At 57.7% G+C, this 57,671-nt stretch carries 39 protein-coding genes and 2 tRNA genes (1 of these 41 only partly in view); 24 read left to right on the top strand and 17 right to left on the bottom strand.

Annotated features, from left to right (window positions below):
* The 6 genes from tyrS to ACZ48V_RS11545 form a co-directional block, all read left to right on the top strand.
* Window positions 1-357: the 3' end of a tyrosine--tRNA ligase gene (gene tyrS / locus ACZ48V_RS11570; protein WP_464539307.1), read on the top strand. 867 nt of this gene lie to the left of the window's left edge; the window shows 357 of its 1,224 coding nt (coding positions 868-1,224); its start codon lies off the left edge, out of view; the stop codon is at window positions 355-357.
* A gap of 115 nt (window positions 358-472) precedes the next feature.
* Window positions 473-1,504 (top strand): DUF2157 domain-containing protein, encoded by a 1,032-nt coding sequence (locus tag ACZ48V_RS11565; RefSeq protein WP_464539305.1) that lies wholly within the window; start codon window positions 473-475, stop codon window positions 1,502-1,504.
* A 556-nt stretch (window positions 1,505-2,060) separates the two neighbouring features.
* Window positions 2,061-2,444, top strand: coding sequence for a roadblock/LC7 domain-containing protein (locus ACZ48V_RS11560; RefSeq protein WP_464539303.1), 384 nt, complete (start codon window positions 2,061-2,063; stop codon window positions 2,442-2,444).
* Window positions 2,445-2,607: 163 nt separating this feature from the next.
* Window positions 2,608-3,114 carry a GTP-binding protein gene (locus ACZ48V_RS11555; RefSeq protein WP_464539301.1) on the top strand — a complete coding sequence of 169 codons (507 nt, stop codon included), beginning with the start codon at window positions 2,608-2,610 and terminating at the stop codon, window positions 3,112-3,114.
* Window positions 3,115-3,168: 54 nt separating this feature from the next.
* Window positions 3,169-3,708 carry a protoglobin domain-containing protein gene (locus ACZ48V_RS11550; RefSeq protein ID WP_464539299.1) on the top strand — a complete coding sequence of 180 codons (540 nt, stop codon included), beginning with the start codon at window positions 3,169-3,171 and terminating at the stop codon, window positions 3,706-3,708.
* Between the two features lie 838 nt (window positions 3,709-4,546).
* A complete protein-coding gene (locus ACZ48V_RS11545; RefSeq protein ID WP_464539297.1) occupies window positions 4,547-7,645 on the top strand; it encodes a PAS domain-containing sensor histidine kinase in 3,099 nt (1,032 codons plus the stop codon).
* A gap of 48 nt (window positions 7,646-7,693) precedes the next feature.
* On the opposite strand, the gene ACZ48V_RS11540 is transcribed toward ACZ48V_RS11545, so the two are convergent.
* Complete coding sequence (locus ACZ48V_RS11540) at window positions 7,694-8,296, bottom strand: hypothetical protein (RefSeq protein WP_464539295.1); 603 nt, start codon at window positions 8,294-8,296, stop codon at window positions 7,694-7,696.
* A gap of 57 nt (window positions 8,297-8,353) precedes the next feature.
* Window positions 8,354-10,531: a polyphosphate kinase 1 gene (ppk1, locus tag ACZ48V_RS11535; RefSeq protein WP_464539293.1), complete on the bottom strand. Its 2,178-nt coding sequence runs from the start codon at window positions 10,529-10,531 to the stop codon at window positions 8,354-8,356.
* A gap of 101 nt (window positions 10,532-10,632) precedes the next feature.
* Here ppk1 and ACZ48V_RS11530 point away from each other — a divergent pair, with 101 nt between their 5' ends.
* Window positions 10,633-13,581, top strand: a complete 2,949-nt coding sequence (locus ACZ48V_RS11530) for a hypothetical protein (RefSeq protein ID WP_464539291.1) — start codon at window positions 10,633-10,635, stop codon at window positions 13,579-13,581.
* Window positions 13,582-13,646: 65 nt separating this feature from the next.
* Here ACZ48V_RS11530 and ACZ48V_RS11525 read toward each other — a convergent pair whose 3' ends face one another.
* The 3 genes from ACZ48V_RS11525 to ACZ48V_RS11515 form a co-directional block, all read right to left on the bottom strand.
* Window positions 13,647-14,030, bottom strand: coding sequence for a response regulator (locus ACZ48V_RS11525; protein WP_464539289.1), 384 nt, complete (start codon window positions 14,028-14,030; stop codon window positions 13,647-13,649).
* A gap of 252 nt (window positions 14,031-14,282) precedes the next feature.
* A complete protein-coding gene (locus ACZ48V_RS11520; protein WP_464539287.1) occupies window positions 14,283-16,391 on the bottom strand; it encodes a ComEA family DNA-binding protein in 2,109 nt (702 codons plus the stop codon).
* Between the two features lie 295 nt (window positions 16,392-16,686).
* Window positions 16,687-17,535, bottom strand: coding sequence for a hypothetical protein (locus ACZ48V_RS11515; protein WP_464539285.1), 849 nt, complete (start codon window positions 17,533-17,535; stop codon window positions 16,687-16,689).
* 158 nt (window positions 17,536-17,693) lie between these two features.
* Between ACZ48V_RS11515 and porD the strand changes: the two genes are divergently transcribed.
* Both porD and ACZ48V_RS11505 read left to right on the top strand, forming a co-directional pair.
* Window positions 17,694-18,593, top strand: coding sequence for a type IX secretion system protein PorD (gene porD, locus ACZ48V_RS11510; protein WP_464539283.1), 900 nt, complete (start codon window positions 17,694-17,696; stop codon window positions 18,591-18,593).
* 242 nt (window positions 18,594-18,835) lie between these two features.
* Window positions 18,836-19,042, top strand: a complete 207-nt coding sequence (locus tag ACZ48V_RS11505) for a type II toxin-antitoxin system Phd/YefM family antitoxin (protein WP_353563894.1) — start codon at window positions 18,836-18,838, stop codon at window positions 19,040-19,042.
* 235 nt (window positions 19,043-19,277) lie between these two features.
* Here the strand turns inward: ACZ48V_RS11505 and ACZ48V_RS11500 are convergent.
* Window positions 19,278-19,361: transfer RNA gene (locus ACZ48V_RS11500), tRNA-Leu, on the bottom strand.
* Window positions 19,362-20,121: 760 nt separating this feature from the next.
* On the opposite strand from ACZ48V_RS11500, the gene ACZ48V_RS11495 reads away from it, so the two are divergent.
* Window positions 20,122-22,368 (top strand): S46 family peptidase, encoded by a 2,247-nt coding sequence (locus ACZ48V_RS11495; RefSeq protein WP_464539281.1) that lies wholly within the window; start codon window positions 20,122-20,124, stop codon window positions 22,366-22,368.
* 56 nt (window positions 22,369-22,424) lie between these two features.
* Here the strand turns inward: ACZ48V_RS11495 and ACZ48V_RS11490 are convergent, their stop codons facing one another.
* Window positions 22,425-23,348 (bottom strand): alkaline phosphatase family protein, encoded by a 924-nt coding sequence (locus tag ACZ48V_RS11490; protein WP_464539279.1) that lies wholly within the window; start codon window positions 23,346-23,348, stop codon window positions 22,425-22,427.
* A gap of 235 nt (window positions 23,349-23,583) precedes the next feature.
* On the opposite strand from ACZ48V_RS11490, the gene ACZ48V_RS11485 reads away from it, so the two are divergent.
* From ACZ48V_RS11485 to ACZ48V_RS11450, 8 genes are all read left to right on the top strand, one after another.
* Window positions 23,584-24,801, top strand: coding sequence for a patatin-like phospholipase family protein (locus ACZ48V_RS11485; RefSeq protein WP_464539277.1), 1,218 nt, complete (start codon window positions 23,584-23,586; stop codon window positions 24,799-24,801).
* 515 nt (window positions 24,802-25,316) lie between these two features.
* Window positions 25,317-26,861 (top strand): YifB family Mg chelatase-like AAA ATPase, encoded by a 1,545-nt coding sequence (locus ACZ48V_RS11480; protein ID WP_464539275.1) that lies wholly within the window; start codon window positions 25,317-25,319, stop codon window positions 26,859-26,861.
* A gap of 467 nt (window positions 26,862-27,328) precedes the next feature.
* Window positions 27,329-28,024 (top strand): hypothetical protein, encoded by a 696-nt coding sequence (locus tag ACZ48V_RS11475; RefSeq protein WP_464539273.1) that lies wholly within the window; start codon window positions 27,329-27,331, stop codon window positions 28,022-28,024.
* Between the two features lie 191 nt (window positions 28,025-28,215).
* Window positions 28,216-29,820, top strand: a complete 1,605-nt coding sequence (locus ACZ48V_RS11470; protein ID WP_464539271.1) for a formylglycine-generating enzyme family protein — start codon at window positions 28,216-28,218, stop codon at window positions 29,818-29,820.
* A gap of 112 nt (window positions 29,821-29,932) precedes the next feature.
* A complete protein-coding gene (locus tag ACZ48V_RS11465) occupies window positions 29,933-31,078 on the top strand; it encodes a formylglycine-generating enzyme family protein (protein ID WP_464539269.1) in 1,146 nt (381 codons plus the stop codon).
* Between the two features lie 123 nt (window positions 31,079-31,201).
* Window positions 31,202-31,864 (top strand): hypothetical protein, encoded by a 663-nt coding sequence (locus ACZ48V_RS11460; RefSeq protein ID WP_464539267.1) that lies wholly within the window; start codon window positions 31,202-31,204, stop codon window positions 31,862-31,864.
* Between the two features lie 122 nt (window positions 31,865-31,986).
* Window positions 31,987-33,063, top strand: a complete 1,077-nt coding sequence (locus ACZ48V_RS11455) for a hypothetical protein (protein ID WP_464539265.1) — start codon at window positions 31,987-31,989, stop codon at window positions 33,061-33,063.
* A gap of 347 nt (window positions 33,064-33,410) precedes the next feature.
* Entirely contained in the window at window positions 33,411-34,190 is a 780-nt protein-coding gene (locus ACZ48V_RS11450) for a hypothetical protein (RefSeq protein ID WP_464539263.1), read from the top strand.
* A gap of 985 nt (window positions 34,191-35,175) precedes the next feature.
* Here the strand turns inward: ACZ48V_RS11450 and ACZ48V_RS11445 are convergent.
* The 6 genes from ACZ48V_RS11445 to ACZ48V_RS11420 form a co-directional block, all read right to left on the bottom strand.
* Window positions 35,176-35,577 carry an ExbD/TolR family protein gene (locus ACZ48V_RS11445; RefSeq protein WP_464539261.1) on the bottom strand — a complete coding sequence of 134 codons (402 nt, stop codon included), beginning with the start codon at window positions 35,575-35,577 and terminating at the stop codon, window positions 35,176-35,178.
* A 53-nt stretch (window positions 35,578-35,630) separates the two neighbouring features.
* The gene (locus ACZ48V_RS11440; RefSeq protein ID WP_464539259.1) at window positions 35,631-36,326 is read right to left on the bottom strand and encodes a MotA/TolQ/ExbB proton channel family protein; all 696 of its coding nucleotides are present in this window, start codon (window positions 36,324-36,326) and stop codon (window positions 35,631-35,633) included.
* 219 nt (window positions 36,327-36,545) lie between these two features.
* A complete protein-coding gene (locus tag ACZ48V_RS11435; protein ID WP_464539257.1) occupies window positions 36,546-38,117 on the bottom strand; it encodes an SPOR domain-containing protein in 1,572 nt (523 codons plus the stop codon).
* A 16-nt stretch (window positions 38,118-38,133) separates the two neighbouring features.
* The gene (locus tag ACZ48V_RS11430; RefSeq protein ID WP_464539255.1) at window positions 38,134-38,358 is read right to left on the bottom strand and encodes an HU family DNA-binding protein; all 225 of its coding nucleotides are present in this window, start codon (window positions 38,356-38,358) and stop codon (window positions 38,134-38,136) included.
* 119 nt (window positions 38,359-38,477) lie between these two features.
* Window positions 38,478-40,205, bottom strand: coding sequence for a TonB-dependent receptor (locus ACZ48V_RS11425; protein ID WP_464539253.1), 1,728 nt, complete (start codon window positions 40,203-40,205; stop codon window positions 38,478-38,480).
* Window positions 40,206-40,281: 76 nt separating this feature from the next.
* Complete coding sequence (locus ACZ48V_RS11420) at window positions 40,282-43,245, bottom strand: tetratricopeptide repeat protein (protein ID WP_464539251.1); 2,964 nt, start codon at window positions 43,243-43,245, stop codon at window positions 40,282-40,284.
* Between the two features lie 199 nt (window positions 43,246-43,444).
* Between ACZ48V_RS11420 and ACZ48V_RS11415 the strand changes: the two genes are divergently transcribed.
* The 3 genes from ACZ48V_RS11415 to folB all read left to right on the top strand — a co-directional run bounded on the left by ACZ48V_RS11415 (window position 43,445) and on the right by folB (window position 45,554).
* The gene (locus tag ACZ48V_RS11415) at window positions 43,445-43,807 is read left to right on the top strand and encodes a hypothetical protein (RefSeq protein ID WP_464539249.1); all 363 of its coding nucleotides are present in this window, start codon (window positions 43,445-43,447) and stop codon (window positions 43,805-43,807) included.
* A gap of 253 nt (window positions 43,808-44,060) precedes the next feature.
* A complete protein-coding gene (locus tag ACZ48V_RS11410; protein ID WP_464539247.1) occupies window positions 44,061-44,993 on the top strand; it encodes a PfkB family carbohydrate kinase in 933 nt (310 codons plus the stop codon).
* A 198-nt stretch (window positions 44,994-45,191) separates the two neighbouring features.
* Complete coding sequence (gene folB, locus ACZ48V_RS11405; RefSeq protein ID WP_464539246.1) at window positions 45,192-45,554, top strand: dihydroneopterin aldolase; 363 nt, start codon at window positions 45,192-45,194, stop codon at window positions 45,552-45,554.
* Between the two features lie 280 nt (window positions 45,555-45,834).
* Here folB and ACZ48V_RS11400 read toward each other — a convergent pair whose 3' ends face one another.
* Entirely contained in the window at window positions 45,835-46,206 is a 372-nt protein-coding gene (locus ACZ48V_RS11400) for a high-potential iron-sulfur protein (protein ID WP_464539244.1), read from the bottom strand.
* 912 nt (window positions 46,207-47,118) lie between these two features.
* Between ACZ48V_RS11400 and ACZ48V_RS11395 the strand changes: the two genes are divergently transcribed.
* Window positions 47,119-50,445, top strand: a complete 3,327-nt coding sequence (locus ACZ48V_RS11395; RefSeq protein WP_464539242.1) for a TonB-dependent receptor — start codon at window positions 47,119-47,121, stop codon at window positions 50,443-50,445.
* A gap of 115 nt (window positions 50,446-50,560) precedes the next feature.
* Window positions 50,561-53,371 carry a DUF5689 domain-containing protein gene (locus tag ACZ48V_RS11390; protein ID WP_464539240.1) on the top strand — a complete coding sequence of 937 codons (2,811 nt, stop codon included), beginning with the start codon at window positions 50,561-50,563 and terminating at the stop codon, window positions 53,369-53,371.
* 763 nt (window positions 53,372-54,134) lie between these two features.
* Here ACZ48V_RS11390 and ACZ48V_RS11385 read toward each other — a convergent pair.
* The gene (locus ACZ48V_RS11385; RefSeq protein ID WP_464539238.1) at window positions 54,135-55,496 is read right to left on the bottom strand and encodes a hypothetical protein; all 1,362 of its coding nucleotides are present in this window, start codon (window positions 55,494-55,496) and stop codon (window positions 54,135-54,137) included.
* A gap of 282 nt (window positions 55,497-55,778) precedes the next feature.
* Here ACZ48V_RS11385 and ACZ48V_RS11380 point away from each other — a divergent pair.
* Window positions 55,779-55,864: transfer RNA gene (locus ACZ48V_RS11380), tRNA-Leu, on the top strand.
* A gap of 192 nt (window positions 55,865-56,056) precedes the next feature.
* On the opposite strand, the gene ACZ48V_RS11375 is transcribed toward ACZ48V_RS11380, so the two are convergent.
* Window positions 56,057-56,875 carry a phosphatidate cytidylyltransferase gene (locus ACZ48V_RS11375; protein WP_464539236.1) on the bottom strand — a complete coding sequence of 273 codons (819 nt, stop codon included), beginning with the start codon at window positions 56,873-56,875 and terminating at the stop codon, window positions 56,057-56,059.
* Between the two features lie 135 nt (window positions 56,876-57,010).
* Window positions 57,011-57,370: a putative signal transducing protein gene (locus ACZ48V_RS11370; protein WP_353563717.1), complete on the bottom strand. Its 360-nt coding sequence runs from the start codon at window positions 57,368-57,370 to the stop codon at window positions 57,011-57,013.
* Window positions 57,371-57,671: the final 301 nt, after the last annotated feature.

The raw sequence follows: 57,671 nt of genomic DNA, 5'->3' as shown, positions 1-57,671 counted from the left end.
GATGCGAAGCACGAGCTGGCGTACACCATCGTGCGTATGTACCACGATGAGGACGCGGCTGAAGCCGCACGCGACTACTTTGAGAAAACCGTTGTGCAGGGCGACACGCCCGACGATATCGAGACCTTTGTGCCAGAGACGACCAACGGTGAAATCGGGCTGCTTAACCTCATGACCAATGCGGGACTTACTGAGTCGAACAGCGAAGCCCGCCGCCTCATCAAGCAAGGGGCTGTTACCATCGACGATGCAACGGTGCAGGACTGGCGCCACGCGGTCGACGTACAGGGCGACCTGCCGTTTGTGCTGCAGGTTGGAAAGCGCCGCTACGCCCGCATTGAACGCCCCGATGCGTAGCAGGTACGCTGCGTATCCCCCGGTTACTTTACCTGTCTGAATCTACCTGATAGCCCAGTTGGCCCGTTGAGGTGCCACTGGGCTGTCTTTATTTTGAGGGTTTTCCACTTCTGCTATGAACCGTTCCAACGACTGGCTCGACGCTGCCGCCCGCGAAGGCATTATCACAGACGAGCAAGCCACCGCGCTGCGTGCGTTTGCAAACGCACAGCAGATAGATGGCGAGAACGATCCACCGGAGCCTGCGGAACGAGAATCGCAGTCAAAAGGCGCCCACCTGCTGTACTATATAGGCGGGCTCATTGCCATCGGGGCCATGACGGTGTTCATGACGCTGGGCTGGGAGCAGTTTGGAGGAGGTGCGCTGTCGGGCATCGCGTTCATCTATGCCGTAGGGGGACTTTGGGCGACAGAGCGCCTCTACCGGGGCCACCTACACACACCTGCCGGACTCCTCTCGGCATTTGTCGTCGTACTAACGCCGATCGCCGTATACGGTATTCAACTGGAGCTCGGGATGTGGCCGGAAGACGAGACGTACCGGACGTGGCTTACCGGGTTCGACGGGCGTGGACTCATGCTGCAGTCGGCAACGCTGATTGTAGGAGGAGTGCTACTTGCGCGCTACCGGCTTCCGTTTCTGACTATGCCGCTTGTCGTCGTGGCATGGTACATCATGATGAATCTGACCCCTTACCTCGCATCGGGCGATGTACCGTCTGATGCACTCTATCGGAGCGTAGCCATCGGCGCAGGGGCCCTGCTGCTCATGGTTGCTCTGTGGATAGACCGACAGCGATACAAACGCGACTTTGCATTCTGGCTGTACACGGTAGGGGCACTGTCGGTGTGGGGGAGCCTCACTATCACAGCCATCGCGACGGATTGGGCTTTGCTCTGGTATGCTGTGATGAGCGTGGTGTTTATGGTTGCGGGCGTATCTGTGCAGCGGCGCGTGTTTACCATTCTCGGTGCGTTAGGTCTTGCCGGCTATCTCTTCTATCTTGCGCGCGATATCTTCCGCGACAGCATCTGGTTTCCGTTTGCACTCACGTTCATAGGTCTCGGCATCGTTGCTCTCGGCGTGTGGTGGCAGCGCAACGAGAAGGCAATCTACGAACACATCCAGAAGTGGCTCCCCATGTAATGTATAATGTAGGCCATGGCTAAACGGCTACGCTCTGGCAGTTACTGGGGGATGCGTAGCGTACACGTTGATAGCTGGCTTTCGCGAAACAGTGGGATTCATCCTTCTGGGAGACGTCTTATTTACAGCCACGTCACTTTTCTACCCGTGTCCACCCGTGTATAGGGCATGACCCGCACGCACCGGAGCGCCATGCGGCACGCATCCATCCATGCCGACGGCCTTTCTGTAAAAGGTGTTTTAGGAGAGTGCAAAGGTGTGTGCCAGCGTACCAGGCGCTTCTCGGAGGCGCAGGGTCGGTGAAAGACGCAGAACGGTACAGGCCGAACCTGGCAGGAAAGCTGGCGCACGGCCACATATGCTGGAATTAAGCGATGCACTTATTCCTGTCTCCTCTTTACAGGAGCAGACGCGGCTTGCTTCTTGTGTACATCGCAACTGATGCAACAAACTTGTCTTATAGGGCAGGACACTGTCGCGGTCTTGTGATCAGGCTAAACTGTATGTGTCTTTTGCGCTGTTGTTGAAGGCTCTTTACTCCAAAACAATTACTGACATGGATACTTCTGGGGAACTACAATCTATTTTGCGTGAGCTGGATAATTCGTTGACAGGTCAGATTGAGGGTAGCCTCATCGCTTCTGCTGACGGATTTCTGGTGGCCCACACGTTAAGCGACGCCGAAGATGCCGAGCGTATTGCTGCTATGGTTGCAACAACTATGGGCGTAAGCCGCCGCATGGCTGCTACGTTAGATGCAGGCGACCTGAATGAAACATCCATCTCCGCATCGAAGCGCCTGGTGCAGCTCTACCTCGTCGGCGACCGCGGGGCGCTTGCCGTCGTTGCAGAGGCCGGGTCTAACATTGCGCTCATTAACATTAAAGCACGTGAGCAGGTTGGAGCCGCTCAAAAAGCACTTAAAGCGGTAGTTGCATAGCAACAGTTGTACGGCAACGGAGCTCTTGTAGGCAGCCTGCCTACGTAGCCGTGCTTCGCAGCCGTGCTGTGTGGCTATGCTGCGTAGCATGCGGCCTCTTCGATCGTAGCCAAATGGGCTCCGTCATCACTCCTCTAATATCTGCTAATATCCGCTCGCATATATGTATGCACTTAAGATTCTCGTTACCGGAGCCGTAGGATCAGGAAAAACGACATTCGTTGCCTCGCTCTCCGATATAGAGCCGGTTAACACCGACGTTGAAAGCAAGGAAACAGAAGGTAAGTCCCATACAACGGTTGGGCTTGACTATGGAAGCACAACCGTAGGCGGACAGGCTGTACGTCTTTTTGGTACGCCGGGGCAAGAGCGGTTCAGTTACATGTGGGACGTGCTTGGCGAGGGGGTAGACGGGGTCGTGCTGCTGATTGATGCCTCAAACGAATCAGCAGTTTCAGAGACTGAGGCACTTCTCAAAACCCTGCTTCCGGATGGGGAGAGCGCTCCAATCGTAGTCGGCGTTACTCACACAGACGTGTCGCCTAACCACGTAGACCAGGTACGCACGGCACCCTTCACACGACGTGTCGCCTGGATGGGAGATGTGGACGCCCGCGATTCAGAAGACGGACGGGTGCTCGTCGACAAGCTTATTGAGCAGGTGGCGTAGCGCACGTAACCATCGTTATCATACACCAATAGACTTAATGTTATGCAAGCAAATATGGAACGCTCCAGTTGGTCGGTCAAAAACGAAGAAGTCGCTGAAGAGCTCTCTGCGCTAATGGGGGTGTCTGACGAGGACGTGAGTCAGCTGACGGCGCTGGAGGATGCTGCGCGTGAGCAGGCGCGTCCGATGACCGATGACTTTTACGACCGGCTCTTCGACCACGAAAACACGAAAGAGTACTTTGAAGGGCAATCTATGGACCGCCTGCACAGCATGATTGGCGACTGGTTTGTCGAGCTCTTTGGCGGCGATTATGGAGCCGATTACGTCCAGGATCGCCTGAAGATCGGGCACATCCACGTTAAGATTGGACTGCCGGTGCGGTATCCAATCGCGATGATGGATGTCGTTGGAAAGCACGGTGAGATCGTCACTGCTCAGAGTGATACCCCAGAGGCAGCCAAGGAAGCTTTCAAAAAGATAATGGCTCTCGACGTAGCTGTCTTCTATCAGGCGTATGAAGATAACCAGCTTAAGCACCTCTCGGAACTGGTCGGTGGAGAGCGCCTTGCGCGCCGCCTGCTCATGGGGTAGAAATGTCGGATAACATTGGGCAGAAGCGCAACAGCAGTATGCCAATGGTCTGTGCTATAGGCACAGCCTGAACGTTCTCAATTACTGATCCTGGAATAACCGGGGCGGCATGACTTTTCATGCCGTCCCGGTTGCACATTATACCAGAATCACGTACATAATAGGCATGCATAAAGCAGGTGCATAGCAATGACCTGCCGCCGAGTAATCGAGTCATTCACTGGGGACATCCTTCGGGGTGAATATTTCGACGGCCCGCACGAAGTACCGGTAGCGCGGTTTCTTGGTAGGTGCATCTACGGTGGATGTAGGCGTTAAGAACCTGCTTTTATTTCTTGGCAGTGGATAGACGCTAAGTGATCAAGCAATTGGCCACCGGAGTCTCCTATCAGTCGAAACCCCTCTCCCTACGGGTTTCTCCCTCTTATCCAAGGGGGAGATGTCGAAGACAGAGGGGGTTTCAGCGAACCGTGATGAAGTAACCTAACATGGCAATCACTTACCATTGAGCCGCTACCTATTTCTTGTTTTGGGCTGTGAGCGGTTCCGATGGGCTGGGGCCAAAGGTCATACCCCTGGTGCAAAAGATCCGCCGGTATACTGATGTTAGTCAGGCTGCACCCCCGTGTCGGCCCGCAGCCCCGGCCACGAACCTCTACCGTAGTGTCCTTTTCGCACTATCGGCGCTTGTTCTCGCCTTCAAACCAAAACCCAAACAGGCTCTAAGACAGGATTGCGAGGGCTCGAAAGAGCCTCTACAATCTGAATGCGCCTGTTATGAAGCACCGTCAGCGTTTCCCTGAGTCGATTCCTGCTCGTCTGGGCCAACAAAAACGTCATGCTCTCCGGTTCATCTGAGAACACCGAACGTATTGATCTTCTATGGAAAGAAGGCGCACTGGGACACACGCCTGATGCTTCGATGGAGCGTATTGCGCGTACTGCGGCCCGTCTCTTCGGCACATCCAGGGCACGTATCCGACTGCGCAATGGGAGCGACCTGTGTACGGTTGCCGACGTCCCTGAAGCACGGACCCCAGTCCGCATCCCTATAGCACAGGCTCCGCTGGCACGACGCATTATAGAGCAAGATCAGACGGTGGTCGCATCGTCGTGTGCCAATGCAGGTTTTGAGCAGTCCTGGCAGTCGATAGCTATTGAATGGGGAGATGCAGGACCGGTGGGCCTTATTGAAGTTGCTGGCGCCGAACCCCTTGAGGGGGAGAAGGACGGCGATTGGGGGGCCTCTGCGAAGGAATTGCTATGCGATATGTCGGCTTTCGTTGCAACCGAATTAGACCGTCGCTATGAGGCGATCCAGCACACACAGGTCGAAAATCACTTACGTAAAGTGGCGGCTAACATGCGGGATGGGCTTTACCGAAGCACCCCAGAGGCCGGTATTGTATATGCAAACGAGGCATTTGTCAATGTGCTGGGGTATGACTCGCTCAGCCAAATAAAAGCCCTGACGCCCGATGCGCTCTATGCAGACCCTGATGAGCGAGAGCAACTGCTTAAGGTGGAGCAGGAGCGCGGAGGACTCAACCGGTTCGTCGTGGATCTGAAACGCCGCGATGGGACGATCTTTACGGCGCGCATCAGCAGTACGGTAGAGTGGGATACCGAAGGTGAAATTCAGTACTTTGACGGTGTTGTCGCGGATATAACTGAGCAGCAGCGCATTGAGCAGGCCTTGAAACGGCAGCAGCAGCTCTTTCGCACACTCGTTGAGAATGCACAACCTGTCGTCTTTGCTATTGATGCCGACGGAACGTTTTTGCTTTCCGAAGGAAGCGATCTGTCCGTGCTTGGCTTGCAACCTGGAGAGGTCGTTGGACAGTCGGTATTCGACCTCTATGCCGATCGGCCCGATGTTCTGTCTGGCGTAAACCAAGCGCTTAGTGGCAGCAATGTGCGCAATCTTATCCATATAGAAGATGCCGTCTTTGAGATATGGTACTCGCCGATTCGTAACGAGCAGGATGATGTTGTTGGGCTCGTTGGCATGGCAGCGAATGCTACAGACAAATATGAGGCTGAACAGGCGCTGCAGCGTGGTGCCGAACGGTGGGAACGTCTTGTTGAATCCCACCCTGACCCTATTCTGGTCAGTGTTAAAGGGGGCATCAAATATGTGAATCCAGCAGGTGTAGAGCTGCTTGAGGCACCGAACGCGAGTGCGATTGTCGACATGCCTCTCGTTCACTTTATCGCTGACAAAACCGTGCATACAGATGTTGAAGCGCGTATTCAGCGCGTCTATGAATCTGGCTATACCACCGAACCACACGAGCATGTCATTTGCGGACTTAATGGGAAAAGGCGAATTATTGAGGCGCGGTCGGTGCCAATCACGTATAACGGAATGCGGGCTGCACAAACGATCGTGCGAGATATTACGAAGCAGCGAGAGGCAGAGCGAGAGCTTCGAAAAGAGCGCGACCTGCTCGAACGCGTGTTTAACACGAGCGCTGCTGCCATTACGATATTGGAGACTGACGGACAAATCAGGGAAGCAAACAAACGGGCTGAAGAGGTGCTGGGGCTTTCGAAAAGTCATCTGCATGGACGCGCATACAACGATCCGGACTGGCAGATAGAAGCACCCGACGGGGGACCGTTCCCAGAAGAGCAATTGCCGTTTGAGCAGGTACGGCGTACACATCAGCCCGTCTACGACGTGCGACACGCAATCGTGTGGCCCGACGGCAGGCGCAGAGTGCTCTCTATAAATGGGGCGCCGCTGCTGGATGAGCAAGACCTGTTTACTGGAGCGGTGTTCACGGTATCCGATATTACTAAGGAGCGCGAGCAGGCGCAGACGCTTCGCGAAATGCAGCAGATGCTGGACGCCATCGTACAAACAGCCGGGGTGGGCATCTGTGTAATTGACAGTTCAGGACGCTATGTACGCGTAAATCCGAAGTATACAGAGATCTTCGGCTGGAGCGACGAGGAACTGGTTGGTACGCGCTTTACGAGAATGGTTAATGAGGACGAGGTAGATGCCGCTCTGGCAGCGCATAACCGCGTTATTGCGGGTATCGACACGCCAACAAGCGAGCAATGGAATATACAACGAAAGGACGGAACGACCCGCGATGTGTTAGCCACAGCAGGGCGCGTTGAACTGAAGAGCGAGACATATAACGTGACAACAATTACTGACATCACAGACCGGGTGCAAGCGGAGCAGGCACTGAAGCGGGCGAAGCACGAAGCCGAGGCGGCTGCACGACTCAAAAGCGCGATGCTCGCAAATATGAGCCACGAGGTTCGCACGCCGCTCACATCAATCATCGGCTTCTCTGAGGTGCTCGAAGAAGAAACGAAGGGGGAGACAGCTCGCTTCGCAAGCCACGTGAGTCAGAGCGCACAGCGGCTCCTTACGACGCTTGACTCAGTGCTTCGCCTCTCTAAGCTGGAGGCCGATCGGCGCGAAATGGACATGGAGTCCGTCGACTTCGGGGCATTGGTCCACGACATTGCACATGAGCGAGTGCCATACGCAACGTCTAAAGACGTTCAGGTGTCCGTTCGGTGTCGCCCCGACGTAGTCCGTGTGGTGGGAGATGAGGGAGCGCTACAGCGTATCGCATATAATCTTATCTGCAACGCAATCAAGTTTACTGACTCAGGAGGGACCGTGCAAGTTGATGTGGTGAAAGGGGCACAGGCTGTCATGTTAGAAGTAACCGATACAGGAGTCGGGATGGAGGCAGACTTCCAGAAGCGAATGTTCAAGGCCTTCACACAGGAGTCTGAAGGTATCGCTCGCGTGTACGAGGGCAGTGGACTGGGCCTCGCTATTGTGAAGAAGCTGGTTGACCTGCTGGGTGGGTCGATTGAAGTTGAGTCGACGCGTGGCTATGGCACCCGCATTGCAGTTTTTCTGCCGCCCTTGGAGCACGGGCTGCCAGACGAATCAGAATAGGTAAGACGCCGGCAGCGCAACAATCAGCAATATATCAGAGACGCATAGCTACGCGTCTGTGGGCGAAGGGGCTGCTTCAAATGGGTGGTCGGCCACCTCGTGGAGCCAGGAGGCATATCCCATGGAAGTGTCTTCCGAAAAAGGAAGACCGGCGGGCAGGTCGCTCATCCACAGATACTTGGCATGTCCTAAAGCGTCGGCCAGCGGCTGGGTGGGAGACGTGCTTTCGGCCTCGATGCACACGCTCCAGGCCGTCTCGTTGCAAGCCTCCACACGTGTCAGTTCAATCTTGATCACGATGTCATTTGGAAGCGACTTTGTGACCTGGTGACGCACTTTCTGCATGGGGACCCACAGGTTGGCGTCTCGTTCAGGGGGGGCATCGTCGGTTTTAAAGCTCCATTTGTGCCAGCACTCCTGACATCCTGTATATCCGGTGGGCGTCACTGCCGAATTAGGGGCATGTACACGCCGCTTTGTCTGAATCTTGCCGCTTCGCCACTTCACGTTACAGGCCGGGGCTGCGGTCAGCAGGTATACGTCGCTCCGTTCTTTCTGACTGGCATCGCCAAGGGTGTCAAACCAGTCGTGAAGGCCGTCGGGGGGCGCATCTTCGTTGGCAAACCAGCGCAGCTCAAGGGTGCGATCCATATCGAGTAGAGGTTCCGGTGAGGAGAAAGCAACCAGGCTGTGCCTGAGTAGCAGGGGCTATGCCTGAGGTCCTGTCTGTTTCGCTTTATGCATAAGGCGCCACTGTAAGGCGGATGTGGCACGGGGGGTATCGTCATCGGGCACGCGCTGGACGTAGCGGCCATCATCGTGTAGCTCCCATGCAGCATACTGGTCACTCAGGGCATAGTCAAGGATGCGCGTGACACGCTCGCTTAACGCAGCGTCATGAATCTCGGTGATAGCTTCCACCCGGCGGTTCAGGTTGCGGGTCATCCAGTCGGCGCTTCCTATGAAAACGCGGGGCGCGTCGTTGTTGGCAAAGTAATAGATGCGCGTGTGTTCGAGAAAGCGGTCGAGGATACTGACCACACGGATGTTCTCGCTGATGCCGTCGAGCCCCGGACGTAGCCGGCAGTGCCCGCGAACGATAAGGTCGACCTGCACGCCGGCTTGCGAAGCTTCATATAGCTTGGTGATCATATCGGCGTCGTTGAGCGCGTTCATCTTGGCAATGATGTGCCCGGTACCATGCGCCTTCTGATGGGCAATTTCTTGGTCGATCAGAGCAACAAAGCGGCTGCGCATGGCGTGCGGCGCAACCAGCAGGTCGTTGTATGACTGATCGGGAGCATAGCCTGTAAGGTAGTGAAACAAGTTCATCACATCCTCGCCGATATCAGGAGCACAGGTGAACAGTCCCAGGTCCGTATACAGACGGGCTGTCTTGGCGTTGTAGTTGCCGGTACCAATGTGGCAATATAGACGCAGCGCATCCCCCTCTTCCCGCACGACCAGCGTAACCTTTGCATGGGTTTTGAGGCCCACCAGTCCATATGCAACATGCACGCCCGACTCCTCAAGCGTGCGTCCCCATTCGATGTTGTTTGCTTCATCGAAACGGGCTTTTACCTCAACGAGCACAGCGACCTGCTTGCCCTGTTCAGCAGCGCGTACAAGTGCGGCCACGATAGGCGAGTCGTCGGAGGTGCGGTAGAGCGTTTGCTTGATCGCCAGCACATCAGGGTCGTCGGCAGCAGCCTCCACGAAACGCTGTACGCTCGTATCAAACGACTCATACGGATGGTGCACTAGCACGTCGGCCTCTCTGATGGTACTGAAGATATCGCCGCCCGAGGTGGGGCCGGCGTCGTCGAGCAGCGAGGTATGAGTGGGTTGGCGCAGGCGCTGAGGCGTAACGGACGTCCACGGCGTGTAGTGATGCTCGGGCAGATCGATGCTACTCAGCGCCATCAGGTCGGCATGTCCGAGAAGCGAGGGGGCCGTGTAGAGATCATCGTCCTGCAGCGATAGCTCCTTCATCAGGAAGCGCCGCATGTCGTCGGGCATGTCGCGCTGTACCTCCAGGCGCACAACCGGGGCAAAGCGCCGCTCACGGAGTTCCTCCGAGATGAGCTTCAGGAGGTCGTTGGCTTCCTCTTCATCACGCCGGATGTCGGCGTTGCGCGTTACGCGGAAGGCGTTTACACCGCGCACCTCCATGCCCTTGAACAACGCCTGAGCGTTGTGGGCGATGATCTGCTCCAGCGGCACATACTGGTGCGTATCGGGCAGCTGCACCCAGCGGGGCTGGTTGTCGGGTACCTTAAGGCGAGCAAAGCGCTGCGCGTTGTGGCCGGGGTCGTGTAGGCTAATAGCCAGCGACAGGCTTAAATTGGAGAGGAACGGGAACGGGTGTCCGGGATCAACAGCAAGAGGGGTGAGGACCGGAAAGATGTGTGTATCAAAGTAAGAGTCGATATAGCGCTGTTCGCTCGCGCTAAGGGTTTTGTAGGCGCGCACGTGCACATCGGCTTTTGTGCGCAGCTGGGGGCGCAGCGTCTCCTCCCAGCATGTGCTCATGCGCTCGTAGAGCCGCTGGGCCGCGTCGTAGATAAGCGCGAGTTGCTCCTCTGGCGTACGCCCGTCGGGCGACAGCGAAGAGACGCCCGCGGCCTGCTGGCGCTTTAGCCCGCCTACGCGCTTGCGAAAGAACTCGTCGAGGTTGCTGCCCGTGATTGCGCAGAAGAACACCCGCTCCAGCAGGGGAATGCGATCGTCAAGTGCCTGGTGCAGCACGCGCTGGTTGAAGTCAAGGGTACTCAGCTCTCGGTTAAAGAAAAGCCGTGGGTCGTCGATAGATGCGTCAGAAGAAACGGACCGTACGGCAACAGAAGGGGGAAATGAACGTCCTTCGGAATTGGACTGTGTGGGCATGTGCTCGGGGTTCACATTAAGGAGACAGGTTTGTACCTTGTCAAGCAAATGAAGCGGGTCGTTCGCACACAAGGTTCCTCTCTGTAGTTAGTTTTTTCGTTATGCTGCCTAAACTGCTGGCGCGGCGCACTTTTCCATGCGTACTCTTGTCCGCTGCGCTGCTGCTTTGTATTCCTCTTGATAGCTTCAGCCAGCAAACGGGGCGCGTATCGGGGGGGTACAGCGTAGAAAACCGCCCCGATTCGGTAGCTTACCGGGTGCTTCCGATTGAAGGGTACGATCTTATCTATCAGGCAGGCCACCGGGCGTCGGCCGAGCGGGTGGCCCGCATCCTGCACGAAAGCGAGCACACTACGCATGAGATCATGGGGGATGCACGCCCACAGCGCCGAATGCCGGTGGTGCTCAATGCCTACAACGACCGCTCGAATGGGTTTGTCCGTCCGTTTCCGTTCAAGCAGGAGATCGAGATCCCCAGCATTCGCAACCAGGCGCTCACGGCTCGCTACGCATCGTGGTTCGACGTGGTCGTGCCGCATGAGCTGACGCATGCGCTGCACGCGGAATACGCAGCAGGATTCGGCGTGGGGGCGATCCTCGGTACGTTTGCCCCAGACATTGAGCGCGCCTTGAACCTGGGTGTGCCGCGTGGATGGGTCGAGGGCGTTGCTGTGTATCGTGAGAGTTACGGATACGATGGGGCCGGACGCCTCGGGCTGCCGGCGGCGCTCATGCCGTATCGCGCCGCGCTCGGAAGCGATACACCCTGGCGGCTCTCGCGCTCGCTCTATGCGCCGCGCTACACGCAGCCCTTCGATCGGCACTACATTGGAGGCGGCCAGCTCTTTCGCTACCTGGTTGAACAGGCCGATGAAGACGATCCGTATGCGTTCTTCCACCGCACGCTGGCATGGTACCATCGCTTTCCGCTGTTAGGGTACGGTCCGGCGCTGTGGTATGGGATGCAGACCCCCCCGCTGCGTATGTCGGGCCAACTCGTGGAAGCGGAGCAGGCGCGCGAAGAGGAGCGCCTCGCATCGCTCGGCCCACTCACTGATGCCAACCCGGTGGTTACCCCGCGCGAAGGACGCAATCATCGCCGTCCGCTCTGGACACATCCTGACACGCTGGTGGTGCATCGCTCCGGGTATAGCGATGTGCCCGGATTGTACACGGTGCATGTACCCACCGGGCAGTCCAACCGGGTTGCCGCGTACCAGATTACAGACGACTACCACATGCACCTTGCCCCCGACAGCCAGTCCGTATGGATGAGCCGGTACGAACAGGCAGCCACGGTACCTCGGCAGGCCATTGCCGATGTTGAGACGGTAGATCTTGGGACGGGGTACATTGTGCGAGCGACCAAACAGGCACGTCTTCTGGCGCCATCGCCTCGCCCCGACGGCTCTTTCTGGGCGGCTGAGATCGACGGCCCCGAGCACCGGCTTGCGCTGCGCGGACTTCCCCACAGGCACGAGGCGCTTACAGCACCACTGCCGCCATACACGCGCATCCAGCAGCTCGCCACGCATCCCACAGCAGACCGAACCGTAGCACTGCTTAACCGAGGCGGTGTGCAGATGCTATACACGGTGCATCACGACCGCGATGCGGCCCGGCTGCGTGTAACGCCCCTATTTGCATTTGAAGACGCGGTCATCTACGACGTGAGCTGGGGGCCCGATGCAGCTACACTGTTTGTAAGTGCCGATCCCACAGGCGTCCCCAATGTGTTCGCGATCGACCTGGTTTCTGAGACGGTGCGACAGGCTACCAACGAACCGTACGGGGCGCTGGAGCCGGCCCTTTCGCCCGGTGGCGAGCGTGTTGCCTACGTGCGGCATGCCCATGAGCGCCACGACCTGGTAACGGTGCCCTTCGCGTCCGACGAATGGGACGTATGGGAGGGCGGCCACTGGCACACGCACCCCGACGCCAGGCATGAGCAGACCGAGAGCAGCGGGGCTGAGGCAGACGGAGCACAGGACCCGTACGCGCAGATCGAAGATCGTTCGTACCGGAGCCGCTCATATCTACGCCCGCGCATTGCATATCCTACGATCCGAATTGAGAGCGAGGAGTTAGAGGCAAACCGGGTGCCCGGTACCACGCTCGGGCTGGGCGTGGGGCTTGGCATAGGAGGCGCCGATCCGCTTCAGCAGTGGGCCTATCAGGCGGAAGCGTATTACCAGGCCGGACGCCTCTGGGGGGAAGCTCGTGTACAGACAAGTCGGCTGTGGGGACAGCCAGGCATCGGGCTGTATCGGCGCCCGTTTACAGTGCGTGGCCAGGTGCAGACAGATTCAGGCGGGGCGGTGTCGCGCCGCATTGGCGCTGAGGAGCGCGGCATCGAAATGACGCTGCAACAGCCCATTGTGCTGCGCTCGAACGTCTACCGGTCGCAGCTGCAGCTGCGGTGGCGTAGCGAGTTGCGACAGACCCGTCTCTTTGCTGACTTCATCGAAGAGCAGCCTCTGCGAAGCCGCGTTACGCTGCGCCCGAGCCTGGTATACGCGTATCGTCTGCAGCAGAACACGCGCGACCTGGTTCCCCGCACGGGGTGGGTCATTGCGGTGAGCCCTTTCCTTGATGTCTGGACCGACGGCGTGAGTGCCGGACAGGCACTGCAGGTAGGCAACAGCCTCTATGTCCCAGGTTTTGACCGCATGAATACCGGCATTCGGCTGGGAATGAGCACGCTGGCGCAGAACCGCGCCGCGATCTTCGACCTGGATCTGTTTGTGCCGCGCGGATACAGCAACGCGCTGCTTCCTGAAGGCATTTATACGCGGTTTGATTTGGACCTTACGCAGCCTGTCTGGTATCCGGATTGGGGGAGCACCCTGCTTCCTGTCTATCTGGAAGCAGGATATCTGTACAGCAGTGCGCAGGCGCTGTTTGACTGGGATGGCGCCGTCGACACGCTGTCAAGTGTCACGGTTGGCGTGGGGATGCGCACGCGTCTTTTCTACAATATAGCAGTTGACCTGCGCGTAGGGGCAACGTATCGTATCCCCCAGAGCGACTGGGCGGGCGTGTTTCGGTAGCGGTTGTTTTGGTAGATAAGTTGTACTGTGTGGCTGGAGCGTGCTCAATGCACGCGACCTGGGACTTACGTTGACGCCTTGAGACACCGGTCAATAGCTTCGGTCAGGTCTTTCTGTACGAAAGGCTTGCTAACATAAGAGGCGAACCCCTCGTCTTCGAATCGCTGCTGATCGCCGGGCATCGCATATGCGGTAAGAGCCATAGCCGGCGCTGATACCTCGTAAGGCGTGGCACGTAGCGTGTGGAGGAGATCGGTCCCGGTACGCTCCTCACCAAGATTAATGTCAAGGATGAGCAGGTCAAACACGTGGTTGAGGCACGCTTGCAGCGCTTCATCCACAGAAGAAACGATGGTCGTGTGGTACCTCGTGTGCAGAATATGCTCAAGTAACAGCTGCGTCTCAGCATTGTCTTCAACGATCAGTACCGATGTGGGAGTATCGGTCATAGCGGCATCATCTGATGGCGGAATGTGGGCGGCGGGATGGATAGGCAGAACCGAGGCCTTTAGATATGATACTGCATAGTAGTATAGGTGTCTGCCCCCAGCAAGTAAAGGGCATGAACAAAAAAGTTGCTGCATTGCGGTACAGTGACGCACCCATGCATCAGAAAAGCACTAAGTTCCCCTGGAGGCGTAGAAGAGACGTGGGGAGACAGAAAAATAGAATGTGTGAATCGACTGCGATGTGTGGATCCATTATAAAGCCCAGCGCAGTTGGACGCGCCAGTCTCGCACGCGGTGACTGTTGATGGTGTCGCGCCCCTGTCCGATAACGTCGCGCGTGGTGAAAGCAGATACGCTGTAGCGGGTCTCTAAGCGGAGGGCATGAGATAGCTCGAGACGCACCAGGGCATGGGCACGCTGCCCTTGATCGAAAAGGGCGGGGATGCTAAACCCGTACTGTAGATCGGGCTCGTACGCGAAGAGGCGGCTTTCGAACCCCTCGGTATCGAAGAGGGTCCACCGCGTATTCGTACTGACGCGGCGATGTGGAGCATAGTCGGTTTCAACCCAGAGCAGCGTACCCGTTTCTGACTGATTGGGGAGCTCCACACGGGTGGCCGCAGTGCGTACAGAAAATCGGAGATCGGGCGTAGCCGAATACTGCATGTGCAAGCGAAGGTTGTGCTGCGTGCGGCGCCCATGCACCGGCACGGTAGGTCCGTACGGATGGGTAACGGATTCACGGATATCTCCGGTACGCCATTGCCCCTGCACACGAAGGTCGAAGTGGCGGCTGGGAATGTAATGAACGGATGCTGCGGTGCGCGTAGCAACCACGGGGCGTGTCGTCCGAAACTGGGGAATGCGCACATAGGTTTGCTGCACCGTTCCGTAGAGGGTCCAGTGGGGATGCACAGGGAGTGCAAGCCGGGCTGTAATACCTCGTTCGCCGGCAATAGAGCGTCCGTCAAGTCCACCCAGGTCGAGCGGGTCGTAGAAGCGATTTGCAGCATGCCCCCGAAGTCCGATCGAGCCATCCCGCCCCACGGGTGCATGCATGCCGAGAACGGTAGCAGCGCCTCGGGGACCAGTACGTGCTGTTTCGCCAAAGAGAACTACGTTGCGCGTCGTGCTGTACTGGGCGGCCAGTCCCCAGTGGGTCGTCCAGCGCCCGGCAAACGCGTAGCGCGTGTCGGGGCGCGCAGGGGGCACTATCGGATGCCCGAAGCGCGCATACAGGCCCAGCATGCCAACATGAAGGCGACGATGCCGCCACTGCAGGTGCCCCCCCACATGTGTTGCGGGCAAGAGGCGACGGTACTGCCGCTCTGTGTCGGTGCGTCGTAAGGAACCCGTGCGTAGCGATCGGGCCACCACCGCTTTGCTATGGTGCAGCGTATCCAGCGTCGCATCCCGGCGCCGGTGCGAGGCAAATGCGGTCGCCTCCAGCGAGCGGGCAACACGTACCGAAGCACCAGCTCCTCGAAAGTAGGTGTGCGGACTGGTGCCCCGATACGGACGTATTCCGCTGCCTTGCCGCGTTAGCGTGCCCGGAGGGGCGTATACGGAGGAGAAGCGCGGGCCCGTCCACAGTGCCAGGCCATGCCCAAAGGCCACCTGGTAGCTGCCGGCCACCACCTGCCGGAGCCGCCCCCGGTTGCGAAGGTGCAAGTAGCCGATGAGATGGTCAGCGCCATACTGCTGGCGCTCCGGATCCCACAGCAGCGGCTCGCCGGCACGCTTATCGGCCGTAAAGCCTACGTCAAGATGTGGATTCCAGGCCCGTACCCGCGCTACCGATCGGTAGGGGGAGCCCAGATACGGAACCTGGGTCTTCCCCGTATATCCACGGGCCCGTTCAATGCGGCGTCCCGTGCGCAGCAACATGCGGCCCTGCCAGTCCGCCCGCCACCACGCAGGCACGTCAGTCGTAAGAGGTTCGTGGGCAGGCACGTGTACAAACGGGCGAACCAGGAGAAGCGTCTCGGGCGATACAGTTGGCACCTGCACAAGCGAGTCGACATGACCGAAGGGGCCGTGCGCACCCCGATACGACACGATCTGCAGGGCTTGGCGCAACGTAAGCCCGGGAAGACGCTGCAGCTCGTCGGCGGCGGACTGGTTTATGTTAAGCGGGGCCTCTGCCCAGTGCTGCCAAAGCTCAAGCAACTCGGCATCGGGCTCGTCGCCGAGATACCGGAGCACGACAGTCCATGAATCGGTTGTGTCGGAAGGAAGCGCAAACTGCTCCATGTGCGTCAAGGAGCCAGCTGTGCTTCGAGGAGCAAAGAGATAGCTGAATCCAACTATAAAGAATCCGGCTACAGATAGAAGAACGCGCATCACGTTATGCCTACTCATAATTGCACCCCTATGTTAAATCTCCCTCATTATAATTCCCGCGATGTAGCAGAAGCGGAAACGACCCGGTAGGCACCCTTTCAGAACCTGTTTGGGTTTTGGTTTGCAGGTGGGAGCGAGTGCCGTTGCGGCGTAAATTGGACCCCGATCGAAGTTCGTAGCCGAGGCTACGGGCCGACATCGGGGACAATTTGCACCAGGGGCATAACCTTCGGCCCCAGCCCAGCGGAGCCGCTCGGAGCCCAAAGTAAGAAATCAAAACAGGTTCTCAGCGTAGTGCCACCAGCACCGAGCTCTACCAGACGACACGCAGATCGGCCGCAGGCGACCACCCCAGCTCCCAGTGTTGCTCAGCCGCGAGCCCGGCGCGGAGCGGCCCGTATCCCACCTCAACCCCGGCAGCAAATTCAGCAGGAGCCGTCTGCAGTCCGCCCCGCAGCGTTAGGGTTGGAAGAAGCGCCGCTTCAAGACCGGCACGAAAGCGCAGCGGGAAGTCAAGATCTTTGAAGAAGTCCGCACTCAAGTCGATCGCGTCCGACACGTCGTAGGCAGCACCTGCACTCAGCGTGCGTGGCAGCGGGGTGTCATCGGTCCACTGCGGCTGATTCACGTTGGTTGCGTGCACGCCCACATAGACGAGAGGAAGCACCTGCATGATGGCACCCAGGTGGACCCCGGCCGCCTGGGCATTGCCGAAAGGCCCAACATCCACATGATAGTACCGCACGGTCGCTCCCAGATGGAGAGACTGCATTGCCCCGAGGGGCACAAGCCGCGCAGCCCCCAACGACAGGTAGGTTTCACGATAGTCCTCAAACCCAAACGTACTGCTGCCCCCGCTCAGGTGGGCAAACGACGTGGGCCAGTGCAGACTAACCGCACCATGGCGTAGCTCAGGCATCCCGTACATCTGCCCCACGTAGACAGCCGCTTGCCGCGCCTCAATAGCGGCCCACGATGCCGGGTTCACGTGCATTCCTGAAAGTCCCGTTCGGGCCGTTGTGGCGTGTGCCAGCCCCGTACTCTGCGTGGAACCCCGCAGGTCAAACAGAGATTGGCAGTGTCCCTCAACAGGCATCAAAAAAACCGAGACAAAAAGCCAGACAGTAATGCGCAGCGTGCACCACAAAAACGTATTCCTCATGAGGAAAGCAGGGTCTGTATGAGGTGGTGTTTCTACTTAATATGACACGTGTTTTTATGAAAACATTACGTAGACGTGCTGCCAAAAGAGCGCTGACCTGGATTGGGACGTGCGCATGCGACTGGGGCAGGCGGATACGGGGCGTGCTGCCCCCAAGCATGTCCCTCACGATACTCACGGTCGTTCTTGCGATCGGAAGCAGTGCACTGATACAGCCTGCGGGTGCCCAGGAGCTCGACTGCCGCGTCCAGGTAGACTATTCCCAGATCGCAGGCACGGATCGCTCAGCGCTCGACGAGCTCGAATCGCGCATGGCCGACTACCTAAATCGTCGGTCGTGGACGTCTCATCGGGTGCAGAGCAGCGAGCGTATTGGCTGCCGCTTGCAGGTTATCATCCAGGACGAACCGTCTACCGGCACATACCGGGCCCGGGTTGTTGTCTCGTCTCGCCGTCCTGTATACGGAACGGCCCAGTCGACGCCCGTGCTGCGCCTGAACGACCCTGAATGGACGTTCAGCTACAGCCGGGGGGAGAGCCTTGTGCATAACCTAAACCGGTACGATCCGCTCGCTTCCGTGCTTGATTTCTACGCCTTTCTCATTCTGGGGATGGACTTCGACACGTTCGCAGAGCATGGCGGAACGTCCTACCTGGAACAGAGCCGAAGCATATCCGACCGGGCGCGCTCCGACCCCAGCAGCACCGGGTGGGATTCGTTTGGATCGGACCGGAATCGATCTGACTTTATTGAGGCGTTGCTTAGCGATCGGCATCGCGACTTTCGTGGGATCATCTTCCGGTACCATTACGAAGTGCTCGACCGTTACACCGAAGATCCTGAGGCTGCGCAGGCTACGGCACTTGATCTCCTGCAAGAGGTCGCAGAGATGGACGATCGCCTTGGACGCACCTATGTCTTCGACCATTTTTTCTCATCGAAGTACCAGGAGCTCGGTGCGGTATTTAGAGGGGGAAGCCAGCGTCAGCAGGCACGTGCTCTACTCACACAGATAGATCCGTCGCACTCATCGACCTACAACGATCTGCTTAATTAAACAAGTGAACATGTAGTGAACAGATGTCTGAGAATAACGTACCAGTTGACAAGTTGCTTTATTGCTTTAAAAAACTGTATAGGTGGTAACTATCGTAGTATGATTTCGTCACACAGATACACGCAAAAGTAGTGTTGGTCTCTTCTCTCGTTGTGCTGATGAACTGCTACGTTCATGGCGGTGCATCGAACTCGCGTGTAGCTTGAGAGCCCAATAGATTCTTTCATAGACGGTTACTACCCATGTATAACACTGAAGGCGTTGACGCCATTGCAACAATCACCGAGCTGCGCTCAGAGACGTCTGAGCTGATTGAGCATGTCCGTAAAACCCAGAACGGGGTGCTCATCCAGAAAAATAACGATCCTTATGCGGTTCTGATTGACTGGGAGACCTACCGTAAGATCAAGAAGAAGCTCGGCATAGACGAACTGCGAGAGCTGAAGTAGCGCAGCGTCCATGCAGTGCAGAGCAGTGCTCTGTAAGACAAAAGAAACTGTCTTTATCTCATGATGAGATAAAAGGAGTATAAACTGTGTAGCTTTGTGCTGCAAGCATATGAGTTAAATAAAAAAGCAAAGAGACCAAGAAGCGTTAACGCTTCACTTGGCCTCTTTGCTTTTTTGTTTGTGTGGCCGATATACGACCGATATCAGATATCCATCCGATACGCAGTGTACAGAGTGCGAAAGGGGGGACTCGAACCCCCACGCCCTAACGGGCACGAGGTCCTAAACCTCGCGCGTCTACCAATTCCGCCACTTTCGCAAGCAGATGCTCTATATTGTTTTTAGAATTGGGGGGTTCCTCATTTGGTGAACTTCACATATGTCTAAAAGTGGCGGCCCGTTGTGCGAAGAGGAGGCAAACAGGCAAAATTCAACCTCATTGTTGATCTCACTTACTGTCCTTTCACGCGTTAATCATGGGGTAGCAACGTACTCCTCTCACATGCTGTCATCTTGATCCTAACCCTGACACAAGCGAAGTGAGATCCTGGATCAGGTCCGGGATAGGTAAACGTAGTGAATGAAGATCTCCCCCAAGGTTGGCAGGGTCCCTGTCCCGCCGCATCTGCTGAACGCCGGGGAGATGTTTCGACGTGATTCGAGTCCTGGGATCTCTTTGCTTGCTCAACATGACATCCGTTAGAGAGCGAGGTCCTTTCACACCACACCATTCAGGGTTGACACATCAATAGGTACATCCCTGAAAACAAGGTGCCTGAAAACAGGGCGTTTTGCCACGAGATCCTGGCCACAAGAAATGGACGCGAGCGGGCACAGAAGCGCGGATCAACAAGAGACATAAAACGATGTGCCGCATGGTGGGTATACTTGTTCTGTAAGAGCCAACTTTAACTTCTCAATCTGGGCTGTCAGTGGCTCTGCTGGACTGCCGTAAGCCCTCGATTTCTAACCGTGTGCACAGCGTACTTGTTGGATGGGAGTGCACGTCCCTTTCGGCTCTTCTTCAGACGGCGAGTTCGCACCTGCTTCTTCCTATTCCCGACGCTTACGTGTACCCTATGAACGGTCTACCTACTTCCCGTTTTTCGCAAGGAGTAACTGCGCTTATTGCTGTAAGCTTCCTTATCGCTGTAGCGTCTGGATGCTCGGCACCCCGCGACACGGTGCCTGTTGTTGAGCGGCCCGCGTCAACTGAAGAGGGGCCTGATGTGCAGGCGCGCATGCCGTCTCAGTCGCTTACCGAGATGCCTGCTGGCTACGACACCGTGCGGGTGCGTCCCTTTGATCTTGGCAAGATGTGGGCGATCAACGCCGTTCCGCAGTCCTACCTCGACGATGCATACGGGGTCGACGCCTCCGACGATTGGCTCTCGCACATGCAACTGGCATCGCTGCGGTTCAGCGATACCTGCTCGGGCGGGTTCGTGTCGAACACCGGTCTGCTGGTGACCAACCACCACTGCGCACGGGAGCACATTACGGCCGTCTCTGAAGAGGGAGAGGCGCTCGGGGAAAGCGGATTTGTAGCGGGCTCGCTGAGTGAGGAGCGCGAAACCCCCGATCTGTTCGTTGATCAACTTGTCGAGTTTGAAGAGGTGACCGACCGCATCTATCGCGGCGCCCGTACGCTGCGCTCATTTGTGCGGCGTGAGCGGGTAAGCTCGCTCGAACGTGAATTGAACGAGCAGGCTCAAGAGCGCGATGAGAACCTGCGCGTATCGGTCGAGGCGCTCTATGAAGGTGCTCGCTACAAAGCGTATACATATCGCCGTTACACCGACGTACGCTTGGTTATGGCACCTGAGCAGCAGGTCGGTTTCTTCGGTGGGGATACAGACAACTTCACCTATTCCCGGTATAACCTCGACGTTGCGTTCTACCGGGTGTACGACGAAGATGAGCCGGTCACCCCTGAGCGCTACTTCGAATGGAGCCACACCACAGGCAGCGAAGCCGGTATGGCAGTCTTTGCGGTTGGAACTCCTGGAAGCACGAGCCGCCTTACCACGGTAAGTCAGATGAAATACCAGCGCGATTTCAACATCCCCGACCAGCTGCGTTTCCTGGAGCCGCGCATCGAAGCGATGGAAGCCTTCTTCGAAGAGAACAGTCCAGGCGACTGGCCTCAACTGGGCAACACACTGGTTTCGCTGAAAAACTCGCAGAAGAGCCTGCAGGGCCAGCTTGAAGGACTCGGCGATCCCTACTTCATTGCGCGTCGCACAGCCAACGAGCGTGCGCTGCAAGACTCCATCCGATCGGTCGACTCGTTGCGGCAGCATTACAGTGGGCTCACGCGCGACATGGACCAGCTCCAGGGGGCCCGCTCCTCGCTGAACCGCCGGGCTCGGGCGTTCAACGGCTTCGCGAACACCCGCGTGGGTTCGCGCATCATCACACGAGCCATGTACGGATACTACATGGATCAGCTTGGCGGGCGGCGAGGCACTTCCAATGAGATCGTTGAAGCGCGCCGCGAGGCAGATCAGATTGAGGATTGGCCGGCCGAGGTAGAGCAGGTCGCGATTACCCAGCGCCTGCAAGAGATTCGGGAGAGCTACGGAGGCAGCGATCCGACCATGCAGCGTATCTTTGAAGAGCGCACGCCCTTGCAGTGGGCCGAGATGCTGGTCGAAGAGAGCCGGCTCGGCACGCAAGAAGGCGCCAGTCGCCTCTTTGACCGAGGCTATCGAGACAGCAACGACCCTTCGGTACAGCTGGTGGAAGCGCTGGCCCCCCTCTACTTTAGCGTAGTAGAGCAGATTCAGGATTTCAATGCTTCTGAGCAGTCGATCAATGCGCGTCTGAATGAAGCACGTCTTATTATCTTCGGCAGCGACCGCATTGCTCCCGATGCAAACGCAACGCTGCGTGTGAGCGATGGACGTGTACGGGGCTACCAGGTTGACACGACTGCTATCGAGCCCTATACTACCTTCGGCGGCATGTACGACCGGGCTGCTGATAGAGAGGGCAGCGCGTGGCAGCTTCCGGAGCGCTGGATGGTGCACGAGGCCGATAGCACACTGCGCAACACAGCGCTCAACCTTGTGTCGACCGCCGACATTGCCGGCGGAAGCTCCGGGTCGCCACTGGTCAACGACCGTCTGGAGCTGGTTGGAGTAGTCTTTGATAGCAACTACGAGGCGCTGCCCAATCGTTTTCTATACCGCGATGAGCAGGCTCGTGCCATTGCCGTAGACAGCCGAGGCATTATCGAAGCCCTACGGCGTGTCTACAATGCAGATGGCCTGGTCGATGAGCTGGTTAACGGGCGCATGCAAGACGTTGCTGCGGGGCGCTAACGAAGAACCCCTGTACACGCCGCGACAGTTAGCTGTGCGGAGAGAGGTGCCCGCAGCTAAGACGTGAGCAGTGTACAGAGGGCAGGGGTTACATCGATGAGTGACGTAGCCGATTGAAAAGCCTGCGCTCCGCATCCGTAAGCCACAAACGGAACGGGATTGTGCGTGTGCGGCTTCTGGGTCGGCACCTCAAGATTGCCGTGGTCGCTGCAGAGCAGGAGCAGGTCGCGCTGGGGCGAAAACGACTCAAGAATGCCGCCAACCAGCGCATCCAGACGGTTCAGAATGGTTGCTGGACTGAGGGTCGACCGCCCGTGTCCGGCTTTGTCGGTTTCGTAGTACTCGTACAGCGTAAGCCGGTGCTGCTGCATGAGCGCGTACAGCTGGCGACCCGCTTGCGCGGGTGAGAGCTGTGGGATGGCAATATTGAGCTTCTCAAGCCAGGCCGAGCCGACAATATCGGCTGAAAGGGCATGCCCTGCACGCAGGTCGCTCGTAGAACGAAGGCGCACATTGGCCTGTTTGCTGCACAGCGTAGTGACGGTCCACCGATCGCGTGCGGCGCGGCGCTCAAAGAATACGGGCGGGTAGGCATTGGCAAAGGCGCAGTCGGCTGGTGCAAGGTGCGGCTGCACGCGCTGAAAGAGGCTATGCGAAGCCAGCACGGGCTTGGATGAGGAGTGAGGAAAGGGGCCAAAGTGGCGCCCGGCTCGTTTTGCACAGTTGATTCCGCTAAACAGCGACGCCTGGCCGGTGCCGCTCTGCGGCAGCCCATCTACATGAAGGGTGGCATCGAGCCCGCGAAAGAGATGATTGGTGCGGCTGACCGGGGGCGTGTCGCGCGTCCAGGACGCATTCCGTGCCAGGTGCGCCCAGTGGGGGCCTATATTTGCCAACGGGTTAGACGGTACATTCGGGCCCAGACCAATGCCATCGACAAACAAGAAGAGAACGCGTTCGGGAGACCTCAGCTTGGGCATGATCGAGGAACGTGGTTGGCGAGTGCAAGCAGAGTGAAATAACACACGTTTTCAGTATGCGTAACCTGCAGGCAAGATGCAGCGGCCTATGCAACAGGAAGCGTTTAATGCAAGGGTGTTACGAGCCGCCTCTTGCTGCAATAAACTCTTGCTGCAATAAAGCTATAAGGCGTTTCGGCGGGCAATCCGGCTGCAGACCGTTCAAAAGCACAGGGCATAAAGCATAGACCATACTATGGAACGCTGGTACCACCGTATTTTGCCTGAACCGTTAACGCGCACATTGGGCGCTGGAGAGGAGGGCGCTTCAGGCCGTGCACCTGATGTGGCGCTGGTATTAGGGGGAGGCGGAGCGCGGGCGGCGTATCAGGCAGGCGTGCTTCACTACATGGCTGAGGCGTTTCCGTCATTTCGTTTTTCCATTTTGACGGGTGTGTCGGCGGGGGCGATCAATACGACGCATCTGGCCAACCATGTCGGCACGTTTCCACAGGCGACCCAGAGCCTCGTACGTAACTGGAAGCGCCTCTCGGCAGACCGAGTGTTCGATGTAAACACGGTTCCTGCTGTGATGCGCCAGTTCTTGACCGATCGCAGATCAGCGGCACGCACCACACACGGCGCCCCGCAGCGCGGCGTACTCGACCCGAGTCCGTTACGCACATTTCTGAGTCGGGAGATGGCTACGCACAACAACAGGCTGCAGGGTATTGCACACAACGTACGTACAGGGTGGCTAAAGGGCGCGGCGGTTGTAACAACGAGTTATACCACTGGCCAGACCGTAACGTGGGTGCAAGGATGTGACTTCGACGAGTGGGAGCGCCCAGACCGGGTGGGGCGCCAGACGCAGCTTACGGTCGATCACATTATGGCATCGACGGCGCTGCCGCTGGTCTTTCCGCCGGTGCGCATCGGCGATGCGTGGTACGGTGACGGAGGCGTGCGCCTGATGGCCCCGCTGGCGCCGGCTGTGCATCTTGGGGCTACACGTATTATGGTAATTGCAAATCGGTACAAGCCGAGTCAGCAAGAAGCTGCTCAGCCATCGGTTCAGGGCCATCCGCCGCTTGCACAGATCATGGGTGTGCTCGTAAACGCAGTGTTTACAGATGCCTTGGAGCAAGATGCCGAGAACCTGCGTCGGATTAATCGTCTTGTGTCTGGCAAGGCCGCCCGAAACGGGCAGGCAGAGGGAGTCACAGAGCGAGTCATCGACCTGCTCCAAATTCGTCCGTCGGTGAACTTGAGCGCATTTGCCCACGAATACGTTGATGCGCTGCCGGCGACCATCCGATATCTGGCCGGGGGCATGGGAACAGGCGAGTTGCGCAATGCAGATTGGATGAGCGTGTTGCTTTTTGCACGGGGGTACATAGAACGTGTCTTAGAGATCGGATATCATGACGCGCGTCGCAAGCATGACCAGATCGCGTCTTTTATTGCGCCTTAAGGAAAGGCATCTTCGGAGAACGCGTTTAAGAGCCTGTTTGGGTTTTGGTTTGCAGGCGAGAGCGAGCGCCGCTGAGGCGAAAATTGGACCACGATGGAGATTCGTAGCCGGGGCTACGGGTCGACATCGGGGGCAATTTGCACCAGGGGCATGACCTTCGGCCCCAGTCCAGCGCCGCCGCTCGGAGCCCAAATTAAGAAATCAGGTAGCGGTTCAATGGTAAGTGATTGTCACGTAGGCTACTTCATCACAGTCCGCTGAAACCCCCTCTGTCTGCCGACATCTCCCCCTTGGAAAAGGGGGAGAAACCCGTAGGGAGAGGGGGTTCGACCGAGACGAGGCTGCGGTGTCAAATCGCTTCATCACTTAGCGTCTATCCACTATCAGAAATCAAAACAGGTTCTAAGGGCAGGGCAAGGCAGGGTGGACTCCTTACCACGTTACGATCTGATGCATGTCAGGGTCAACAGCATGGCCCCCTTAAACGCATCTGAAACAGACTGCTGATCGTGCTTATGTTGAGCCGGGTTTGGAGCAGCACAACTATTGGAGTTGACGCATTGCCAATCGAGTTAGAAACGCATATCGACTCGGGGCTTCCTAAATATACGGTTGTAGGGCTTCCATACGGGGCTGTGCGAGAGAGTCATGATCGGGTGACTTCGGCACTGAAGACGAATGGGTTGCCTGTGCCGCGAGGGCGCATTACGATTAACCTGGCACCGGCAGACGTTCCAAAAGAAGGATCTGCTTTCGATCTGCCGCTGGCCATTGGGCTACTTGCTGCATACACCGACCGCATTGACCCCGACCGGCTTGATGCGACGTGGATCATGGGCGAGTTAGCATTGGATGGAAGCGTGCGACCGGTGAAGGGTATTCTTCCTATGGCTATTACCGCTCGCGCAAAAGGGTGTAAATATGTAATGGTTCCGAAAGAAAATGCGCGAGAGGCGGCGGTGGTTGAGGGGCTCACGGTGGTACCGGTTGCATCACTGGAAGCGGCAATACGGTTTTTAGTTGAAGGAGAGCATGCGGTTACGTTGTACAAGGCGGCGCGACCGTCTCCAGACACGCGGCTTGACCAGTGCATCGACTTTGCCGATGTACGCGGACAACAGAATGTAAAACGTGCGCTTGAAGTGGCTGCTGCGGGCGGGCACAACGTGCTTATGGTTGGGCCGCCCGGCTCGGGGAAGACCATGCTCGCGAAACGATTGCCGGGTATTTTGCCGCCCCTCACCTCGGCTGAGGCGCTTGAGACCACGAAAATATATTCAGTGAGCGGCATGCTCGACCCAGCCAAAGGGCTGGTGGAGCAGCGCCCCTTTCGGTCCCCGCATCACACCATATCCGATGCAGGTCTCTGCGGAGGCGGAGCCAATCCGACGCCAGGAGAGATCTCGTTAGCGCACAACGGGGTGCTCTTTTTGGACGAACTGCCCGAATTTCAGCGTCGCGTGCTTGAGGTAATGCGGCAGCCTGTAGAGGAAGGACAGATCACGATCAGTCGGGCCCGCACGACCGTGACATACCCGGCGCGGTTTATGCTTATATCAAGTATGAATCCGTGCCCATGTGGATACCTCAACGACCCGAAGCGCGAGTGCGTATGCCGACCGGCACAGGTACAGCGCTACCTCGGAAAAATTAGCGGTCCACTCATGGATCGGATTGACCTGCACATTGAAGTGGCGCCCGTCGACTTTGACGAGCTGCAGGCGCCAACCGAAGGCGCAGAACGCTCCGATCAGATTCGTGCACGGGTGGTACAGGCCCGGAAGCGGCAATCTGCTCGATTTCAGGAGCATGGAACGATTCATGCGAACGCACAGATGGGAGCATCAGCTGTACAGACACATTGTGTATTGGGCGAACGCAGTGCCGGACTTCTTAAGATGGCAATTGACCGTCTTGGGTTGAGTGCACGTGCTTACACCCGCATACTGAAGGTAGCACGGACTATCGCAGACTTAGACGGCTCCAAAGCGATTCGGCCCGCTCACGTATCTGAAGCGATACAGTATCGTTCACTCGATCGTGACTGGTGGAATGGTTAACCGTCTTGGGTGTTAAAAGAGTGTGTGCAAAAAGCGAGGATGTAGTTTATTGCCAAAAGCAAAGGGACGCATCAAACGTCAGGAAAAAGGAGCATGGGAAAGTACGCCAATGTTGAGGTGGCTCCTCCCTATAATTCGAAAGCGAAAGGGATTATAGATGCGCAGCGTGCCAACAAGCTTTTTTGCATGTCAGCCAAAGAATGGCTACACTCAAATAGCATCATGCTATTGACTTAGCAGTTCCCACCTTTATGTGCTCCTGCAAGGGGAATGTTGTCAGATTGCCCCTTTAGTATCGTGAACGTGTACATCTGATGGGTTGCTTGTTTGGAAAATTCTTATTATCACGCCAATTCAGTTTGCCACTTAGGCTTCTGAGGCGTACCATTGACAAAGTGTACATGGCAAAGCGGTACACTGAACACGGTTAGAGCACTCGATTCTCAAAAATTCACGGCGTTGGGTACATGCCTACCAGAATACCATACGTAATCACATTTGCATTCTTGTTCGTTGTTGGCTCGCTCCTGTTCGCGCCTGTACAGGCCCAAGGGCTGCAGGGCCTGGGTGTAGAAGAAGACGAAGAGGAAGCGTCAGGGAGTCCATTTATTCATGGCGTTAAAATCGGATTCGGAATCAACACCTACCAGGGAGACCTGAGCCGAAACCCGAACAACAACGTGCTCAAGTATGCAACCTCTGCCAATCCCTCAGCAATGGTAGGCGTTGACTGGCGCTTTGGCGAGTTTGAGCAGTATGGGCTCAATACAACGCTGCAGTATAACCGTGTTGCAGGAAAGACGACCGGGCAAAACGTACCGCTTGAGTTTACAAACAACCTTCTTGCTCTTGATTTTACAGCGGACTACGACCTGCCGTACATCCAGCAAGGGCTGTTTCGGGTCTTCCTGGGAGGTGGACCGCTCTTTGTGATTGAACCTACCTACGAGAACTTTCCGACCGATGACGATCGGTTCGATGAGCTTGGAAGCCGTGTCACAGGGTCCTTTGTAGCAGGCGTATCAATGTTTGATACATTTCGCATCGGGGTCCGCGTCCCAACGTCAGGAATGATTGATGGGCATACGGGCATCGACGGTGTGAAGCGACCTGATTACGTTGGTTTTATCGACATTACCTACCGATTTGATCTGCTCCGTTAGGGGCTCCGTCATACGGACCCGCAACCGACGGGCGATCAATAAAGGGGGCTATGCGCCTTGCAATCTGCGTAGCCTCTGAAGCAACCCGCCTCTGGATCTGCTTTCTGAATTCTGCACTTTAATACATAACCATGCGAATCAGGCACACCTTTTCAACGCTTACTGCACTGTTGGTAGCCGTGCTTATCAGTATGCCAACAGACGCGCTCTCGCAGCGACTCTTTGTCTCCGGCGGTACCTTGCTCTCTCAAGAGACGGGGCTCTCGGAGCTGGACGGCACCAATCCAGCTATTTCAGGCGGGTTTATGCTCGATCTGAACAGCGTAGCTCGACTTCGAGGAGGGCTGACTTATCAAGAGCTTACCTCGGCAGATGTTGGAGTTGAGTTTCATGTGCTCGGTTCTGATTCTCCGGTCAGCCCGTATATATATGCAGGGTACGGCCGTTTCATCTTCGGTGAAGACACGGAGCGTGCACTGTTCCCGCTTGGACTCGGACTTGATTACGCTATTGGCCGTGATGTCAGCCTGAAAGCCGAAGTTGCGGGTCGATGGGCGTGGACGGAGGAAATCAATGGGGGAGTGGTGCAGCCCGAACTGGTGGCCAGCTTTATGCCTACCCTGGGCGTGGTGTATCGCCTGAATCGCATTGATCGTGAGGTCCCTGCTCGCGGAGTGCGCGACGATCGTGATGCATTGGCAGAAGCCAGTGCAGCGGAATGTGGGCCTTTTGGATACTGCCCCGGCGACGACGAACTGGCCGTTTCTGACCTGGAGTTTGATATTCCTTATACCAAAGGGGAGTTGGTTGCCAGTGGAAACCCATTAACCCTCCCACGGACGGTAGAGGTTGCTCGCTTCTACGGTGAATTTGGGGACCCTGGGCGCCTGCCATATGACCGCGAAGTCGATCCCGACGAAGACATATTTGAGTTTGACAATCACAGCGATATGGTCCGTCTTCCCAGTGGTACATTTTTGATGGGGCCGACGGATCCACGGAGTGATCTGGATCAAGATCCGGGGCGTCTCCGCATCTCGATGAGCGGATTCTTTATGGATCAGAACATGGTCACGAATGCCGACTACCGGCGCTTTTTGGATGATCTGACCGGTGAAGAGCTCCAGAGTAACGAATTGAATCTCCCAGATGCAGAGGCAGAGCGCTACTTTGAGCGCGAGCCCGACTCGCCTGTCTTGCATGTTACCTGGGACCAAGCTGATGCGTACTGCGAATGGCGCGGGCATAGCCTGCCGACAGAGGCGCAGTGGGAGTACGCTGCACGAGGTGGCGTTCTTGGAGCTGCATATCCATGGCCTGGGCTGAGTGCCGAGCGACGAGGACAGCCGCTTGCCAATTTCAACTCGTCCAATCCCGACCCTGTTGGTTCTTATGAACCAAATCGGTGGGGACTCTTCGATATGGCCGGGAATGCCTACGAGTGGACAGCGGATGCATGGACGCGCGACTACGGACGCCACGCAGAGCGTAATCCGCGTCACACCAATCCCCGTGAAAATCAGCGGGCGATCCGCGGCGGATCCTGGCGCTCAGGCGAATTTGAGATTGGCGTCGGCGTTCGTGAACGCGCTCCGCGAGACATTCCGCTGGAACGTGTGCGCGACGAAACATCAATCGGCGGTGACGAAATTAGCTTCCGCTGCGCGGCCACGCTTAGTCAGATAGATATTGACGCTTTTGAAGAGCAGGAGGTTGAGGCTCCTCCGGAAGCAGATGCTCCAGATGTTGGTACAGACGAGGGGGATGATCTCGACCTTGAGTTTCCCGAGCCATAGTGTCCGATAGCCAAAATCCCCTGCTACAGACATGTGCTGCAGAGTGGCTCCTTGTCGTACGCAGACTGCTTTGTCAATTAGAATTACACATTGCTTTTAACAGCTCACAAGTATGAAAACAGCAAAGAATAGACTGGCATATTGGCTCTCTATCGGTGCAATAGCGTCGGCAGCTCTGCTGGTGTTTATGGCATCGTTTGGGGGCGAGCAAGGCGCTGTTCTGACAGATACAGAGCACGTGGGTGTCAGTGATGAAGTTGACGCTCCCGAAGAAAAGCCTGCCACAGAAGCAACCCGAGCAGTCTTTACTAACGCTGCATTCAGTTCTACTGCCTCCAGTGACGACCCCACGCGCCCCTCATATGGAGACATGGTTCGCCTTCCCACAGGAACCTTCATTATGGGACTGACGGACGAAGATGTCTACGATCGCGAGCAAGCCGGACGCGTCGTACTTGCTATGCCAAACTACTATATCGATCGGTTTGAAGTGACAAACCGTGAGTACCTGGAGTTCATCCAAGACCAAAACGATGCGAGCCTCCTACCTGATGTGAGAGCATGGGGGGGCGATCGCGAGGCCAAGCGTAGTTACCTTGCCCAGCCACAGTTTCAAGATCATCCGGTCCTCGGAGTCACCTGGGAAAACGCGCAGCGCTTCTGTGAATGGAATGGAAGCCGGCGCCTCCCGACCGAGGCCGAGTGGGAGTATGCAGCTCGTGCAGGACAGATAGGGGCCGTTTACCCCTGGCGCGGATTTCGTACCACTGATGGACTGGGTCGTTATCTCGCCAACTTCAGCCCCGAAGGAAATCCCGCTGCGACAGGCTACTCCCGTACAGCGCCCGTTGGCGTGTTTCCGCCAAATCGATGGGGAGTCCATGATATGGCAGGAAACGCAGCAGAGTGGGTCCAGGACACCTACAGCCCGACCTACGATCACTATCAGTCAGGACAGTCTGACCCGGCACCGTTTGTTGACGAAACTCGCGATGAGCGTGTGATTCGCGGCGGGTCCTGGGCATCGAACTCTTTCGACATCGGTGTGGGTGTTCGTAACAGCCAACCCCAAGATCGAGGGAGTCAGGAGATTGGATTCCGCTGTGCAGCTGACCTCACTCAGGTTGAAGGAACAGGCGACATTCCCGACCTCCCCGGTGTGCAAGAACCAGAACCTCAGGAAGAACCACAGGTTGATCCTGAGTTTCCCGAGCCCGACACAGAGCCTGAGTTCCCTGAGCCTCCTTCAGACGTGTAGGGTAGCTAACTGTTAGCTTCGACTCAATATTCTGATGCTGGTGTGAGATTTGCTTGCGCAGACCTCGTATCACTCAGGTAGTACCATTATAGCATCGCTTCAAACCAACAACATTTAAGCATCATGGCTAATAGTCAGAAAGAATACATTCTCGAGCTGACAACAAAGGTGCTCGGTTTCTTCATTGGAATCTTTGGCGCCGCCGCAATCCTCGGGGTGTTCTTCAAGATCTGGGACAACCCGGCAGCTGAACCCTACGCAGATACATTTATGGTAGTAGGCTTCCTCGGTGAGGCCGGTGCCTTTATCATCATGGGAATGCTTGAGCTCGTCCAGGCCTTCTTTATGGAGCCTTACGAGGAAACCGAAGAGGGTAAAAAAGCAGCCCAGGGCGCGGCGAGTGCTGCCGTTGTACAAGCAGCACAAGGCCCGGCCCCAAGTGCATCGGCACGCAAAATGATGGAAAAAAAGGTCAACGATGATCTTAACGTCATGATGAGTGCGCTTGGAAAAGAAATTAAGCAGTTTGGTGGAGAAATCCATGACATGGCTGGTGAGATGAAACGAGCCCGTGTAGCTGTGAAAGACATGCGTACAAAGCTGTCTGAGGTAGCAAGTGGTGAGCTTGCAGAAGATGCAAGTCGCCTCGGAGAAGGAATGCGCACGCTTGGAAATGAAATGGAGGGCGCTGGATCTACTGTAGAAGATATGCGGAGTGATCTGGACGAAATGCTTTCTCGCTTCCGTACATTCAACGCTCCCAATAAGGGCAATGGAAAGTCTTGAGAGATTGATTAAGGGTTTCTGCCCTCTGTGGATGCCTTCGGAGTAGAAACATCAACGCTGCTCCTTGAGCCCACATCATTCTGCTATCTACCCGTAATGTGCTTTTTTGAGTACCTTCTCTTATGAAAGACGCAACAATCAGAATCAAAACACTCAGGTACCAGATCATGCTGGCCCTGTACTTGCCGATTCTGCTATACGCCTTCAGTACCTTTGATATTGATGCCAGTACTCCCTTCTTTCAGAGCATTGAGTCTCTGGTCGTAGGACAAGAGAACATGGTACTCGGCCAGACTCACCAAGCTGGCGCTTATCTTGCAGCTGCACCCACCGAATATGAGATCAGGGTCGATGACGATCGCCTTCGCGTCGAAGAGATAGAAGGAAGAGACGGTGTGATGCGCTCCATGATCGTTATGGATACCGGTAACCTTCTCGAAGAAGGGCAAGACCGCGCTGAGATCGAGTACGAAGCAACGCTCGTCTACAGCGACGTAGAAGGGAACGCAGTTGAAGAGCCCGTGAGTGGGAGCTTCGTTGTGAACCGTCCCGAAGTGTTGGCTCAGACCGTTGCCGCCGACGCGTTGTACAGCAACGTCCGCAATGAAGTCCGTATCCAGGTGCCAGGGTTAGAGAACGAGCCTCTGCGTATAGAAGGAGAAGGACAATCCGTTGAGGGGATGGAGCGAACACTTGCGCTCAGCCCGGCTGGTGGACAAGAGTCAGTTGAGGTGTTTGCATACTTGCTCCAGCAGGATGGCAATGACATCGCACTCGGAAGTCAGTCATTCGGTGTGATTGCGCCGCCTAACCCGACGGTTAGTCTTGCCCGTGCAGATGGACCAGCACTTGAGGCTGGGGAAAGCCTTAGAGGTATAGGGCAAGTTGAAATTGAGGTACAACCGAATGCAGAGTTCGCAAGTCGTTACAGCAGCGATGCCAACTACTTTGTGGATGGCGTGACGGTTAGTTACCGAGACGGAATTGGATTTCGCGACTTTGACGACACGGAGTATAGCCTCAATACAAGAACAGGTGTGCTGGATATGACACAGGGACTGAATAACCGAGGCATCACACCAGGCACGGATATTCGCATTCGGATAACAGGGATGTATCGGCAGAACTACGCCGGGCAGGCAATCAGAGGCGAAATTGATCTGTCGCGTGTCACATCCTCATTCAACGTACAGCTTTAGGAGGTCTGATATCTGCGCTTCATCCTAAGGGAAGTGGAGAGTAGCCTCCGCGTAGAGCAACGTGAAAAGCGTTTCAGCGCTTACATTGAAGAGGATACGACGTGGTAGTACTGGCATCAGAAAATTGCTGGCACAGGCTTTGTGTAGTCACACCGTGAATGGCTACTCTACATAACTCCCTGATGCCAATGACGGAGCCGGTACTACAAAAGCCTACATCATCCCCCGAATGCACTAACGCTTGTTATGAGGGGAAACACAAGCCTGCCAGTTCCTGCAAGGAGTACAGTTGGCCCGATTCTCAATACGCAAGCGTTTCAGATACCTATAACATCAACAGATTCAATATGCCTAAAGTAAGTAAACTGCTCTCAACGCTTTTCTTACTGCTGTTTGTTTCGCTGTACATAACTGTCGAAAGCAATGCACAGTGGTCATCGAACGTGCAACTCATTGTGCCGATGTCTGCAGACCGGGCCGTTTCCAATGCTGACTTACAGCAGGCTGACGAGGATGCGGAAGAAGCCGATGGGGTAACGATTAGCTTTCGGAATAACGACTTGGTTCAAGAGGCATTACAGGGACTCTTTACGAGGATGCGCGACGAAGATGTTGAGGTACTCGTTTCTGAAGACTACGTCAGCGGCGATGAGCCTGTTGAGATGCCGATGAACGATATGTACGACACGATCAGTCGGCACTCGCACTTTCAGGGTCTTGTTCGAGGCGCCCTTGAAAACGTAAATGAGATCATTCTTGGGTACGACCTGCGCACCACACGGCGCGGGCCAGTGCAAGATATCTCGGAGATACAGATCGCAATTACAGACCGAACGGGTACGCAACGTACCGTAGCAAGAATCGAAGATCAGCAGCTTATTGAGTCGCTCATTAGCACTGGTGAAGTGAATACGAGCTACATCAATCAGCAGGAGACGATGACGTATGGCGACGTGCTGACTTTCGAGAACGTCGTTACTGATCCTCGCCGAAGCGTTACCCTCTACCGCCTTAACGGCAATGATCCGAGCGTGATGGTCAATCAGCAAATGAATGAGGAACTGAATCGCCAGATCCTCCAGGAAGTGTTGAGTGAGTGGCGCAATCGCCGAGATCGCCGAGGATAAGTGCGATTTTCTGAAGCGTGAAGAATACTACCAACATCCCCGTGACGCTCGGGGTGTCCCACACGAAAGGCCCCCTTCTGCCAGTAAGCAGAAGGGGGCCTTTTTGTATGTATGCCTGTAGGGGCTCATCAACGACTGGCGCCGAATCGGAGAGACGGGTAGATCCCGAACCAGCGGCGCTAAGAGGGCCGTACCCGAGATGACTGCTTGGAGAGCATCACTTGCGATCTAACAGCCACCCAGACGTTCTCTGGTGTGAAGAGCCCTCGGCTCCTCTTGTCCGTCCCGACACGGCCCTCCATGTTGACGGTCATGTCGGCATTGCTTCCTGGCTTCGGTCAGTATTCTGTTTCCTGCATCACTTAGAGCCTGTTTGGGTTTTGGTTTGTAGGCGAGAGCGAGCGCCGCTGAGGCGAAAATTGGATCACGATGGAGGTTCGTAGCCGGGGCTACGGGCCGACATCGAGGGCAATTTGCACCAGGGGCATGACCTTCGGCCCCAGTCCAGCGCCGCCGCCCGGAGCCCAAATTAAGAAATCAAAACAGGTTCTTAAGCAAGTCGACGAAAATACGCGTTAACACCTTGTCGTCGCGAGGAGGGAGCTTGCGACCGACACGGCGATCTCATGTACCAACTGGATGTGGCTTATCCTGTCTTGTAGGGTGCAAGATAGAGTAAGCTGCCGCTCTGGAACTGCTCTGGAACTGCAGAGACAGAAATGGACACCAGAAGCGACCACGTCGTAATCTGATGGCCCGAACCAGCGAGAGTACTCGTTACCTGTACCCATTCATCTTCACAGATAGGGCAGAGTAATGGCTCCGTGTGGTCGCTCCGTGTTTGCAGGTTACAGGCTGAAGCGATATGACACTTTTGAATCTAGCGGCTGCAATAGAGAGCCCGCTCATGTACCTAACAGCTCGTCGATTTGCCAGTGCAGAGATGTTATCATCTGCGATAAAGAGGTGCTATCTCTTAAAAGGACTACTCGCGTCGCTCTGTTGCCATGAGCACACGCAGCTCAAGAGCCTGCGCAGCTGAAGCAACGGTAGCAAACTGACGTATCGTGGCCCCTTCATCAGCCCGGAGGACGACCGTCGTGGTCTCTGTGCGACGAGCCTCGCGAATGCGCTGACGCAACTGCGCTTCAGATACAGGCTCTCCATCCACGAAGTAGCTTCCGTCGCTTGTGAGAGAAACAGTGATATATTGCTGCTCTACTGGGGCAGAGGCATCGACCTGGGGCAGCGTGACCTCGATGCCAAGTTGGGGTACAAAGCTCGAAGTGAGAAGAAAAAAGACGAGAAGCAATAGCACCACATCGGTCATGCCCGCGAGGCTGATCGATGAGACAGGGGGACGAGACGGCTCAAAGTCGAAAGCCATATCTTTGGGATTCAGGCAGTTACAGAGAGCAACAGGTTGGCGTCAGGGCGAGCTTACGTAACAGGCTCCTGAAGCAAATCGATGAAGTCTGTCGCCGAGCGCTCCATCCCGTTTGTGAGACGTTTAATGCGATCCAGTAGGTAGTTATAGGCCAGCGAAGCGATAATCCCAACGAAGAGGCCGGCGGCGGTTGTGATCAGAGCCTCCCAGATCCCGCCAGCCAGAACACTCGGGTTCACGTTTCCCTGAAGACTCTGGATATCCTGAAAGGCGCGAATCATGCCCAGGACCGTTCCAAAGAAGCCGAGCATAGGTGCTACGCTCGCGATGCTCGCCAGGATATTGGTGCGCTTCTCCAGCAAAAACGTCTCGTGCTTGCCGGCTGCCTGTACGGCATCCTGGATTTCAGATATCGGACGCCCGAGGCGCTCCAGGCCCTGGCGAATGACCCGCGTAATAGGCACGTCTTTCCGCTCGCAGTATGCGATGGCCCCGTCGATGTCGTTCGACCGAATGTAATCACGCACTTGATCTGTGATCACTTCAGGATCGCTCGATGCTTGCCGGATTGTCAGAAGGCGCTCGATAAAGAGGTAGACGGCAATGAAAGAGAGCAGCAAGATGGGAATCATAACCCATCCGCCCTGAATCAAGATATCAAGCACCGACATGGTGCCTTCATCGGCTGCTGCCGCAAGCGTGTCCTCAACGATACCGGATGCGGGCGGAGCCTGGAGACGAAGGTACATAAGCAACGGCGTAGATAGAAGAAGGCGAAACAGTGATAAGCTAAAACAAGGCCAAGGAGGATGGGATGCAACCCCATCTGTTACGTAGAGCGCACAAGTCGCATTTTCTTACAGTCCTCGCCTAAATCATAGCAACTCCTGACGCGGCATGCGAGAAACGTAGTACGTAGCGAAATCAGTACAACGGCAGCGACCTTTCAGGAGCCTTCAAATTGCAAGTTACAGCTGTAGAGACCAGGCATCGTCCGGCATGAGGGCACTGTGAAGCTCGCGGATGTTCTGCGCTTCCTCCTGAGAAGAGAACTGCCCGATGACAACGCGGTAGCGCATCGTCCCATCGGGTCCCTCACTCGGCAGAACACTCACAGGCAAGCCCGTACCTTGAAGCGAAGAGGCATAACTTTCTTGCAAGGCCTCCGCCTCCGACTCCTGCGTACGAGAAGCGACAACGAGGGTCCAGCCGCCTGCATCAGGGTCAATATCGGGGGCGGGCTGCACCGTTTCGTCAGCCGGGTCCGACGGCGGCGCTTCATCCGTGTCGGGAGAGGCGCCATCGTCTTCGCTGTCTGTAGAAGCGCTCAAAGAAGGATCAGGGGCTGTCTCCGCGTCGTCAGCATCAGCCGCAGCTGGCGCCGCGTCGGTATCGGAGGAGAGCGACGTACGTAGCGTTTCGATAAGGGCACCGGGACTCGGGACAGTGCCGCGCTCGCCGAGCACAATCCACCCTCCAATGAGGGCAGCTATCAGCAAAACAGCTATAAAAGCGATGCGTCCTGTGCTGCTTTTTGGAGAAGCATCCGCTGAACTCTCGACAGACTCAACGTCTTCGGGATCGTCAGGCTCCTGGGTTGATTGAGATGAGGCCCCTGACGAGGAGATGGATGCATTCGTCCGCTCCGTTGCCTGAGACGCACGCACTGGGCTCTCTTCGGAAGACGATACAGCCGAGGTGGGTGCTGGCGAATCACTGGTTTCGGTAGTTTCTGCTTCCTCATCCTCAGAGGAATCGCCAAACTCCTCGTCAGGCGCATCGCCAAAGGCGACACTCGAAAGGTCCCACTCTCGATCCCGACTCCAGAAGTCGTCATCCAGTGGGTCATCGTCTGAGGTGTTGGTGTCTGGCAGGTCCTCGTCAGGAGTGCGCTCTGATTGCGCCAAAGAAGATGCTTCGGATGATGACTCAGTTGGAGTTGGCTCGACTGCGTCGGTATCTGCAGCTGCTTTAGCGTCACGCGCTTCGGTGCCAGAATCCGTTTCCTGGGATGACGATGCAGGGCGCGGGGATGCGGACTGTACCGGCCAGAGGGAACCGGTGTCAGCTCCCTCGTCTGTTTTAGATGCACCGGATCTCCGGGATGAGGGGGGCGAGGGAGCCGTAAACTCTTCGGTTGCATCGTCATCCTGCCGCTCTTGCGACGCTTGCTGGGAGACACCAGATGGCTCCGCTGCACCAGCCTCCTGAGAGGGAGAGGTGCTTTGAGAAGTTGACTCGGATGCCGAGTCCGGTACGTCACTGGGCGCCTCGTCACTGGACGCCTCGGTCGGTACAACGGGCTCCTGATCCAGACCGGCATACGCCTCATTGGCAGCCTCTTCAAGAGCAGGTGCGGGGTCGAACTGCAGATTCCCGTCGCTACCCATAGCAAACGTACCCAGATCGGGAATGGTAACCCCCGACTTTTTCTCGGCACGCTGGCGTATCTGCTTGAGCAGCGCCTTCAGTATAGGGGCTGTCTTGGATTCAGGAAGTCCCAGCCGTTTGGACAGTTGAGATAGCAGGCGATCGGACATAGTGACCAGCGAGCGTTCATGAATTAAATGACGAGTCGTCATGGGGCACGAACGTAATTCGACCCTGCGGCGGAGACCACACAGGCGAATCCGATGCATTTGCATCCCGCACTGCGCTGGATGCATGTTCCACCTTCAACGTGCCAAGATAAGGCAGTGTCACATCGTTCCCTTGTGCCAGTTCTTCCTGAACCACAGCACAGAACGACTCAAGGACCACTTTTGGAGACGGACGAGCCATACAAGTTTAGATACTGTTTTGAGTTATGGTGAAAGTCTGCCTATTGTAGACTACCACATTTTTTGGCCATCGTCAACAAATAATTCGCAAGGCTCTTATCCGGCGGGAGCTCAGTTCAGTTACCACAGGATGCGCACGCCGCCGCCCACACGTGCTACAGGGCGCGGATAGCCCGGCCATTCGGTCATGTTGTTAGAACCAATGTCTTGCACGTATCCGGTAAACTCAATGTTGGGCGTCACCTGAACATCGCCCGAGAGGCCTACCCCGACAAATCCTGGAGCCGACCGTACTCCCTCGCGGTCGAGATCGCGGGGGCCCTGACCGCGCAGATGGACTTGCACGCGCGCCCGCCGGTCTGCAAACTGATAGCCGACGGTTGCCTCGGCAGAAGCACGAGGTACAAAAGGAAGCCCATCCGCATCCGCAAGGCTGCCTTCGGTATAGGTGAATGCGACGGTGCCAAACCAGGGAGAGAGCGCCTGCAGCGTTGCATCCAGGCCAACCTCCCAGGCGGTGGATTCGCGGTAGAGCGTAGCGTACAACCCCGTAGCGTTTGCGATGCCGAACTCAAAAAACTGTCGCACGGGGCTGTAGCGCACGCCACCGTACAGATCAACGCGCACCGGTCCGGGTGACCACGATGTGCCCGCAGTTGTGTTCAGCGTATGTACGGTGCCCCCAAGGTCAGCCTCGGTGCTGAGGTAGGGATTGGTGTGCAGAAGGTCAATGGGGGTGTGGAGCGTGAGCGTAGGGCGCTGCTCCGCATAGAAGCGCCAGTCTGCGGCGGGCATCCACTCTACGAGGCCATACGGTGCGCCATACGTGCTCGTCGTAGGGCCATCGAAGCCGGGGCCTTGCTGGCTGGTTACGAAACTCATGAGCGCTGCACCCGCCTCGACAGTTAAGTCGGGACGGTCTACAAGACGAGCAATTCCGTACAGGGTACCCTGGCGGCTGTCTCCAGAAAACGCGCCGTCGCCGGCATGCCCAACAAGCTCTGTTTCACCCTCCAACGTAAAGTCGAAGACAGCGAGCGGGAACGTGATATCGAGCGCCGACGCAAAGCGGTGCGTTGTCGCTTCGGTAGCAGGGGGCTGTGTTAGAGCCGGCAGGGGATCGGTTTCTACGTCATGAACGCGATACCCGACTGTCCATGCAAACGGTAGGCCCTGGTGGATGCGCAGCGTATGCTTGGTTCCGAGAGCATATGCACGGCGAGCCGGGCTTTCGGCAGTGCCCGATGTCGCCTGCAGTGCATATAGGTCGTACTCATCGTAGGCCCCGTCTACCGTTGAGGTGAGGCTCCACGCTGTACCCCGGTACGAGAGGTCGATGCCGCCATCGGCGCTGTCATAGGCGGTTCGCGCATCACTCTCGGCAAACGGGGTGTCGCCGCGCATCCCTTCGTAATCGCCGTGGAGGCGCAGCGAAGTGCTCGGGCTGACTGGAAACTGAAGCTCGGTGGCCACGCGCCGCTCGGTGAAGCGGCCGCCGCTTCCCTCCAGAAAGCCGTTCATGCCGTCGAGCAGTGCAGGCACGGACAGGCGTCCGCCGCGATCAGCAGGGGGCGCAGAAAGGTCGAGCGGTGGCAGGGCGTCAACGCGAAAGTTAAGGGGGGAGGCGCTCGGGAGGTCGTCGAGCGGGAGCGCTTGCACGCGGGTACGCGGCTGCAACTCCTGCAGGGTGGGGCGTTCCAGCGAGGGGAAGACCACGCGATACTCGCCACGGATCTCAATCTCGCGAGGCGTAATTTCGGGGAGCGCAGGCTCGGAATCAGGTGCCTGTGCCCAAGTAGGGCCGGTGAGAAGCAAAAGGACAAGCGTGAGGGGGGCGAAGCGCATCATATAAAGCTTGTAGAGCGTTCGTAGGACAAAAATGAAGAGGCGGAGTCAGGAGGCCGGGTAGACAAGCGGAGTTGCGCTACAGGGCATCGCGAGCCTGGCGGGCTTCGTCGGCGAACGGCGTGCCCCGGTACCGGTCGATGACGCGGTCGTAGAGGCGCTGCGCCTCGCCCCGCTGCCCGAGCTGTTCGTACGCGCGGCCCTGCTCAATATAGCTGCGTGCGATCCAGTCGGGAAAGCCTGAGTAGAGTGCGGGAATGCGCTCAAGCTCTGTGATAGCCTGGTTCGCCTCGCCGGCCTGGCGCAGGAGGCGGCCGAGACGGTAGCGCGCTTCGGCGCCGCTCTCCCCCTCGTCGGCTTCAGCGACCTGGCGGTAGAGGCGCTGGGCCTCTTGTAGCGACCCGTCTTCCTCGGCGATACGCGCCAGTCCAAGACGCGCCGAGGCCACCAAGCGATCGGGATCTTGTGCACGTACGATCTGGCGGAGCAGTTGCTCGGCTTCATCGGCGCGGCCTTGCTGGAGCAGTGCCATAGCTTCGCCGTAGCGCGCACGGGCCACCACGTCGGTTGGAGCGTCGGGGTGGTCGCCTGCGCGCATGTACGCGTCCAAAGCCTGGCTGTAGCTACCGTCTTGCTCGTAGAGCTCGCCAAGGCGCAGTGCAGCCTCAGGCACGCGCGGATGATCTTCGTAGCCGGCTACGAGCTGTTCAAAGAAAGTGCGTGCCTCAGCAGGCTGTTGCTGCTCGGCGTGGCCGCGACCGAGTAAGAAATATGCTTCAGGCAGGTAGGCCTCTGTGTCGGCAACGCGTACGAACTGGCGCAGCTGACGCATAGCGGCTTCGATATCTCCGCTCTGGTAGGTTGCTTCGGCAACGCGGAAGCGAAGCGCGTCGCTTCGTGCGGGGTCGTCGATTCGAGAAGCGATCTCATCGATTAAGTCGCTTGCCCCCTCCATATCATCCTGCACAACGAATGCAAACTGGATGCTGGACGCCGCATCAGCAAATACGCCACTCTCCGGATGCTCCTCCAGGACGACGCGATACGCAACGATCGCATCGTCAAAGTTGCCCATGTTAAAGTGTGCATCGCCGATGCCATACTGGATGCGTGGCACGCGCGGATGGTCGGGGTAGGTCTGCAGAAACGTATTGAAGGAAGCAAGCGCTGCGTCATAGTCCTGCATCTCGAAGTGCACGCGCCCGCGCCGGAAAAGCCCTTCAGGGTGCCATCGGCTTTCGGGGAACGTGTCGACGAGCTCGTCGAAGGCAGACACGGCCGCTGCGAACCGTTCACGCAGGGCGTGGGCCTCTCCGATCTGGAAGAGCGCATAGTCGCGGCCGGTTTCGTCGACCGAGGCGTAGGCATCGATCGCGTCATCGTAGTGCCGCTGTGCAAAGTAGCTGTCGCCAAGGCGAAGCTGAGCATCGGCGCGGTAGGGAATGCGTGTGTCCTCGTCGTACGCGTCGAGGAAGCGCTCGAAAGCACGGGCGGCATCGGGGTAGCGCTCCTGTTTGAAGTACGACCAGGCAACGGTGTACCGTGCGGCGGGGGCCGAAGCGCCCCGCGGGTTGCTCTGAACGTAGCGCTGCAGACGGGTTCGAGCGTCGCTGTGGGCCCCGGCGAGGAAAAGACTCTCGCCTGCCCAGAAGAGCGCCTCCTCGCGCTGGTCAAGGCGTCCGGCTTCGTGCACGCGCATGAAGGCGTCTGCGGCATCGCGATACTGCCGGCTTTCGTAGAGCGACCATGCCTGCTGAAACTCAACGGCGTCGCGAATAGAGTCGGGGGCGGCCCCCAGTTCGCTGGCCCGGTCAAACGATTCAAGCGCCTGGCTCATGTCCTCACGCTGAAGCGCAACGTTTCCGAGTACCAGGTGCGCTTGCCCACGCTGGGCCGAGCCGGCGTACGAACTGAGGAGGCGCTCCATGGTCGCCCCTGCGTCGCCGTAGTTGCCCTGCTGGTAGTGCAGACGTCCAACTTCGAACAGGGCCTGGTCGGCTCGTTCATCCGACGGGTTCCGGTCGATGTAGGCCGCATAGGCTTCGCGGGCGGCATCGGGGCGGCCGGCGAGCTGGTAGTTGCGAGCGGCCTCAAAGCGGGCCGTCTGTGCCAGGTCGTGGCGTGACTCGGCTACGCGGGTAAACCGCTCGGCGGCGCGCACATGGTCGCCCTGGTGATGAACGGCCCATGCCTGGCCGTAGGTGATGAGCGGAGAGGCGCTGTCTTGCCGTTCGGCGTCGCCAAACGCCCGGACGGCGCTGTTCCACTGCGCTGTATGCAGGTAAGCATAACCGAGCAGCGTGTTGGCGCGTGCAGAGCGCTGGGGAGCGGCCTCCAGCACAGCGATTACGTCTTCGTGCTGCTCAAGCTGGGCATAAGCATGCGCGAGAGGTTCGCGCGCCTGGTCGGCAAAAGGACTGTTCGGGGAGCGGTCGATCACCGCCCGGAAAGCCCGCACCGCGCTGTCGGTACGATCGCCCTGCAGGTAGAGCTGCCCGGCCCGAAAGGCCGCCTCGGGGGCTTCGTCGCGTTCGGGGTGCGACTGTACGATCTCCACGTAGTGCTGGAGCGCAGTGCGCACCTCCCCGTCGCGGTGGGCTTGCTGCGCCAGCATCATGGTTGCAGGCACAGCCACATCGGGGTCGGCGCTGGTGCGCAGGCGCTCCAGGTACGAGCGGGCCGTTGCGGCATCGCCGCGGACGAGTGCCTCCTCGCTGATGGCGAGCAGCAGGGTGCCTGCTTTTGGATGGGTGGGGTACCGGCGCTGGAGCACTTCGGTAAGGCGAAAGGCCTCGTCGGTTCGTTCGAGCGCCTGCATGGCGCGAATCTCCAGGTAGAGGGCCTCGGGGGCAGCGCTATGGCGTGGATGGGCATGGCGGAACGCATCCAGCTCGTGTGCCGCAGCGGCGTAGAGGCCCCGGTCAAAAAGCGTTTGGCCGCGCTCGAAAGCGGACGGCGCTGTCGTCTGGGCGATACCTGGGAGCGATCCCAATCCGAAAAAGAGAAGCACAGAAGCAACCACAGTGAGGCGAAACCAGTGCATAAGCGAGTTGGCAAATACAGAGCACATATAAACGAATCGTGTACACGCACTGCCGGCGTGAATCCTGCGTGCGAACCCCTTAAACCGGCAGGCGTGGTTGCGAATACGGGTCGTATCCCATACCCTACAGCAACAAGGTACAAGGCACAACCTACAATGCATAACGCAGACACACCACATCAGTCTCCGAAAAACTGCTATGGATACGCCATCCGCTGATCACCCGTCTTCCGATCCGTCTTCCGGATCATCCTCGCAGCCCTCGTCTGGGCCCGCTCCCGACTCGCCCTTCGACACCTCGCCGAGCGAGCAGTTTCAGGGGCCGGCATCGCCATCGTCGGGACCCTTCGCGGGCGGCGGCTCGCCGTTTGGAGCGGAGCCGCAGGGCGGGAACGACCCGTTTGGAGCGCCCCCGGCATCGGTTTCAGACGATTGGAGCACGCTTGCTATCCCGGCATCGATCGCTGTAGACATGGCCCGCGACTGGGTCCGTGAGCGCCAGACCCCTGTGATGCTCGGTACGTTTGCAGTGGGCGTGTTTGTCAGCGTACTGTCTCGCTAATGCACCCCACGCTAACACCGGTACCCTCAGGCCAGGTGTTGCGTGCTGCGCCCCGAGGCGTAATCGAGGGGGCGATCGTCCACGCTTGTGCTGGTACTCATTGCAGGTACCTGCACGTACCTGCACATAATTGGCGCGTACGTCATGTCCTTTGCGTATAATTCGAAGCCTGTAACCAACGTTTTATCGGCGTACTGAGTATGTTGGCTTGTTCGTCGCCGCCCATCTTTAACTGCCTTCAACCGCTTGACCCGTGAGCATACTCACTGTAGGAACCGTAGCCTTCGACTCCATCGAAACGCCGTTTGGCAACGCTCCCCGTGTACTCGGCGGGAGCGCTTCATATCTCTCTCTTGCAGCCCGGTATTTCTGCTCTGACGTGCGGCTGGTTGGCATTGTGGGGGGCGACTTCCCGGAAGAATATGTCCAGCTGTTCCGCGATAGCAACATCGACCTGCGGGGCCTGGAGGTAAAAGAAGAAGGCGACACGTTCCACTGGAAAGGGCGCTACCACTACGACCTGAACGAGCGCGACACGCTCGACACGCAGCTTAACGTGCTGGTCGACTTCGAGCCCACGCTTCCTGAAGACTATCGGTCGAGTAAGATCGTGTGCCTGGGGAATCTGGATCCGGCGGTGCAGCGCCATGTGCTTGAGCAGGTCGACGACCCGGAGTACGTGCTCTGCGATACGATGAACTACTGGATCGAGCATACCCCCGACAGCCTGCGCGAGACGCTCACGCTGGTTGACTGTCTTGTCGTGAACGATTCAGAGGCACGCGAGCTGGCCGACGAGCCCAATCTGGTGCGGGCAGCCAGTATCATTCGCGACATGGGCCCTGAAACGGTAATCATCAAAAAAGGCGAACACGGAGCGCTGCTTTTCAACGGCAGCACGGTCTTCAGCGCCCCGGCATATCCGCTCGAAGACATCGAAGACCCCACCGGCGCTGGCGATACGTTTGCGGGCGGACTGGCTGGTTACCTGGTGCGTGCCCGCGCGTATGGCTCTGATGAGCTGCGCCGCGGCATTATCTACGGAAGCGCCATGGCGTCGTTTGCGGTGGAACGCTTCGGGCCAGGCCGGCTGCTTGAGCTCAACGAGGATGTCATTCTGGAACGGGCCCGCGCCTTTCGCGAACTGGCGGCCATCCCCAAACTCCAGGCGTTTGAAACCGCATAACACGCTCCTGTTGCTATCCCGTCTTTGCTCCGTTTGAGGCTTCTGGGGGATGCGAGGCGTGCACGCTCGCTTGCATGACCACCTCTGCCACGAGGCGCCCCTCTGAGTACAGCGCACGGTCTTGCGCGAGCACGATCGGGGTAGTATCGGACGCTATGCGCGCGCTGTTAGCTACTCACGATTAGACCCAGCATCTATATGTACGGCACCGTTCGGCTCATCAACGCTGTCTTCTATGGCCACCACGGCGTTATGGAAGAAGAACATCGGCTTGGTGGCCGCTACGAAGTCGACGTAGCGGCAGATATGGACCTGTCTGCAGCCGTCGCGTCTGATAACCTGAAAGACACGGTCAACTACGAGGCGATCTATACGATCGTTAAGGAGCAGGTAACGCAGCATGAGTATGCGCTCATCGAGCGCCTCGCCGGGCTGATTGCGCAAGAGGTGGCGGAAGCACATCCGGCGTTAGATGCGGTTGAGGTGACGGTGCGCAAGTGCGGGCCACCAGTAGGCGGGCTGGCGGAGCGGTCTGAGGTAAGCCTGCGTCATGAGACGTAGAAAGAGGGCTGTGCTGGGTGCATCTGCACCGTCGATAAAGGGCGGACGCCGCACATCCGGAAGGTCATGTGCTTGTGTGTACACCAATTGTACGTATGCGCTGCAGAATATCAGGGAGGCGGGGCGTTTCGCATTCCCCCTGATTCCATGTCCGTTACGAAGACGTTCACATCTTGGTAAGAGGTGCCTATCTTCGGCACATATAAAAAACCGCCCGAGGCAGCTATGCGCTGCGTCGGGCGGCTCGGATTGGGCTGAGGTGTGCCGTACAAGGGTAAGCTTAGCTGGCAGCGACCCAAGAGTTGCACCAGCCATCAGGGTGTACGGGTCCGGGAAAGAGATCGCAGCCGCCGCACTGGGACCCTGCTTCTGCTTCCTGCCAGAACGCGCAGTTGCTACAGAGTTCGTCGGGATTCGGGGTCTCTTCGACGTACTGCAGCGCCTGTACCTGCTGCTCGCGGGTCTGAATTTCCTGATCGCTCAGCCCTGAAAGGTCGTCGCACGAAAAGTCCGCGTCGGCCGTGTCTTCGGCAGGGGCAGCGTCGTCGCCCCCGCATGCGGAGAGCACGGTACCTGCGCCAACGCCTGCAACGCCGAGCGCGCCGAGCCGCTGCAGGAATGAACGCCGTGATACATTATTGCTATCACTCATGGGTTCAAGATGTAAATGGATAGAGGGTGATCGGATGGAAGTTGCAATGCTTCCTGGCTTACAGGTTTCAACATAGCACTCCTAATTACAACCGTAATTCGGGAAGGACCTGCAAAATTGTGGCAACGATCCCGTTTGGTAGAAGAGCGAATGAAGACACAGGCGCCCGCAGAGGGATCGCAAGAAAGTTGATAGGATACGAAAAGTAGGTTACATAAAATTGTCATTTTAGATTTGAAGGTTCGGCTGCGAAGACACGTGTGCCTGCCGGCCCGGCTAAATAACACAAAAGAGTGTGTACTGAATCTGAGAAACAGTCCACACATGATTGGAAGCGCTTTCGAAAGTAGTTGATCCTGTGCTGTTTACCGCTGATTGATGGCTTTTGGGCAAGCGTATACCGTGTGTATGTTCGGTGTGAGTAAGAAGTGAAGGAGAATGACGTGGGCGGGCAGTGCGGGATGGTTCTATGACCGATTGGAGAGAGGCAGAGAGGACTTCCAGTGTTATCGTATGTTAATGCACACGATCTTTATTGCCTTCTGCATGCAGAGCCGCTATTATATGAATGACCTGTACGCTAAAAGCGGGCCCTCTAACGAATGCTTGTCTTGCCTCTTGCTATGTGTGCTGGCTTGAGTGCGCTCCAACGCGCTCGGTATGCTCAGTATGCATTTCAGGAGGGTTACCCACCCTTTTGGTCGGGCGCATTGGTCGGGCGCAGAAGAAAGACCACAATACCTGGTTTGATTGCGAGGAGCATAGACCGATAGATCGGTTGCTCTGCTCCCTGGCGTAAACCTGATTCTTGTGGTACGTGCTCAGCCGCGCTACACCCCCTACAGATAGGCAGCCGAACGAGACCGCCCAGGTCCCCTCGATATCCAACGAACGTGACGTGACGTAAATACAATGAAGCCCTTTCGATCGCTACTATTTTTAATGCTGGGACTGGTGTTGACGGTGGGAATCGTTGACGTGCAGGCCCAGGGCACTCGCGCGTCGATCTCCGGCGTTGTGCTGGATGAAAACGGGGAGCCGCTTCCCGGTGCTAACGTGGTGGCTGTACATGAGCCGTCGGGCACCCAGTACGGAACCTCCACGCAGGCGAGCGGGCGCTACAATCTGCAGGGACTGCGCGTAGGCGGGCCGTATACCATCACGGCCTCGTTCGTCGGTTACCAGTCGGTGCGTGAAGAAGATATTCGCTTGACGCTTAACGAGCGCCGCGAAATCGACTTCGACTTGCAGCTCTCTTCCGATGAGCTGGATGAGGTGCGCGTGATTGCCGACCGGGCTACGATCATTAACCGGAGCCGGACCGGCGCGCAGACCAATGTCTCCGAAGAGGAGATTGAGCGCCTGCCCACCATTAGCCGGAGCCTCTCCGACTTTGCACGCCTCACGCCGCAATTTAGCGGTACCGACGACAACAGCATCGGGGGGCGTAACGAGCGCTATAACACCGTACAAGTGGATGGCGCTACGCTCAACGATGTATTCGGGCTTGGCGGCTCAGGCGGCGTTCCCGGTGGACAGGCCGGTACGCAGCCGATTAGCCTCGACGCTGTGCAGGAGTTCAACGTTGACATTGCTCCGTACGACGTGCGCACAAGCGGATTTACCGGGGGGCGCATCAATGCGATTACGAAAAGCGGCACCAATGACTTTGAAGGCAGCTTTCGCTTCCTGGGGCGCGACCAGTCGTTTATTGGCGACCTGGATGGACAGTCGTTCGGTGATGAGTTCAACGAGCAGTACTACGTTGGAACGTTTGGCGGGCCGATCATCGAGAACGAGTTGTTCTTTTTTGTCTCAGCTGAGCTGTTCCGCCGCGGCTCGCCGCTGGACACGCGCGTAGGCCTTAACCTCGACGGCTCCAACTTCTTCCCCGCTGATCCTACGTTCCTGGATGAGATCCGCCAGGCTACGATCGATGCCTACGACTATGATCCCGGAGGCATCGACCCGTTCACGCAGCGTACCGACAACGAGAAGCTGCTCGTGAAGCTTGACTGGACGATCAACGATCGCAACAACCTGTCGCTGCGGCACAACTTTGTGAATGCAGGCAACGACACTGGTATTGGACGCGGGTTTAACTCCTTTGCATTTGCCAATCGTCAGTACGAGTTCACCAGCGTGCAGAACTCAACCGCTCTGGAACTGAACAGCCAGATTAGCAACGCGCTGTTTAACGAAACGCGACTGGTCTATACACGCATCCGCGATGAGCGCACGCCCACCGGCGGCGCGTTCCCTAACGTACGCATTGAAACAGCCGGAGACCGCATACAGGGGACTCGCAACATTGATATGGGCATTGGCCGCTTCAACCAGGCCAACCGCCTCGACCAGGACCTGATCGAGTTTACAAGTAACTTCTCGTATCGCTTGGGCGATCATAACATCACGTTCGGGACGAACAACGAGGTGTTTAGCTTCAACAACCTGTTCATCCGCGACTTCTACGGCAACTACACCTTCGAAGCCTTCACAGCTGATGGCACGCAGGTATCTGCGCTCGAAGCGTTCCTGCGCGGGCAGCCGACCGAATACTCGCACAGCTACGCAAACCCGGAGATCCACGGCGATAACTTCAGTCCGGAAGCCGACTTCACGGGGATGCAGTTTGGTCTGTATGCTCAGGATGAGTGGGACGTGAACGACGATCTGCGCCTGACCTTCGGGCTGCGCGCCGACATTCCGTATCTTCCGGAAGATCCGTCGCGCAACACCAATGTAGAAGACGCTTTCGGATTCCGCACCGACCAGGTGCCGGATACGCAGGTGCTCTGGTCGCCGCGCTTCGGCTTTAACTACAACACCGGAGCCGAACTGAACACCCAGATTCGCGGGGGAGCAGGCATCTTTAGTGGACGTCCGCCCTTCGTGTGGCTCTCGAACCAGTACAGCAATACGGGCGTCGACTTCCTCCGCCTCGATCAGTCCATCGACCCTGAGTCTGCATATGCAGACGGTGTCGACGCCAACGGCAATCCGCTTGGATATAATCCGGATGCCAGCTGCTTCGACGGCAGTGGCGAGCCGGGTGCCGCGCCGCGTCCGGGAGCGGGCGACTGCGTGAACGCTGCAGGCGAGGAGATTCTGGGCACCGAGGCGACCACCGAGGTGAACCTGACCAACCCCGACTTCAAGTACCCGCAGTCCTGGCGCTTGAACCTGGCGGTTGACCAGGAGCTGCCGCTCGGGTTTGTGGCCACGCTCGAAGGGCTCTACTCGTCGACGATCAACGACATCAGCGCCCGGAACCTGAATATCGAACAGGTTAGCGAGTCGGCCTACGGACGTCCGATCTACGGTACACCGAACAATCCGAATCGCGTGGATGACCGCTTCACTGAGGTCATCTTGCTCGAAAATGCAGGCCAGGGGTATGAATACAGCCTCACCGGTCAGGTGCAGCGCCGCGTACGGGGCGGAATCAACGGAACGGTGGCTTACACCTACAACCGTGCGCGCAGCATCAACAGCGGCAGCTTCGACCAGGCTGTTTCGCTCTGGCAGCAGAACTTTATCGTAGACTCGAACGACCCTGAAATCGGGACTGCGGTCTTCGAAGCGCGCCACCGCATTCTGGGCACGGTCAACTACCGCTGGCAGTGGATGGACCGCTTCGCGACGAGCGTTGGTCTTGTGTACGAAGGCCGCTCGGGCCAGAACTTCAGCTGGATCTACGACGGTGTCGATGTCAATGGCGACGGATTCCGCTTCAATGATCTCGTCTTCGTGCCCGAAAACGAGCGCGACGTGGTGCTCGCCAGCGAAAACTGGGAGCTGCTGGATGCCTTCATCGCAAGCCAGCCGGGGCTGAATGACTTCCGCGGCGACTTTGTGGATCGCAACTCGGGGCGTGCCTCGTGGCGCCACCAGATCGATCTGCGTTTCACGCAAGAGATCGCCACCTTCGAAGGCCAACGGATCGAGTTCATTATGAACCTCGAAAACGTGCTCAACATGCTGAACGATGATTGGGGACGCGTCCGTTTCTCAGGCTTCAACAACCAGTTCGCCTGGGGCTTTGATGGATATGTCAGTGAAGAGAATATCGGCGACGCTATCGGCGGACGTGTCATCACGGCCGACGACATTGGCAAGCCGATCATCGACTTCGAGGACGAAGAGTCGCTGCGCCGCTCGCTGAACGACACGCTGTTTGGCACGGCAAGCACGGCTTCACGCTGGCAAATGCAGTTAGGCGTGCGGTACACGTTCTAACCCCACCGGCACTTAGACCTGATAGCACGGGGCGCTGCACCGTGCATATGCATGTGCAGCGCCCCTGTGGTATCCCACGATCTGCAACCTACTGACTTTACTTTTACCTGGTACCATGACTTTTTTACGCCGTTTTGCTGCACCTGTAGCGGGCCTGTTCCTGCTGGCGTTCTTCGCTGGGTGCGATAGCGGGGATAGCGTTTCTGATCTCCAATCTGAACGTACAACCGTCGAGTTTGCGAATCCGGGTGCCGGTGCGGTTCCCGAAGATGGCGAGGTCTCGTTCGACGTTGTCATTCGCAACCCGGATGGGGAGCCTGTCTCTGTTGAGGTGCTCTACGCTGCGCAGGCAAGCACCGCAGACCTTGAAGCCATCGGAGGATCCTTTGGTGAGAATAACGTTTTTCCCGTGTCGTTTGGCCCCGATGCTGAAGATGGCGACCGCGAAACCATCACCCTCGACGTATCCAATGCCGATATTACCGGAGGTGCGCTTGAAGCACGCTTTGCGCTGCAGCGTCTTGAAAGTTCTGGTCGGGCCGAGTACGGAAACAACCGCGAGTTCACGCTTAGCATCGGGCCCATCCCGATCGCTGAAGCGCTGGAGCGTGGCACCGGATCGGTTGTTACGATCCAGGGCACCGTCACCCGTGCCTTCGGCGACTACGCCCGCATCCAGGATGTGAGCGGCGACGTGGGCGCTGCCGGAATGACAATCCGCCAGACGTTTGGTGATCTCGAAGAGCAGTTCTCGGACGACATCGACGACGGCACGATTCGGGAGGGAACCGAACTACTTGTAACGGGAGAGCTCTCGTCTTTCAACGGACTCTTCCAGATCAATAACACGGACCTGAGTCAGTATACGGTGCTCGAACAGGGGCAGCCGGTTGATCCCATTCCCGTTACCCTGCAACAGGCCTCCTCGGGCGACTTCCTGAGCGTGCTTGTCCGCATCGAGGGGCTCGAGCTCACGAGCCCACCCAACACCTTTTCGAGTGGAACGAACTATGATGTGATTAGCACCGACCCCGACGACGATACCGAACTGGTACTCCGCATACAGGATGGTGGCGAGTCTAACGTAGGAGGAGCCCCCGCTCCGCAAGGAGAGTTTACGTTCGAGGGGGTCATGGGCGTATTTGGAAGCCCACAGGTACTCCCGATCTTGCGCGACGACATCATCACCGATGAAGAACTCGGTGGCGACCCGGACGATGACGATGCCGAGACCGTAACGATTGCTGAAGCGATCGGGACAGAAGGATCCGGCGAAACCGTTGCTGTAGAGGGGCTGGTAACACGCGTCTTCGGCGAAACAACCGTCATTGAAGACGGCACTGCCGGGATCGTTGTAAGTCGCCGCAGTGACGTTGCTGGTGAGGCAGAGGTTGGTGCTCAGCTTCGCGTAGAAGGCAGCGTAACGGAGTTCAACGGGCTGTTTCAGCTCGATAGTGGCAACGTTTCTGACTTTGAAGTGCTGTCCTTCGACAACGACCTGCCTGACCCTGCCGAAATTGGTCTTGACGAGGTTGGCGATTTCCAGAGCCGCCTGGTCACCATTGGCGGACTGGAGATTGACGGCGCTTCCGGCGATACGTTTGAGGCCGGCACAAACTACGATGTGACCGACGGTACTACAACGATCACGCTTCGGGTTGATGGCGCCTCGTTCTATGTCGGCGAGCCGATTCCGGAGGGGGCGTTCACATTCCGGGGCATCACCGGTGAGTTCAATGGCGAGCAGATCTTCCCGCTGCTCGAAGGAGACATCGAGGCAGAGCAGGCGCCCCAAGATCTGACGATCGCGGAGGCGATTGCAACCGAAGGCTCAGGCGATCTGATTCGTGTAGAGGGTACCGTTACACGTGTGTTTGGTACGACGACCGTCATTGAAGACGGCACTGCCGGGATCGTTGTAAGTCGCCGCAGTGACGTTGCTGGTGAGGCAGAGGTTGGTGCTCAGCTTCGCGTAGAAGGCAGCGTAACGGAGTTCAACGGGCTGTTTCAGCTCGATAGTGGCAACGTTTCTGACTTTGAAGTGCTGTCCTTCGACAACGACCTGCCTGACCCTGCCGAAATTGGTCTTGACGAGGTTGGCGATTTCCAGAGCCGCCTGGTCACCATTGGCGGACTGGAGATTGACGGCGCTTCCGGCGATACGTTTGAGGCCGGCACAAACTACGATGTGACCGACGGTACTACAACGATCACGCTTCGGGTTGATGGCGCCTCGTTCTATGTCGGCGAGCCGATTCCGGAGGGGGCGTTCACATTCCGGGGCATCACCGGTGAGTTCAATGGCGAGCAGATCTTCCCGCTGCTCGAAGGAGACATCGAGGCAGAGCAGGCGCCCCAAGATCTGACGATCGCGGAGGCGATTGCAACCGAAGGCTCAGGCGATCTGATTCGTGTAGAGGGTACCGTTACACGTGTGTTTGGTACGACGACCGTAATCCAAGATGCAACCGCCGGTATCGTAGTCAGCCGGCGCAGCGACGTAGCCGACGCTGCAGAAGAGGGCGACATCCTCGAAGTGGTCGGTTCGGTATCCACGTTCAATGGACTTTTCCAGCTTGATCAGGACAATGTCGAAGGCTTCGATATCCTGTCTTCAGGGAACGACCTGCCTGCGCCTGCTGAAATTGGACTCGACGAGGTCAGCGACTTCCAGAGCCAGTTGGTTCGCATCGACGGGCTGGAGATTGCCGATGACAAAGGCGATGATGTCTTCCAGGGCGGAGGTGCTGCTGGGAATTACGATGTGACGGATGGCAGCGTGACGATCACGCTCCGCATCGACTCAAACTCGTTCTATGCGGGCGAGCCGATTCCTGAAGGGACGTTTACGTTCGAGGGTATCACTGGTGAGTTCAACGGAGAGCAGATCTTTCCACTGAACGACGGAGATATCATCGAAGACTAAACGCTGCCTGAAGAAGCAGTAGAACAGAACCAAGAGGCCGCCACGCTCCACCTGGAGTGTGGCGGCTTTTTTCTGTTAGCTACTGCCTTCGTGAGGAATTAGCTCTCTGGGATGCACGAGATGGCACCCAAGGAGTACCCGTTCGCTCCGCTCACAGCGCCACGTCGGTCGCATGCTCCCTCCTCGCGATGACAGATCCGGGGAATGATGCCACTGCCAACAGCTCCCAACACGACCCGTCATCCCGGGCAAAGCGCAGCGCAGACCCGGGATCTTTCTCCGGCAAAGCACCACCCCGCCCTTCGGGCACCCCTCCTTTCTGGGCTGGCGCATCGGTAGGAGGGGACGCTGCAGCGCGGCGTTTCATGCGCCGAGGCAACGCCTCTCATCACGAGTTATCCTGACGTGGTCAGGCGCGGAGCCGCGTACACGACCGGCACACGCTTACAGGCCCAACACTGCGAGACTCCTCCACCTTGTCATTGCGAGCGACTGAAGGGAGCACGGCGCCCTGACCGCAGGAAAGACGTGCTCTCGGGGTGCAATCTTGGGTAGCGGTTCAATGTTAAATGATTGCCTGTGGTTTACATCATCGCAATCTGCTCAAACCCCCTCTGTCTGCCGACATCTCCCCCTTGGCCAAGGGGGAGAAACCCGTAGGGAGAGGGGGTTCGAAAAAGAAAGAGCTGCTGCATTCAATCGCTTTATCATTTAGCGTCTATCCACTACCCAATCTTGTGCGGTCCTGTTCGAGGCAAGCTGCCTAAAACCGAAGCGCCATCTGAAGCGTGTTTACGTAGTTGTACGTCTCCCGAAACGAAGTGCCCTCTTCACGTCCGTAGAACGCATAGTCGACGTGGATGTGGCCCATGCGCAGTCCCACGCCGGCCGTCGGATAGCCCTGGTTGAGCCCGAGTCGCGCAATCAGGATGTCGTACTGGGCCTCAGCGCCCAGGTGGAAGCGCGTCGCAAGGGGCTGCCGCACGCATGGGTGGCGATACTCCTGGTAGTCCAGCATAACCCCGACGTTGTCCAGAACGCCAAACGAGCTCAGCGTGTACGCCGCGCCGATGCGCACCGAAGCATGAGCCTGGAAGCGATCGGCAGCGTCTGCAGGAAGCGTGTCGGGCACATCGAAATTGCCGTTGGTCACGTACGCGGGCTGATCCGGGAGAAAGGCGCCCACAATCGGAATAGACAGCGCATCGTCGTGGAGCGTAAACCCGAAACGTGAAGCAAATAGATCAAACACGGTGGCTCCCAGATGCAGCTCGCCCGGCAGGTCGAGGGCCGACACCGTGTACAGCAGGCCCAGATCCATCCCAACGCTGCTTCCGGCCCAGACCGGATTCTGGTCAGCACGGCTGTCGAAGATAGCGAGCCGCCCGATCATCGGCGTCGCATCCAGGACGGGCATCTTCGCATCGGGCGTGAGCTCGTCGATCGGCGTATCCAGAAACGAGACATAGCGCCGCGTCGCCTTCAGCGTGAGTCCGGCAGAGAGCCCCGGTACGTGGGCTGAGGCGTCGTATCCGGCAGCCACCAGAAGCATTGCGTCGGTGCGGCTGATGTGGTTGGCCCGCGGAATGTTGGCGGTCGTCTCCTCAAATCGCTGGTTGATGCTGCCGTGCACGTACCCCCCCGCACTGAACGCGTACGGACCAGCACGGTAGATGCCGGAGGGCAGCGCTAGCGTGGTTTCGAAGATCGAGGGCCGGGTGCCTACGCTGCGCACCGTATCGCTGAGCGCCTCGAATCCAGCCTCGTAGGCTTCCAGGTCGCCATTCAGCGCTGCGCCCGGCTGTCCGCGTGCCATCAGGCGGAACTGGTCAGCGACATGCCCGCTACCGCTTCCGTGCAGCCTGAAGGCCGTGAGGGAAGGGGAGAGGGTAGCCAGGTGGGCAGGGTTATAGAAGAGAGGGTTCGAGCGCCCCGGCAGCGCCGCAGCGCCGTCTCCGCGCCCGAGCGCTTCAACCGATGGCACAAACGCCCGCTGGGTCTGTCCGCTGTGCTGGGCCTGCGCCGGTACGACCCCAACGACGCTTGCACACAGCACCAGAAGCGCCAGGCGAACGTGCGGACGTAGAGAAAGGGAGAGGGAAAGAGCTGAGAAGGACGATGGCATGAGGGCTGAGGTGAATGGGCTGAAGTGACGAGGCCAGAGAGAGGGTATGCTGAAAACGATGCTTCATTAATTGCACAATAGCAAGGCCCACGCATAACGGCAAGCGAAGACCACGCGGATGCGTAGCGGACGATACGCGCCAGGTCCGGACCGCGAAACCCCATCGGTGTGGACGTGTATCGGGATGCGGCAATGTACCTGTGGGCTCTGCTGCATGATGCTCATTTCTTGGGATACAGCCATAGTAGAATACAGCATCAGGCAGCGTTCAGCCTGCGCGATGCCCGAGTGGCGGAATTGGTAGACGCAACAGACTTAAAATCTGTTGGTGCTTGTGCACCGTGTGGGTTCGAGCCCCACCTCGGGTACTGCTAAACACCGGCTCAACGCCTGTATGGGCGGATTGCAATGAAGTCCAGGGCCTTTCTCATCTCCCTTTCGCTTGCATCGTCTTGAAATAAACCAGAGCAATTGCACGTCTACGGGGAAGATACGGGGAAGCGGTCTTCTCCTCCGCGCGGTGGTGACGCGCATGCCGGTACGCACCTACCCAGGCACACCTATCCAAGCAAGAGATGCAGGTAGATCAGCGCGACGGGGGCAGCGAGGGCCATGCCGTCGAACCGGTCGAAGAACCCGCCGTGTCCGGGCAGCAGCCCGCCCGCATCTTTGGTGTTGGCCGTGCGCTTGAGCAGGCTCTGAATGAGATCGCCACACTGCGTGGCGCCGGCGAGAAGCACCGACAGGAGCACGATGTGTAGCAGCGGCACCGTTGGCACCGTCCAGAGCGCGCCGCCCATCCAATAGAGCGCCCCCGCCGTGAGCGCACCGCCTATGCCACCCACGGCCCCAGCCCATGTCTTATTAGGCGAGATCGTTGGCGCCAGCTTGCGGCGGCCCAGGTACTTGCCCACGAAGTAGGCAAAGATGTCGGTGCCCCACACCGCAAACACAACCCATACCGTGGCTGCTACGGCCGCTGCAGATGGAAGCGCCACATGCTCACGCAGCGCAAGCAGCGCAATGAGTCCGCCTGCGGGGTAGACGCTCCCAAACACCGTAGTTGCAATGCGCTGCAGGTACGCGTCTGCGCTACACAGAAAGGGACTCACCGCGAGTCCGGCCACCAGGAGTCCGGCTACGAGGGGCCACCAAGAGGGGTGCAGCACTGCTACAACGAGCGCAGCACTCACGGAGAGTCCGATCGGCTGCAGGGCGGCGGCGCTGCAGCCTGCAGACAGGCGGTAGTACTCGTGCTGCGCCCCGAGCGCAATGAGCGCCATGACAGCACCAAACAGATAGCCCCCCAGGTACAACGTTCCCAGAAAAAGGGGGGCGGCGATTAACCCTGTTGCAACGCGACGCTTGAGTTCACCCACAGATCCGTTTGTTCAGTAAGGCAGGTCGGTAACGAAAGTCGGTAACGAAAACCGGTCGTGCAAGATGAGCACATGCAAAAGCGCTCCGGCGTACCGCAGCCAGAGCGCTCGGGAAAAAACAGGCAACCGGCAGCGTTATTGATCGTCGTCCTCGTCGGGTACGCTGAAGTCGGTGCGGTCGTAGCCCGAGTCCAGGCGCGCCTCGTCATCCGGGGTATGTGCGTCAGGGGCATCCGGATCGGCTGCCATCGCCGCCTCTTCGAGCTCCTCGTCGGTGAGCTTGGTTTCGAGGATCTCGCGCGCCGTGTCGACATGGTCCGGCGGCACCAGCACTGTGACCTCCGCGAGGTCGCTCACGTTCAGGTTAAACGCATGATCGCGCTGCGTGAGCACCACAGCCGGCACGCCGCTGTCGTCGAGGCGGTCGCGCACAATGTCGGCTTCGTAGTCGGTGCCCGAGCTAAAGATAGGGACCCAGTTCTCGTACTTCGCCATAATGGTCGGTTCCGTTATGAAATAAGAGGATGCGCAGGAGATTCGCTATACCAGCGGCCCAGGTTGATGATACACGCGTTGATAGTACACGCGTTGATGGTACACTCTTCGTGAGCTGCTTGGGACGCCAATGGAGAGATTAAAGCAATTAAGTAGGCCCACAAAAGAATCTTCGAATATGTCATTGCGAGGAGCGCCGCGTCGGTCGCACGCTCCCTCCTCGCGATGGCAAGGTGTAAGTATTTTTGCTGACTTACTTAAGATCAAAGCAATCAAACCAGGCGCTTAAGCAGCCCGCTAA

The sequence above is a fragment of the Longimonas haloalkaliphila genome (assembly GCF_055379825.1).
The sequence above is the reverse complement of the archived record's forward strand: the minus strand, read 5'-3'. Positions and strand labels throughout refer to the sequence as shown.

What these genes read in the sequence shown, in the direction of transcription:
- ACZ48V_RS11565 (WP_464539305.1), top strand. Translation starts at nt 473, where the DNA reads ATGAACCGTTCCAACGACTGGCTCGACGCTGCCGCCCGCGAAGGCATT.
- ACZ48V_RS11560 (WP_464539303.1), top strand. Translation starts at nt 2,061, where the DNA reads ATGGATACTTCTGGGGAACTACAATCTATTTTGCGTGAGCTGGATAAT.
- ACZ48V_RS11555 (WP_464539301.1), top strand. Translation starts at nt 2,608, where the DNA reads ATGTATGCACTTAAGATTCTCGTTACCGGAGCCGTAGGATCAGGAAAA.
- ACZ48V_RS11550 (WP_464539299.1), top strand. Translation starts at nt 3,169, where the DNA reads ATGGAACGCTCCAGTTGGTCGGTCAAAAACGAAGAAGTCGCTGAAGAG.
- ACZ48V_RS11545 (WP_464539297.1), top strand. Translation starts at nt 4,547, where the DNA reads ATGCTCTCCGGTTCATCTGAGAACACCGAACGTATTGATCTTCTATGG.
- ACZ48V_RS11540 (WP_464539295.1), bottom strand. Translation starts at nt 8,296, where the DNA reads ATGGATCGCACCCTTGAGCTGCGCTGGTTTGCCAACGAAGATGCGCCC.
- ppk1 (WP_464539293.1), bottom strand. Translation starts at nt 10,531, where the DNA reads ATGCCCACACAGTCCAATTCCGAAGGACGTTCATTTCCCCCTTCTGTT.
- ACZ48V_RS11530 (WP_464539291.1), top strand. Translation starts at nt 10,633, where the DNA reads ATGCTGCCTAAACTGCTGGCGCGGCGCACTTTTCCATGCGTACTCTTG.
- ACZ48V_RS11525 (WP_464539289.1), bottom strand. Translation starts at nt 14,030, where the DNA reads ATGACCGATACTCCCACATCGGTACTGATCGTTGAAGACAATGCTGAG.
- ACZ48V_RS11520 (WP_464539287.1), bottom strand. Translation starts at nt 16,391, where the DNA reads ATGAGTAGGCATAACGTGATGCGCGTTCTTCTATCTGTAGCCGGATTC.
- ACZ48V_RS11515 (WP_464539285.1), bottom strand. Translation starts at nt 17,535, where the DNA reads ATGAGGAATACGTTTTTGTGGTGCACGCTGCGCATTACTGTCTGGCTT.
- porD (WP_464539283.1), top strand. Translation starts at nt 17,694, where the DNA reads ATGTCCCTCACGATACTCACGGTCGTTCTTGCGATCGGAAGCAGTGCA.
- ACZ48V_RS11505 (WP_353563894.1), top strand. Translation starts at nt 18,836, where the DNA reads ATGTATAACACTGAAGGCGTTGACGCCATTGCAACAATCACCGAGCTG.
- ACZ48V_RS11495 (WP_464539281.1), top strand. Translation starts at nt 20,122, where the DNA reads ATGAACGGTCTACCTACTTCCCGTTTTTCGCAAGGAGTAACTGCGCTT.
- ACZ48V_RS11490 (WP_464539279.1), bottom strand. Translation starts at nt 23,348, where the DNA reads ATGCCCAAGCTGAGGTCTCCCGAACGCGTTCTCTTCTTGTTTGTCGAT.
- ACZ48V_RS11485 (WP_464539277.1), top strand. Translation starts at nt 23,584, where the DNA reads ATGGAACGCTGGTACCACCGTATTTTGCCTGAACCGTTAACGCGCACA.
- ACZ48V_RS11480 (WP_464539275.1), top strand. Translation starts at nt 25,317, where the DNA reads ATGTTGAGCCGGGTTTGGAGCAGCACAACTATTGGAGTTGACGCATTG.
- ACZ48V_RS11475 (WP_464539273.1), top strand. Translation starts at nt 27,329, where the DNA reads ATGCCTACCAGAATACCATACGTAATCACATTTGCATTCTTGTTCGTT.
- ACZ48V_RS11470 (WP_464539271.1), top strand. Translation starts at nt 28,216, where the DNA reads ATGCCAACAGACGCGCTCTCGCAGCGACTCTTTGTCTCCGGCGGTACC.
- ACZ48V_RS11465 (WP_464539269.1), top strand. Translation starts at nt 29,933, where the DNA reads ATGAAAACAGCAAAGAATAGACTGGCATATTGGCTCTCTATCGGTGCA.
- ACZ48V_RS11460 (WP_464539267.1), top strand. Translation starts at nt 31,202, where the DNA reads ATGGCTAATAGTCAGAAAGAATACATTCTCGAGCTGACAACAAAGGTG.
- ACZ48V_RS11455 (WP_464539265.1), top strand. Translation starts at nt 31,987, where the DNA reads ATGAAAGACGCAACAATCAGAATCAAAACACTCAGGTACCAGATCATG.
- ACZ48V_RS11450 (WP_464539263.1), top strand. Translation starts at nt 33,411, where the DNA reads ATGCCTAAAGTAAGTAAACTGCTCTCAACGCTTTTCTTACTGCTGTTT.
- ACZ48V_RS11445 (WP_464539261.1), bottom strand. Translation starts at nt 35,577, where the DNA reads ATGGCTTTCGACTTTGAGCCGTCTCGTCCCCCTGTCTCATCGATCAGC.
- ACZ48V_RS11440 (WP_464539259.1), bottom strand. Translation starts at nt 36,326, where the DNA reads ATGTACCTTCGTCTCCAGGCTCCGCCCGCATCCGGTATCGTTGAGGAC.
- ACZ48V_RS11435 (WP_464539257.1), bottom strand. Translation starts at nt 38,117, where the DNA reads ATGTCCGATCGCCTGCTATCTCAACTGTCCAAACGGCTGGGACTTCCT.
- ACZ48V_RS11430 (WP_464539255.1), bottom strand. Translation starts at nt 38,358, where the DNA reads ATGGCTCGTCCGTCTCCAAAAGTGGTCCTTGAGTCGTTCTGTGCTGTG.
- ACZ48V_RS11425 (WP_464539253.1), bottom strand. Translation starts at nt 40,205, where the DNA reads ATGATGCGCTTCGCCCCCCTCACGCTTGTCCTTTTGCTTCTCACCGGC.
- ACZ48V_RS11420 (WP_464539251.1), bottom strand. Translation starts at nt 43,245, where the DNA reads ATGCACTGGTTTCGCCTCACTGTGGTTGCTTCTGTGCTTCTCTTTTTC.
- ACZ48V_RS11415 (WP_464539249.1), top strand. Translation starts at nt 43,445, where the DNA reads ATGGATACGCCATCCGCTGATCACCCGTCTTCCGATCCGTCTTCCGGA.
- folB (WP_464539246.1), top strand. Translation starts at nt 45,192, where the DNA reads ATGTACGGCACCGTTCGGCTCATCAACGCTGTCTTCTATGGCCACCAC.
- ACZ48V_RS11400 (WP_464539244.1), bottom strand. Translation starts at nt 46,206, where the DNA reads ATGAGTGATAGCAATAATGTATCACGGCGTTCATTCCTGCAGCGGCTC.
- ACZ48V_RS11395 (WP_464539242.1), top strand. Translation starts at nt 47,119, where the DNA reads ATGAAGCCCTTTCGATCGCTACTATTTTTAATGCTGGGACTGGTGTTG.
- ACZ48V_RS11390 (WP_464539240.1), top strand. Translation starts at nt 50,561, where the DNA reads ATGACTTTTTTACGCCGTTTTGCTGCACCTGTAGCGGGCCTGTTCCTG.
- ACZ48V_RS11385 (WP_464539238.1), bottom strand. Translation starts at nt 55,496, where the DNA reads ATGCCATCGTCCTTCTCAGCTCTTTCCCTCTCCCTTTCTCTACGTCCG.
- ACZ48V_RS11370 (WP_353563717.1), bottom strand. Translation starts at nt 57,370, where the DNA reads ATGGCGAAGTACGAGAACTGGGTCCCTATCTTTAGCTCGGGCACCGAC.